The organism is Variovorax sp. FW305-3-2-15-B-LB1 (assembly GCF_058787635.1).
This window is the reverse complement of the sequence record NZ_JBYSZY010000035.1, coordinates 1-55229: the sequence shown is the minus strand read 5'-3', so window position 1 is coordinate 55229 and position 55229 is coordinate 1. Positions and strand designations below refer to the sequence as shown.

Annotated in this window: 58 protein-coding genes (1 of these 58 running past the window's edge); 5 read left to right on the top strand and 53 right to left on the bottom strand. The window is 64.1% G+C overall.

Annotation, left to right across the window (positions count from 1 at the left end; all coding sequences use genetic code 11):
* From wbjC to AC3WQR_RS20690, 12 genes are all read right to left on the bottom strand, one after another.
* On the bottom strand, positions 1 to 797 hold the 5' portion of the coding sequence (gene wbjC / locus AC3WQR_RS20745; protein WP_492743332.1) for a UDP-2-acetamido-2,6-beta-L-arabino-hexul-4-ose reductase. It extends 331 nt beyond the left edge of the window; the window shows 797 of its 1128 coding nt (coding positions 1-797); its start codon is at positions 795 to 797; its stop codon lies beyond the left edge, outside the window.
* Between the two features lie 4 nt (positions 798 to 801).
* Positions 802 to 1848: a polysaccharide biosynthesis protein gene (locus AC3WQR_RS20740; protein WP_492743331.1), complete on the bottom strand. Its 1047-nt coding sequence runs from the start codon at positions 1846 to 1848 to the stop codon at positions 802 to 804.
* Positions 1838 to 2431, bottom strand: coding sequence for an LbetaH domain-containing protein (locus tag AC3WQR_RS20735; protein ID WP_492743330.1), 594 nt, complete (start codon positions 2429 to 2431; stop codon positions 1838 to 1840). Before AC3WQR_RS20735 ends, AC3WQR_RS20740 begins: the two co-directional genes overlap by 11 nt.
* Positions 2428 to 3273: a motility associated factor glycosyltransferase family protein gene (locus tag AC3WQR_RS20730; protein ID WP_492743329.1), complete on the bottom strand. Its 846-nt coding sequence runs from the start codon at positions 3271 to 3273 to the stop codon at positions 2428 to 2430. The genes AC3WQR_RS20735 and AC3WQR_RS20730 overlap by 4 nt, the downstream gene beginning before the upstream one ends.
* Before the next feature lie 2 nt (positions 3274 to 3275).
* Positions 3276 to 4385 carry a hypothetical protein gene (locus tag AC3WQR_RS20725; protein WP_492743328.1) on the bottom strand — a complete coding sequence of 370 codons (1110 nt, stop codon included), beginning with the start codon at positions 4383 to 4385 and terminating at the stop codon, positions 3276 to 3278.
* Positions 4366 to 5460 (bottom strand): pseudaminic acid synthase, encoded by a 1095-nt coding sequence (gene pseI / locus AC3WQR_RS20720; RefSeq protein WP_492743327.1) that lies wholly within the window; start codon positions 5458 to 5460, stop codon positions 4366 to 4368. The genes AC3WQR_RS20725 and pseI overlap by 20 nt, the downstream gene beginning before the upstream one ends.
* Positions 5461 to 5476: 16 nt before the next feature.
* Positions 5477 to 5998, bottom strand: a complete 522-nt coding sequence (gene pseH, locus AC3WQR_RS20715; RefSeq protein ID WP_492743326.1) for a UDP-4-amino-4,6-dideoxy-N-acetyl-beta-L-altrosamine N-acetyltransferase — start codon at positions 5996 to 5998, stop codon at positions 5477 to 5479.
* Complete coding sequence (gene pseG, locus AC3WQR_RS20710) at positions 5991 to 7121, bottom strand: UDP-2,4-diacetamido-2,4,6-trideoxy-beta-L-altropyranose hydrolase (RefSeq protein ID WP_492743325.1); 1131 nt, start codon at positions 7119 to 7121, stop codon at positions 5991 to 5993. Before pseG ends, pseH begins: the two co-directional genes overlap by 8 nt.
* 5 nt (positions 7122 to 7126) lie before the next feature.
* Entirely contained in the window at positions 7127 to 7828 is a 702-nt protein-coding gene (gene pseF / locus AC3WQR_RS20705; protein WP_492743324.1) for a pseudaminic acid cytidylyltransferase, read from the bottom strand.
* Positions 7825 to 8985, bottom strand: coding sequence for a UDP-4-amino-4,6-dideoxy-N-acetyl-beta-L-altrosamine transaminase (pseC, locus tag AC3WQR_RS20700; protein ID WP_492743323.1), 1161 nt, complete (start codon positions 8983 to 8985; stop codon positions 7825 to 7827). Before pseC ends, pseF begins: the two co-directional genes overlap by 4 nt.
* A 61-nt stretch (positions 8986 to 9046) precedes the next feature.
* A complete protein-coding gene (locus AC3WQR_RS20695; protein WP_492743322.1) occupies positions 9047 to 10303 on the bottom strand; it encodes a lipopolysaccharide biosynthesis protein in 1257 nt (418 codons plus the stop codon).
* An 86-nt stretch (positions 10304 to 10389) separates the two neighbouring features.
* Positions 10390 to 11463, bottom strand: a complete 1074-nt coding sequence (locus AC3WQR_RS20690) for a polysaccharide biosynthesis/export family protein (RefSeq protein WP_492743344.1) — start codon at positions 11461 to 11463, stop codon at positions 10390 to 10392.
* A gap of 751 nt (positions 11464 to 12214) precedes the next feature.
* On the opposite strand from AC3WQR_RS20690, the gene mscL reads away from it, so the two are divergent.
* A complete protein-coding gene (gene mscL, locus AC3WQR_RS20685; RefSeq protein ID WP_062473649.1) occupies positions 12215 to 12646 on the top strand; it encodes a large conductance mechanosensitive channel protein MscL in 432 nt (143 codons plus the stop codon).
* 22 nt (positions 12647 to 12668) lie between these two features.
* Here the strand turns inward: mscL and pdxA are convergent, their stop codons facing one another.
* Genes pdxA through AC3WQR_RS20670 form a run of 3 tightly spaced genes read right to left on the bottom strand, consistent with a single transcriptional unit; the run spans position 12669 to position 15828 of the window.
* A complete protein-coding gene (gene pdxA / locus AC3WQR_RS20680; protein ID WP_492743321.1) occupies positions 12669 to 13709 on the bottom strand; it encodes a 4-hydroxythreonine-4-phosphate dehydrogenase PdxA in 1041 nt (346 codons plus the stop codon).
* Positions 13706 to 14479 carry a Nif3-like dinuclear metal center hexameric protein gene (locus AC3WQR_RS20675; protein WP_492743320.1) on the bottom strand — a complete coding sequence of 258 codons (774 nt, stop codon included), beginning with the start codon at positions 14477 to 14479 and terminating at the stop codon, positions 13706 to 13708. The genes pdxA and AC3WQR_RS20675 overlap by 4 nt, the downstream gene beginning before the upstream one ends.
* Positions 14476 to 15828: an MFS transporter gene (locus tag AC3WQR_RS20670; RefSeq protein WP_492743319.1), complete on the bottom strand. Its 1353-nt coding sequence runs from the start codon at positions 15826 to 15828 to the stop codon at positions 14476 to 14478. Before AC3WQR_RS20670 ends, AC3WQR_RS20675 begins: the two co-directional genes overlap by 4 nt.
* A gap of 291 nt (positions 15829 to 16119) precedes the next feature.
* On the opposite strand from AC3WQR_RS20670, the gene AC3WQR_RS20665 reads away from it, so the two are divergent.
* On the top strand, positions 16120 to 17280 hold the full coding sequence (locus AC3WQR_RS20665; RefSeq protein WP_492743318.1) for a S1C family serine protease: 1161 nt from the start codon (positions 16120 to 16122) through the stop codon (positions 17278 to 17280).
* A 101-nt stretch (positions 17281 to 17381) separates the two neighbouring features.
* Here the strand turns inward: AC3WQR_RS20665 and tatC are convergent, their stop codons facing one another.
* From tatC to AC3WQR_RS20620, 9 genes are all read right to left on the bottom strand, one after another.
* Positions 17382 to 18200, bottom strand: a complete 819-nt coding sequence (gene tatC, locus AC3WQR_RS20660; protein WP_070059920.1) for a twin-arginine translocase subunit TatC — start codon at positions 18198 to 18200, stop codon at positions 17382 to 17384.
* A gap of 73 nt (positions 18201 to 18273) precedes the next feature.
* Complete coding sequence (gene tatB / locus AC3WQR_RS20655) at positions 18274 to 18735, bottom strand: Sec-independent protein translocase protein TatB (RefSeq protein WP_062471652.1); 462 nt, start codon at positions 18733 to 18735, stop codon at positions 18274 to 18276.
* A gap of 19 nt (positions 18736 to 18754) precedes the next feature.
* Positions 18755 to 19003: a Sec-independent protein translocase subunit TatA gene (tatA, locus tag AC3WQR_RS20650; protein ID WP_070059921.1), complete on the bottom strand. Its 249-nt coding sequence runs from the start codon at positions 19001 to 19003 to the stop codon at positions 18755 to 18757.
* A 65-nt stretch (positions 19004 to 19068) separates the two neighbouring features.
* Positions 19069 to 19428, bottom strand: coding sequence for a histidine triad nucleotide-binding protein (locus tag AC3WQR_RS20645; protein ID WP_070059922.1), 360 nt, complete (start codon positions 19426 to 19428; stop codon positions 19069 to 19071).
* The gene (locus tag AC3WQR_RS20640) at positions 19418 to 19807 is read right to left on the bottom strand and encodes a DUF4870 family protein (RefSeq protein WP_056572726.1); all 390 of its coding nucleotides are present in this window, start codon (positions 19805 to 19807) and stop codon (positions 19418 to 19420) included. Before AC3WQR_RS20640 ends, AC3WQR_RS20645 begins: the two co-directional genes overlap by 11 nt.
* Positions 19808 to 19832: 25 nt before the next feature.
* Complete coding sequence (locus tag AC3WQR_RS20635; protein ID WP_139701050.1) at positions 19833 to 20222, bottom strand: phosphoribosyl-ATP diphosphatase; 390 nt, start codon at positions 20220 to 20222, stop codon at positions 19833 to 19835.
* Entirely contained in the window at positions 20219 to 20608 is a 390-nt protein-coding gene (hisI, locus tag AC3WQR_RS20630) for a phosphoribosyl-AMP cyclohydrolase (RefSeq protein WP_095743771.1), read from the bottom strand. Before hisI ends, AC3WQR_RS20635 begins: the two co-directional genes overlap by 4 nt.
* Positions 20609 to 20650: 42 nt before the next feature.
* The gene (hisF, locus tag AC3WQR_RS20625; RefSeq protein ID WP_095743770.1) at positions 20651 to 21436 is read right to left on the bottom strand and encodes an imidazole glycerol phosphate synthase subunit HisF; all 786 of its coding nucleotides are present in this window, start codon (positions 21434 to 21436) and stop codon (positions 20651 to 20653) included.
* Positions 21437 to 21458: 22 nt separating this feature from the next.
* Positions 21459 to 22292, bottom strand: coding sequence for a D-hexose-6-phosphate mutarotase (locus AC3WQR_RS20620; protein WP_492743317.1), 834 nt, complete (start codon positions 22290 to 22292; stop codon positions 21459 to 21461).
* A 132-nt stretch (positions 22293 to 22424) separates the two neighbouring features.
* On the opposite strand from AC3WQR_RS20620, the gene AC3WQR_RS20615 reads away from it, so the two are divergent.
* Both AC3WQR_RS20615 and AC3WQR_RS20610 read left to right on the top strand, forming a co-directional pair.
* Positions 22425 to 23732 carry a dicarboxylate/amino acid:cation symporter gene (locus AC3WQR_RS20615; protein ID WP_070059926.1) on the top strand — a complete coding sequence of 436 codons (1308 nt, stop codon included), beginning with the start codon at positions 22425 to 22427 and terminating at the stop codon, positions 23730 to 23732.
* An 11-nt stretch (positions 23733 to 23743) separates the two neighbouring features.
* Positions 23744 to 24658 carry an amino acid ABC transporter substrate-binding protein gene (locus AC3WQR_RS20610; RefSeq protein ID WP_492743316.1) on the top strand — a complete coding sequence of 305 codons (915 nt, stop codon included), beginning with the start codon at positions 23744 to 23746 and terminating at the stop codon, positions 24656 to 24658.
* 19 nt (positions 24659 to 24677) lie between these two features.
* Here AC3WQR_RS20610 and AC3WQR_RS20605 read toward each other — a convergent pair whose 3' ends face one another.
* From AC3WQR_RS20605 to AC3WQR_RS20545, 13 genes are all read right to left on the bottom strand, one after another.
* On the bottom strand, positions 24678 to 25850 hold the full coding sequence (locus tag AC3WQR_RS20605; protein ID WP_492743315.1) for an AAA family ATPase: 1173 nt from the start codon (positions 25848 to 25850) through the stop codon (positions 24678 to 24680).
* 20 nt (positions 25851 to 25870) lie between these two features.
* Positions 25871 to 26614, bottom strand: a complete 744-nt coding sequence (hisA, locus tag AC3WQR_RS20600) for a 1-(5-phosphoribosyl)-5-[(5-phosphoribosylamino)methylideneamino]imidazole-4-carboxamide isomerase (RefSeq protein ID WP_159278425.1) — start codon at positions 26612 to 26614, stop codon at positions 25871 to 25873.
* Positions 26615 to 26677: 63 nt separating this feature from the next.
* Entirely contained in the window at positions 26678 to 27337 is a 660-nt protein-coding gene (gene hisH / locus AC3WQR_RS20595; protein ID WP_307695396.1) for an imidazole glycerol phosphate synthase subunit HisH, read from the bottom strand.
* A gap of 19 nt (positions 27338 to 27356) precedes the next feature.
* The gene (hisB, locus tag AC3WQR_RS20590) at positions 27357 to 27974 is read right to left on the bottom strand and encodes an imidazoleglycerol-phosphate dehydratase HisB (RefSeq protein WP_062471688.1); all 618 of its coding nucleotides are present in this window, start codon (positions 27972 to 27974) and stop codon (positions 27357 to 27359) included.
* Complete coding sequence (gene hisC, locus AC3WQR_RS20585; protein ID WP_492743314.1) at positions 27971 to 29074, bottom strand: histidinol-phosphate transaminase; 1104 nt, start codon at positions 29072 to 29074, stop codon at positions 27971 to 27973. The genes hisB and hisC overlap by 4 nt, the downstream gene beginning before the upstream one ends.
* A complete protein-coding gene (locus tag AC3WQR_RS20580; RefSeq protein ID WP_095743766.1) occupies positions 29071 to 29451 on the bottom strand; it encodes a hypothetical protein in 381 nt (126 codons plus the stop codon). Before AC3WQR_RS20580 ends, hisC begins: the two co-directional genes overlap by 4 nt.
* A gap of 12 nt (positions 29452 to 29463) precedes the next feature.
* A complete protein-coding gene (locus AC3WQR_RS20575; protein ID WP_492743313.1) occupies positions 29464 to 30291 on the bottom strand; it encodes a hypothetical protein in 828 nt (275 codons plus the stop codon).
* A gap of 37 nt (positions 30292 to 30328) precedes the next feature.
* Entirely contained in the window at positions 30329 to 31651 is a 1323-nt protein-coding gene (gene hisD / locus AC3WQR_RS20570; protein WP_492679583.1) for a histidinol dehydrogenase, read from the bottom strand.
* A gap of 11 nt (positions 31652 to 31662) precedes the next feature.
* Complete coding sequence (hisG, locus tag AC3WQR_RS20565) at positions 31663 to 32304, bottom strand: ATP phosphoribosyltransferase (protein WP_095949879.1); 642 nt, start codon at positions 32302 to 32304, stop codon at positions 31663 to 31665.
* Positions 32301 to 33590 carry a UDP-N-acetylglucosamine 1-carboxyvinyltransferase gene (gene murA / locus AC3WQR_RS20560; protein WP_062471705.1) on the bottom strand — a complete coding sequence of 430 codons (1290 nt, stop codon included), beginning with the start codon at positions 33588 to 33590 and terminating at the stop codon, positions 32301 to 32303. The genes hisG and murA overlap by 4 nt, the downstream gene beginning before the upstream one ends.
* A 42-nt stretch (positions 33591 to 33632) precedes the next feature.
* Positions 33633 to 33875 carry a BolA family protein gene (locus AC3WQR_RS20555; RefSeq protein WP_492743312.1) on the bottom strand — a complete coding sequence of 81 codons (243 nt, stop codon included), beginning with the start codon at positions 33873 to 33875 and terminating at the stop codon, positions 33633 to 33635.
* A gap of 19 nt (positions 33876 to 33894) precedes the next feature.
* On the bottom strand, positions 33895 to 34659 hold the full coding sequence (locus AC3WQR_RS20550; RefSeq protein ID WP_487847952.1) for an ABC transporter permease: 765 nt from the start codon (positions 34657 to 34659) through the stop codon (positions 33895 to 33897).
* A complete protein-coding gene (locus tag AC3WQR_RS20545) occupies positions 34656 to 35603 on the bottom strand; it encodes an ABC transporter ATP-binding protein (protein ID WP_070059934.1) in 948 nt (315 codons plus the stop codon). Before AC3WQR_RS20545 ends, AC3WQR_RS20550 begins: the two co-directional genes overlap by 4 nt.
* Positions 35604 to 35755: 152 nt before the next feature.
* On the opposite strand from AC3WQR_RS20545, the gene AC3WQR_RS20540 reads away from it, so the two are divergent.
* A complete protein-coding gene (locus AC3WQR_RS20540) occupies positions 35756 to 37366 on the top strand; it encodes a serine hydrolase domain-containing protein (protein ID WP_492743311.1) in 1611 nt (536 codons plus the stop codon).
* Positions 37367 to 37376: 10 nt separating this feature from the next.
* Here AC3WQR_RS20540 and AC3WQR_RS20535 read toward each other — a convergent pair whose 3' ends face one another.
* From AC3WQR_RS20535 to AC3WQR_RS20460, 16 genes are all read right to left on the bottom strand, one after another.
* A complete protein-coding gene (locus AC3WQR_RS20535) occupies positions 37377 to 37652 on the bottom strand; it encodes an STAS domain-containing protein (protein WP_062471718.1) in 276 nt (91 codons plus the stop codon).
* Between the two features lie 12 nt (positions 37653 to 37664).
* Positions 37665 to 38327 (bottom strand): MlaC/ttg2D family ABC transporter substrate-binding protein, encoded by a 663-nt coding sequence (locus tag AC3WQR_RS20530; RefSeq protein ID WP_492743310.1) that lies wholly within the window; start codon positions 38325 to 38327, stop codon positions 37665 to 37667.
* A 166-nt stretch (positions 38328 to 38493) separates the two neighbouring features.
* On the bottom strand, positions 38494 to 39243 hold the full coding sequence (locus AC3WQR_RS20525; RefSeq protein WP_070059937.1) for an MlaA family lipoprotein: 750 nt from the start codon (positions 39241 to 39243) through the stop codon (positions 38494 to 38496).
* Positions 39240 to 39728 (bottom strand): outer membrane lipid asymmetry maintenance protein MlaD, encoded by a 489-nt coding sequence (gene mlaD, locus AC3WQR_RS20520; protein ID WP_062471729.1) that lies wholly within the window; start codon positions 39726 to 39728, stop codon positions 39240 to 39242. Before mlaD ends, AC3WQR_RS20525 begins: the two co-directional genes overlap by 4 nt.
* A 41-nt stretch (positions 39729 to 39769) precedes the next feature.
* The gene (gene mlaE, locus AC3WQR_RS20515; protein ID WP_062471733.1) at positions 39770 to 40552 is read right to left on the bottom strand and encodes a lipid asymmetry maintenance ABC transporter permease subunit MlaE; all 783 of its coding nucleotides are present in this window, start codon (positions 40550 to 40552) and stop codon (positions 39770 to 39772) included.
* Positions 40549 to 41412: an ABC transporter ATP-binding protein gene (locus AC3WQR_RS20510; protein ID WP_070059938.1), complete on the bottom strand. Its 864-nt coding sequence runs from the start codon at positions 41410 to 41412 to the stop codon at positions 40549 to 40551. The genes mlaE and AC3WQR_RS20510 overlap by 4 nt, the downstream gene beginning before the upstream one ends.
* A 66-nt stretch (positions 41413 to 41478) precedes the next feature.
* Positions 41479 to 42957, bottom strand: a complete 1479-nt coding sequence (locus AC3WQR_RS20505; protein WP_070059939.1) for a glutamate synthase subunit beta — start codon at positions 42955 to 42957, stop codon at positions 41479 to 41481.
* 35 nt (positions 42958 to 42992) lie between these two features.
* Entirely contained in the window at positions 42993 to 47738 is a 4746-nt protein-coding gene (locus AC3WQR_RS20500) for a glutamate synthase-related protein (protein WP_492743309.1), read from the bottom strand.
* 178 nt (positions 47739 to 47916) lie between these two features.
* A complete protein-coding gene (locus AC3WQR_RS20495) occupies positions 47917 to 48618 on the bottom strand; it encodes a transposase (protein WP_492743308.1) in 702 nt (233 codons plus the stop codon).
* 29 nt (positions 48619 to 48647) lie between these two features.
* Positions 48648 to 49529, bottom strand: a complete 882-nt coding sequence (locus tag AC3WQR_RS20490; protein ID WP_492743342.1) for a class I SAM-dependent methyltransferase — start codon at positions 49527 to 49529, stop codon at positions 48648 to 48650.
* Between the two features lie 14 nt (positions 49530 to 49543).
* The gene (locus AC3WQR_RS20485) at positions 49544 to 50119 is read right to left on the bottom strand and encodes a DUF1415 domain-containing protein (RefSeq protein WP_492743307.1); all 576 of its coding nucleotides are present in this window, start codon (positions 50117 to 50119) and stop codon (positions 49544 to 49546) included.
* Positions 50116 to 51402, bottom strand: a complete 1287-nt coding sequence (locus AC3WQR_RS20480; protein WP_492743306.1) for an MFS transporter — start codon at positions 51400 to 51402, stop codon at positions 50116 to 50118. The genes AC3WQR_RS20485 and AC3WQR_RS20480 overlap by 4 nt, the downstream gene beginning before the upstream one ends.
* Entirely contained in the window at positions 51399 to 52535 is a 1137-nt protein-coding gene (locus AC3WQR_RS20475; RefSeq protein ID WP_492743305.1) for a deoxyguanosinetriphosphate triphosphohydrolase, read from the bottom strand. Before AC3WQR_RS20475 ends, AC3WQR_RS20480 begins: the two co-directional genes overlap by 4 nt.
* Entirely contained in the window at positions 52532 to 53656 is a 1125-nt protein-coding gene (gene aroB, locus AC3WQR_RS20470; RefSeq protein ID WP_492743304.1) for a 3-dehydroquinate synthase, read from the bottom strand. The genes AC3WQR_RS20475 and aroB overlap by 4 nt, the downstream gene beginning before the upstream one ends.
* A 33-nt stretch (positions 53657 to 53689) precedes the next feature.
* Positions 53690 to 54238 carry a shikimate kinase gene (locus tag AC3WQR_RS20465; protein ID WP_062471759.1) on the bottom strand — a complete coding sequence of 183 codons (549 nt, stop codon included), beginning with the start codon at positions 54236 to 54238 and terminating at the stop codon, positions 53690 to 53692.
* 23 nt (positions 54239 to 54261) lie between these two features.
* Positions 54262 to 55229 (bottom strand): type IV pilus secretin PilQ (locus AC3WQR_RS20460; RefSeq protein WP_492743303.1); only part of this gene is annotated, 968 nt, incomplete at its 5' end.

The window sequence follows — 55229 nt, the reverse complement described above, 5'->3', positions numbered from 1 at the left end:
CCGCGAGCGTCGCTATGCTGCTGCACCAGATAAGCAAACTGCTCGACCGGAAGATAGCTAACGTAGGTTGCATAAAGCGCCCGCATCAAGCCAGTACCTACGCGCTCTGTAATAAGAGTGGCGCGACTCTCTTTAAACGCCTGAATCTGATGCGCCAACTCGCCCACAGTAGTGGTGTATTCCGGCGCTACGATAGAAAAACCGTCTGTGTCCACAGCCGGGTTGGCACCATCCATCAATTGCACAAAGCGCTCAATCACATTGTCGATATATACCAATGTGACCGCCGCAGCCGGATCGTTTATCTGAATTGGCAAGCCGCGCGCGATGTTATGGCAAAACGTGGCTACCACAGAGTTGTAGTTCGGCTTACACCATTTGCCAAATACGTTTGGCAACCGGAATATATGTACCGGCACTTGGTGAATGCGGGCCAAATTAACTAACGCATCTTCCGCGCCACGCTTGCTATGGCCATATAGGTTATTGGATGCAGCCTGTGTTGACGACGTGAAAATTACAGGCACTGCCACACCGGTAGCATTAGTTGTAGCGACGATGGCGTCGCACAGTGCTTGCGTTAAGTCCACATTGCCTTTATAAAAATCTTGCGGATCCTGTGGCCGGTTAACCCCCGCCAAATGGAAAACGAAGCCCACCCCTTGCAACAGAGCGGGAAGATCAGCGGCCTTATTGCCCCGGGTATAACAAACCATCTCCACATCCTTGCGCTCAGCTAGGTGCAGTTGCAGATTCTTCCCGATGAAGCCGTCGGCCCCAGTGATCAAAACCTTCATACGTTCAGTCTTCCGCCAAAACCCGCTCACCACGCGCGATTCGTTGCATGAAATCTAGCTTGAGCAGTAACTTCTTCATGCCCCCCATGTCGAGCCGATCGGTGTTATGCGAGTTGTACTCGTCGCCATGCGCACTTTGCGTCAAGCGAGTGTCGCCTTGATCGACGAATTTAGCGTAATTCAAATCACGCCCATCAGGCGGCACCCGAAAATAGTCCCCCATATCTTCGGCACAAGCCATTTCTTCACGGCTCAGCAGCGCTTCATAGAGTTTTTCCCCGTGCCGTGTCCCCATCACATGCACCGGATGATCGGGTTTTCCCATCAATTCCAAAATACTCCGAGTTAACACCTCCACCGTAGCTGCTGGGGCCTTCTGCACAAATATGTCACCATTATTCCCGTGATCAAACGCATATAGCACCAAATCCACCGCATCGGCCAAAGTCATCATGAAACGTGTCATTGCAGGGTCCGTCACAGTAATGGGCTTCCCAGCAAAAACTTGATCGACAAACAGCGGAATCACTGAGCCTCGCGAGGCCATAACGTTGCCATAGCGAGTACCGCAAATTACGGTTCCCGTGCCCTCCAAATTGCGGCTGGCAGCGACCATTACCTTTTCCATCATGGCCTTGGATATGCCCATAGCGTTGATGGGGTACACCGCTTTGTCGGTGCTCAGGCATACCACCCGCTTCACGCCTGCTGCAATGGCGGCCTCAAGCACGTTCTCTGTACCCAATACATTAGTGCGCACAGCCTGCATGGGATGAAACTCACAGGACGGAACCTGCTTGAGCGCTGCGGCATGAAAAACGTAGTCCACGCCCCGCATTGCGGATGCCACGCTACGCGCATCGCGTACGTCCCCTACGTAGAACTTAAGCCGAGGATGGTGGTAGCGCTTGCGCATGTCATCTTGCTTTTTTTCATCACGGCTGAAGATGCGAATTTCAGCAATATCCGTAGAGAGAAAACGCTGGAGGACAGCATTCCCGAAGGAGCCGGTACCGCCGGTCAAAAGTAGTGCTTTATCGCTAAATTTCATGACTATTCAGTTCTATAGGTTCGCAATAGACGCCATCAAAGTTCGATTTTTTGAGCATAGATTTATGAATTTCAACTTCATCTAAATTTCTAAATCTGCTCTTGATTTTTTTTGCGGGCACTCCCCCAAAAACTTCATACGCGGGAACATCTCGGGTCACCACCGATCCGGCCGCAATAATTGCGCCATCTCCAATTGTCAGACCAGCCATAATCAATGCTCCCTGCCCTATCCACACATCGGAGCCGATATTTGTCAATCTTGGCTCAGGCCTTCCCGCATAAATCATTGGAACACCCGGCTTATCGTATATATGATCCCCGCCACATATTGCCACATCCGGGCCGAACATTACAAAACGGCCAACACGCACTCCGGGACAAATTCGACAACCTGAAGCCATAAACCCATTTGAGCCAGCAACAAAATCCCTTGAAATTACCGATGATCCGGTCACGAGAAATGTTTTGTGCACTTTTTCGAGGCCATATCGCCATATTTTTATGCGGCACATCACATTTCTGTATATTTCATAAGGAATGTGCTTTCTTATAAATACTCGAATTTTAGAAAGACTTCTCATTGCAACCTCAGTGCCTTTCTCAGGTCCCCTCGAGGATAAGCATCCAATAGGCTTTTTTCAGACAAATTCACTATGCGGATTGATTGCTCCTTGGCCAAGCGCGCAATCAGATAATGAAATTCAGCTGTTATGTGATAGTATTTCAAATAAAATGACAGATTGAATGTGGGCAATCCATTTAACTCTTCCGTATCGTCATAGCAGTGTGCCATTTTTTGCATGCAAAAAGAATTAAAGTCGCAGCCGAGCAAATAAATCTCTTTAAACCCCATATAAATCGCCAACAATATCGACGACCCCACAACATTCATTGCAATCGACATATTTCCTGTCGGATCGTATCTCATGTTATTAATTGGGTAATTTTTCGCACGCAAGCAAATATGCTGAACGTCGGGTATCGCGGCCGACGCAATTTCCGCTGCTCTAATATCGGTAATAAAAGTTGGTGGATTTGCAGCATATTTTCTTGCCACTTCAGCGAACTCACCGGAACTCAGCCCCCAATAATGGTTGTCGAGCAGCGCGTAGTAATTCGGAATAAGTCGATCCAATTTTTTTGACTTATACATGGAATTGACGCCGATGGTGATCTCACGGCCCACCCCCTCAACATCCTCCGCAGTAAGCTCGTTAATTGAGGGGCCCGTCGCCAAGATGAAGCATCTGCGACCGTGATGAATATTTTCAAAATCAGAGTTGCGCCTCAACCTATTCTTCAACTTCAAATTGAAATTAAAATTCAGATCAGAAATTAAATTGTATGCAGAGTAGATGCAATTATCGAATTTTTCTTTAATCAGGAAATTACTCATAGCCATTTTCGCGACAACGAAACTCATCCTCACTCATTAAAGAGTTTATATTTTCGCTCGCCCAGACCTAGACCAAATAGGGTTGCAAAAATTCCGTAGTACAAAATAAGATCCAACGGCCCATGGAACGCCGCGATATCCGAAGAGATTCTCAACATGGATACAAATACAATCGCCACAAAAATATATGCGCCGCCAATCATGGCGCGAAATAACCCCCACCCGAGCATCCCAAGCAACAACACAAATCCAATTGCACCGTATTGCGTATGAAGGCGGATATATGAATTATGGGGATTCCCGCCCAGCACACTTATTTCTGAAATCTCGTTTAGCGGCGCACCGAAAAATAGCTCGTAAAAAGACGTAGAAATTCTTTGAACATACGCTGCATTTATTTCATCTCGCACATCCACAAGGCCGAGGCGTGCAAGCCGCTCAAGACCATAGAAATCCCCCAGAATTTCAACATTCAATATCGCCACGTAAACGGACACACAAAACAACAAGGCAACAATCAACCAGGTACGATTCATTCTCCTTAAAAAAAACATTGTTGCCAAAGCCAGCATTGCCACGGATAAAATTCCGCTTCGTCCGCCCGCCCAGATGCATATTGCAATTCCAATCAAGGCCGGATAGATTTCGGGCCTTTTTCCATTTTGATCACAAGCCACATAGTACACGCACAAAGACAAGATGAAAATTATCGAAACATAATTTTGGCTAATCAGAAACATTTCATTTGGATTTGTCCCAATTATCATCTGGAATAGAAAATACCCAGCCAAAATCAATAGCATCGATTTATATAGCCTTAAATTCAATTTAACACAAAAAAAAGACAGTGCAGCACAGGAGTACGTGAGCGATTGAAGCAAAGAAATTGCAACGTCATTTTTGCTCAGCCCTGCATTGAAAATCCCAATCGCCAACATCAAAATCAAAAAACCGAGCGCAGTTTCTGATCTTTTCTTATTTTGAGTTCGAAAAAATACAAAGGCCGACAAGACACCTAAGACACCAAGAACTGCTGCAATTGACGATGCAACAGATTCGTCAAACAAAAATCTAAGAAAATATAGCAGCACATATGCAGCCGGAATTATTTGAGCAACGTTATGATATTTTATTTTCATAAAAATCAGACGCTACCGGCAGATCAAAGTAATTAATTTTTACTGGGGTATTTTTTTGCACATCGCAGTTCAATTTAAGCCCAATAATTTTTTCATACATGCGAGGCGAGACCCCAAAACCTGGCCTTACGCTACGCATGCAATCTGCAGAAATTATTTCACCGGCTTTCAAATCCCGCACGAAATACAATGAGCGTCGAAATTTCACATTACCCTGCTCACTGGATTTTCGACCATAGTCCACCCGTCCGAGTGCAGTCCAAGCCGTCCTGCTGTCATTGCACAAAGCAGCCAGTTCGACGGGCTCAAGAGAAAAGCTGTCGTCCGGCCCGCCGCCATTGCGGTCCAAAGTGAAATGCTTTTCAATGATGCACGCACCGGTAGCCACACTAGCAATAGCGGTTGTGTTGTCTAACGTATGGTCAGAAAGACCGACAGTCAGGCCGAAGCGCTGGATCATGTCGGTGATGGTGTGCAGGTTGTAATCATTCGAAGGCGCGGGGTACCCACTGACGCAATGCAAGATGGCCAATTCTTTGCAACCGCCTTCGTGCGCAGCGTCGATGGCTTCCTTAATCTCTTCCGCGTCCGCCATGCCGGTAGAAATAATCATGGGTTTGCCCGTACTGGCGACGTATTTAATGAGCGGAATATCAACGGCTTCAAAAGATGCAATTTTGTAAGCTGGAGCATTCAGATCTTCCAACAGATCAACGGCGGTATTGTCAAAAGGCGAACTGAAGATGGTAATTCCGTGTTTACGAGCGTGCGCAAATAACGGAGCGTGCCAATCCCATGGCATGTGGGCCTCCTCGTAGAGTTCATACAGCGTCCTACCATCCCATAGTCCGCCGCGAATGCAAAAATCTTCCGTGTCGCAGTCAAGCGTTATAGTGTCGGGGCGGTATGTTTGCAATTTGACGGCATCAGCGCCAGCCTGTTTAGCGGCCTCAATGAGTTTGAATGCGGTCTCAATATTGCCATTGTGATTGGCGGACATTTCGGCAATCACGTAGGGCACCTCATCAGTAGCAATTCGCCGACCTGCAATGGTGATACTAGGGAAATTCGACATGGTATTCTCTCTTGTGTCAGATTCTTGATTGCCATTCACTGCGTAGCAACCCAAAACAGATGACGTGGCTATATTGATAGCCGTCGAAGTGCTGGTCACGCAGAATTCCTTCCTCTTGGAAACCGAGTTTTTGGTGAAACCGAATAGAGCGCTGGTTATACGCCAATGCCTCGCCACTTATTTTTTGCAGTTTCAGTTCAGTAAACGCATGGCTGAGTGCTGCGTGACCAAGCTGCTGCCCGCTTCCTTTAGGTGCATCTGGCGCAACGTAAAATCCCCAATTGGCGATACCACCGATTCCCGTCTCACCAAAACTCACGAACCCCAGAGGCTGTTGGTTGATTTCAAAAATCAACAAATGCTTTCTTGGATCCGGCAAGCAGCGTTCGAACCAGCCTTGATGTTCAGCTAGCGTAATTTCGTGCTGAGTGTACATATACCGTCGAATTTTCGGATGATTGCGCCAATCCAGCACAAGCGCCAGATCGGCATGGATCATGGCCCGAATACGAGAAGAAACCGGAATCGACTCAGGCATCGACTACTCCCATTGCCTTCATTATTTTTTCAATGCCTCGCCCATCAGTGACTGCACTTGCGGCGAGGCTTAGATTTGCCGCGCGCCTTGGATCGATCAATTCCTGTATAGCTTCGGGGAGTTGTGCAGCGATATCACCTGCAGCTCCCATCAGACGGGCCGCGTGTGCCGCTGCCAAGGCTTGGGCCCCAGCTCGCTGGTTTTCGGCCAACACCACGATCAATGTCGGCAGACCAAGGCAGCACCGCTCCCACGACGTGCTGCCGGCGGCGCCAATTGCCAGATCACTGTCGGCCATGCGCTGGGCCATGTCGTCGACATTGACCACCACTGCGGTCGGCCATGGCATTTGCATCGCTAGTTCTCGAACGTTTTGCAACCAAGGCGCCGTCAAACCCATTACCACAGTGATATGACACTCCAGGGGCAGGGCGCAGGTGCGAAGCGCTTGGAGCACCAGTCCGGTAGCGTTGGGTTGATCGACCCCTCCCAGCGAAATGAGCAGATGTCGCAAGGCGGGCTGCGCCCGACGGCGTTGCAAGCTGTAGGACCGCAAGGCGGCAAACTCCGGGCGCAAAAGTGCAAAGTGCGGACCGATTAGAAGCTCGCAAAGCGGTGGCACCAAAGCGGTATAGTCTTGCGGCCGCCTGCCCAGGTTCTGATCGAGCAGCAGATCGCAGTGATGGACCCGATCTGCAAGATCATCGATGACCAACAACTGGCGATGGTGCGGCGCGATCACCTCTTCCCAATGGTGGTCAAGGGCGTAATGGTCCACGACCAGCCACTCGGGTTTCAGACTCGCGAGGATGGAGGCCGTGTCTCGCGCATCATTCTGCCAAGTGCTGCCCAGCCAAGCGGCGTGCGCGGGTCCCCGCTGCGGGTCCCCGATTTTTTTCGTTTGGCTTATTGGAATGCCTTGCGAATTCTGCCCATACATTTCTAGGCAACTTATCTCGTGACCGCGCTGGCGAATGACTTCCAGCAAATGACCGGGGTGCTCGCGGCTAATGAAGTGGCAATCCGCGCCTTGAGCTTTGAGCGCATCAGCCAACGTCAGGCAGCGCATAACGTGACCACTGCCGATCTGTAGGGAGGCGTCGGTGCGAAAAGCGATCTTCATGCTTGCTATGCGCCGTTGGCTTCCGCTTGCAGGGCCTTGAACATCCATTCAGCCCGGGTCCAGTCTTCGGGAGTGTCGATGTCTTGCACCTTATGCCGGGGCAACATGACCGGTACGGCCCCCGGACCGAATATCAGCTTCCCCTGTCTCCAAGCGTCCGCGCGACCCCAGTAGAACTGGCCTGCGTCGTGATACGCCTCTTCGAGATCCTGTGATCGCACACCGAAGTTCGCGGGATCGAACATCTCGATCCGGCCAGTGGCATTAATGCGGACGGCACGCTGGATGGGGAAGGCGTAATTGGTGACCGAAAAACTGTAATCGCTGCCTGTTTCAGCCAGCACGGTAAGGCCTCGGCGAAGGTCGTCAGCACTGATGAACGGGGCAGTTGCGTACACGCAGCAAACCTGCACGGGCGCCTGCTCCCTCGCGGCGAACCAGTCGATGCCATGTGCGATGACTGCGGTGGTGCCGGTGTGATCATCAGAGAGTTCTGCCGGTCGCATAAACGGTACTTGCGCGCCATACTGGCGAGCGACTTCGGCGATCTCGGCGTCGTCTGTGGACACCACGATCTGATCGAAACAGCCGCTTTGTAGCGCCACCTCAATCGGCCAAGCGATCATGGGCTTACCGCAAAATGGCTTGATATTTTTCCGCGGAATGCGCTTGCTGCCACCGCGCGCAGGAATGATGGCAAGCCTCATGCTCCAAGCGCTTCTCGCAAACAACAGACGACTTCGTCCTGCTGCACTTCAGTCATGGCAGGGTACATGGGAATGCTTATGGCTTCAGCGTAGTAGCGTTCGGCCTCCGGAAATTCGCCGACCGCGAAACCCATCTTCTGATAATAGGGTTGGGTGTGAATCGGGATGTAATGCAGATTAACAATGATGTCTTGTGCCCGTAGGGCCTCAAACACCTGCAGATGCGTTTTCCTGATCTTGTCCAATTGCAAGCGAATAACGTACAAGTGCAGACCCGAGTAACCATCCGGATGCTGCCATGGGATAGTCACTGGCAGATCTTTTAGTTGCTCGTCGTAACGCTTGGCCAATTCATGACGGCGAGCAACATATTGCTCCAGACGATCCATCTGGCTAGCGCCCAGCGCGCCTTGGAGGTCCGTCATGCGGTAGTTATAGCCCAGTGCGACCTGTTGATAGTACCAAGGACCATCCATACCTTTAGTCATTAGCACCGGGTCGCGAGTAATGCCGTGGCTGCGCAGCAGGCCAAGACGCTCAGCTAATTTGTCGTCGTTTGTCAAAGCCATCCCGCCTTCGGCGGTGGTTATGATTTTGACCGGGTGAAAGCTGAAAACGGTAATGTCGCTAAAGCGGCAATTTCCGATCGGTTCATCCTTATATTTTCCGCCAATCGCATGCGAAGCGTCTTCAATTATCTTGAACCCAAATTTCTGCCCGAGTGCATAAATCGCCTGCATTTCGCAAGGCTGCCCGCACAAATGAACCGGCACCACAATTTTTGGCAAGCGACCTATTTTTTTCGCAGCAATCAGTTTTCGCTCCAACGCCTTTGGACACAAATTATAGGTGCGCGGGTCAATGTCGACGAAATCGACTTGGGCACCACAATACAAAGCGCAATTGGCGGAAGCGACAAAGGTGTTAGGGGTAGTCCATAGCCAGTCACCGGGACCAAGGTCAAGCGCTAGGCAGGCGATATGTAATGCGGACGTCGCGCTGTTAACGGCCAAAGCGTGTTTAGCCTTGCAATGCTTGAGCACGGCTTGCTCAAAACGCGGCACTGCAGGCCCTTGCGTGAGGTTGGTTGAGTGCAGGACTTTCACCACTGCGTCGATGTCTGCTTGATGAATGTCTTGGCGACCGTAAGGAATCATGAACTGGCAGCTTTCTATATCTTCTTTAATTTCATATAAGCGCGACTTTCAATTCAGTCAGTCACGCTTGTGCGAAACGGTAATGCAACGGTGTCAATTTAAAAAAAGCCCACGCCTTCCAGACAAGAACAAGCGCGAAAGCTACGCACAAACCAAGTGGGACGGCCAGCAGTGGCCAGCGCAGGGAAAACGCCCAGGTAGCCACAATAAACACGACAAGACTGGCGATGTGGCTGTGGATGATGGGGCGGTCAATCCCTTGAGCGTAAAGCGCGTAATGCGGGACCATGCCCAAGGCATAAAGAACCATACTGATCAGAACCCATGGATAAAGATACTGTTGTGCGGCATAGAGTGGATTCGCGAGCCAAGCCAGCAAAAGCGGAAGCAAAAACAAGCTCACCACAGAAAAAGCTGCAGAGAGCACGCTCGTTTGTATCAGCAACATGCGAAAATTTTCACGAAATACCTCGGGCTGCTGTTTTTGATGAGCGCTAATTAGCCCGGGATAGCTAAAAGCAAAAACGCCCGCATCAAGAAATGTCATTAATGCTCCGCCAACCCCCATAAAAAGAACATAGGCCCCCACAATTTCCAGGCCACCCAGAGATTGAAGCCAGTAACGATCCAAAGTAAAAACCCCTCGAATCGCGAGCGTGGCGGCCAACAATGGGATAGAAACTTTAAGGCCGACGGCGATCCATTTCCAATCTATTTCTTTATGCCATCCGCCAATACCAAGTTGCGCAAGCCGATAAGACCCAGCCAAAACGGCAATCACCCCTGCCACCGTCCACGCACCAAGCACGTAACTTAATGACCTTGTTGCGGGCTCTATAGTCATGAGCACGGCAATCGCAATAGCCCACGTTCCTTGCCTAAGAAAGAGTATTACGCTGGCCAAGAGTTGTTCAGAAATAGCGACTAGCAGACGACTTAATTCTTGATTCACGTGCTCAAGAATCAGCAACACAAGGGACCACCCCAATAGATTTCGAGGTAGCATACCCGTAATAAATACAAGACTTAGCAGAGGTATGAAGACAGCATATAGCACCAACGACAGCGCGCCTTGATCCTTCAGCAGACCACCCCATTCTCTACGCTCTCGCTTGAGTAATTCGCGAGTTGTAAACGTATAAAAATCGAAGCCCAGTAAATACAAAGAATAGCCAATGGTGGCAGCAAGCAGGCCGTACAAACCAAATTGAACCGGCTCAAGAAATCGAGCCAGAAAAAAAATTAGAAAAAAACGACTAGCTAGGGTTGCAGCACGCAAGGCAATATTCAACGCTCGATTCAGGTTAAAAATTCCCATCTTTTTTAATTTCGCGCAGTTGCACTCGTCATTTTTTCTCTTTAACGCAAATTACTCTCCACCAAGAAGCGCAGCAGATCCATTGGTTAGCGATGCCTGACGTACACCTCGCTGGCGTTGTTAACTACCGATGCCGAAGGCAAAATAAGACTGACTACGCGGTTCCACTTGACCAGCGGCACCGGGTCGACATACACGACGTCCTGCGACTGCAACCGAAACTGGCTGGCTAGAGCCATCGTCGCCGGGTTTTTGGCGTTCAGATGGAATATGGCTGGCGCGCCGGTCGCGCCTTGGCGAACAACGTAGATCTGGCCGGCATTGGAAGTGGTCGTCATCGGACCTCCCGCCTCACCCAAGGCCTCGCTCAGGCTCAAGCGGCCATTGCTGCGCATGGACAAGGCAACAGGCGCCATGATTTCGCCCATGACGAATACCTTGGAGTCTTCGCGGTGTGCCACGCGGACGGTGTCGCCGTTCTTGAGGGGAATGTTGTTCCCGTCATAGCCAGCCTCACGCAGCCGGGTCATGTCGATCGGGACTGAGCGGCCATCGCGAATGAGCGTAACGGCCGCGCGATTGGCATTGGCCGTCATGCCACCGGCGCGGTTGATTGCCTCGTTCAGCGTCATGGGCACATCAGTGAAGATCTGAGACCCCGGAACGCGCACTTCGCCTTCCACATAAGCGCGCCGGCTTCTGAAGGACTGGATGCGCACCGTCACTTGCGGATCGCGAACATGCGGCCGCAGCAGCTTTCCGATCAGGTCAGAAGCGTCGCCTTCGCTCAGACCTGCCACGCGCACGCGACCGATGTAGGGAAAGGCAATCTCACCATCCGCATCGACGATGAAACCTGGCGCCACCTGCACACCAGTTGGGTCGGCCGACTGCGAAATCACAGCACCCGCATTGGGCAGCAACTCAGGGTGGTCGTACACGATGACGCCCACGACATCACCCGACCCGATGGTGTAGCGAGCCCCTTTACCGAATAGCGCCTGCACCTCAGGCGGTACCCCCTTGGGCGACACCTCCGCTAGCGTACGCACCAGCGCCAGCGAGATCGGAGTGATTTCGCCTTCAGGCGCTTCATCGGGAAGGTAGCGGAACTGTGACGGCAGCTCGCCACCCGCTTCGTAAGGCTCCACCGAACCCATGCCGGGCACCACGGCACAGCCTTGGAGCAATACCGCGCCGGCAAGCGCTACCCACGCGAGGGCTTTCGCATCTCTTCTCAATTCAGGTCCCTTGAAAGTCAGTCAGTCGTATCAACAACGAAGCGGCGAAAGAACAGCAATTCCCGGAGGCATGCGAGGCTCGCACATCCGCTCTCTTGTATCGCGCTTCTTTTTCAAACACTTGTGATCGCCGCCACTACGCGGCACCATTTATGTAAAAATTTGAACAGCTATAGTCGCGCTGAAACTGGCAAATTCAGGCAACAAAGGTGCAGAATTCATCGCGGGGTCACGCAAGAACTCGGCGCACTCGGGCCGGATGCGCTCTGAAAGACAGAAGTCTTGAAGGTCGATTTCGCGCGGCCGCTCCCCACTGCTCCCCTCTCATCGTACCAGTGCAGTGCACTGTCAATGGGGCTTTGCCTGCGTTCCAGGATGCTTCCGGAATGCTCGTACGGCGCCGTTTTGCCTTCTTTTCGAGAGCAAAACACGGCGTATCCGACCGGTTCTACCCATCCCGCGAAATTGGAAACAAGACGTTCCAAAGCGTAGTCGGCAAGGTTTGGCTACGGAGACTGGGTACCCTCCGTCCGTTCCAGGTAAGAGCCGCCAGCGGTCATGCCTCAGTTGCCGTCCAGCATCACCCGCCGCGCCGCCGTCTTGCCCTCCCGCTTCCGCAGGCATACTGGCACCCCTTTCAACAGCAGGTCTTCAGCACCCTTTCTGAATCATGAGCATCCTCAGTGAATTCAAGGAGTTTGCCGTCAAGGGCAACGTCATCGACCTCGCCGTCGGCGTGATCATCGGGGCGGCGTTCGGCAAGATCGTCGACTCGCTCGTGGCCGACATCATCATGCCGCTGGTGGGCATGGTGTTCGGGAAGCTCGACTTCTCGAACCTCTACGTGATCCTGGGCACGGTGCCGCCGGGCGTGACGAACACGCTGGCGGAGTTGAAGAAGGCCGGCGTGCCGGTGCTGGCATATGGCAACTTCATCACGATTGCTGTCAATTTCGTGATCCTCGCCTTCATCATCTTCATCATGGTCAAGCAGATCAACAAGCTGCGCAAGACCGAAGAGGCCGCGCCCGCAGCGCCGGCCGCCACGCCGGAAGACATCACGCTGCTGCGCGAAATCCGCGACAGCCTGAAGCGCCCCTGAGCTTTTCTTACTGGCCGCGCGCTCAGGCGCCGGCCAGCGTTCGCGCCATGCGCAGCGCCTCGACGAGGCTCGAGGCATCGGCCACGCCCTGGCCCGCGATGTCGAACGCGGTGCCGTGATCCGGGCTGGTGCGCACCAGCGGCAGCCCGAGCGTCACGTTCACGCCCTTCTCCACCCCGAGGTACTTGACCGGGATCAGGCCCTGGTCGTGGTACATCGCGATCACTACGTCGAACTCGCCGCTGGACGGCACGCCGGCCTTGGCGCGCGCGCGCATGAAGACGGTGTCGGGCGCATGGGGCCCGTGGGCGTCGATGCCCTCGGCGCGTGCGGCCTCGATGGCCGGCGCGATGACGGTGCGCTCTTCCGAACCGAACAGGCCGCCCTCGCCCGCGTGCGGGTTGAGCCCCGCCACGCCGATGCGCGGCGGCCGGCCGAGCGCGTGGGTCAAGGCGCGATGGGTGATGCGCAGCGTGTCCAGCACGCCGTCGAAGCGCACGGCCTCGATGGCGTCGCGCAGCGACATGTGGATGCTCACGAGCACGGTGCGCAGCTCGTCGTTGGCCAGCATCATGCGCACGGGCACGTCGGCCACGGTGCGGCCCAGATGGGCGGCGGCCTCGGCCTGTAGCAGCTCGGTGTGGCCGGGGTACGGAAAGCCGGCCGCGGCCAGCGCTTCCTTGTGCAGCGGCGCGGTGACAAGGGCCGAGATCTCGCCGCGCAATGCGGCGCGCGCAGCCCACACCACACAGTCGCCGGCGGCGCGCCCGGCCTCGGCGCTGATGCGCCCCTGCACGATGCCCTGCGGCGACGCGATCACCTGCAGCACCGGGATGCACCCCGGCGGCACGGCAACCACTTCAGCGACGCTGGCGATCTCCACGACAGGCCACGCCAGCCGCCCCGGCGCCGCGAGCGCCTGCGAGGCTTTTCGCAGCGTGCCGACGTCGCCGGCCACGAACGCACCGCGCACGGCATCGGGCGCGTCGCGGAAGGCCTTGGCAATGATCTCGGGGCCGATACCCGCCGGGTCGCCGAGCGTGATCGCGATCGGCGCCTTCATGCGGGGTTGTCGATGTCGATGAATTCGTGCTTCAGCCCGAGCTGGGCCGCCACATGGGCCGCCACGGCCTGCGCGCCGTAGCGCTCGGTGGCGTGGTGGCCGCAGGCCAGGAAGGCCACGCCCAGTTCGCGGGCGTAGTGCGTCTGCGGCTCGGAAATCTCGCCGGTGATGAAGGCGTCGGCGCCGGCCGCAATGGCGGCCTCGAAGTAGCCCTGGGCGCCGCCCGTGCACCACGCGATGTTCTTGATCGGGCGGTGGGCCGTGTCGACCAGCGTGACGGGGCGCTTCAGCACCTTCTCGACATGGGTCGCCAGGGCCTTGGCGCTGGCGAAGTTCTCGCCGTTCTCGCGCGCGCCCAGGAAGCCCAGCTCCTGTTCGCCGAAGCGTCCTGCCGACCCCGGGTGCGCCACGAGCCCCAGTTGCAGGCCGAGCTGCGCGTTGTTGCCCAGTTCGGGGTGCGCGTCGAGCGGCAGGTGGTAGGCGAAGAGGTTGACGTCGTCACCCAGCAGCAGGCCCAGGCGCTGCTTCATCCAGCCGGTGACGCAGCCGTCCTGGCCGCGCCAGAACAGGCCGTGGTGGACGAAGATGGCATCGGCCTCGGCGTGGATCGCGGCCTCGATCAGCGCGCGGCTGGCGGTCACGCCCGAGACGATCTTGCGGACCACGGTGCGCCCTTCGACCTGCAGGCCGTTGGGTCCGTAATCCTTGAAGCGCCCGGGGGCCAGCAGCAGGTCGAATGCGTGAAGCAGTTCGTGGCGTGTGGTGCTCATCGCGACATTGTCGCGCTCCCCGTGGCCGGCGCGCCATCGCGCATCGGGTGGCCGCGTGCGGCCAGGGGCAACAGGGCCAGCAGGAAGCCCAGCGCCGCCAGCGCGGCGACGTAGTGCGCCGGCGCCATGGTGTCGTGCTGCAGCCAGAGCGTGAGGATCACCGGCGTCAGGCCGCCGAAGACGGCATAAGACATGTTGTAGGCGAACGAAAGCCCCGTGAAGCGCACCGGCGCCGGAAACGCCCGCACGCCCGCGATCGGCACCGTGGCGATGGTGCCCACGAAGAGACCCACCAGCCCGTAGTGCCAGAACAGCGTGGCCGGCGTGCCGGGCAGCCCGGTGTAGAACAGGTAGGCGGTGGCAAAGAGACCGCCCCAGCCGATCAGCATCACGGCGCGCGTGCCGATGCGGTCGCTGGCCCAGCCGACGATCACACAGCCGATGGTCAGGGTCAGCGTGGCGAGCGCGTTGGCCTCGAGCGCCAGCGCGGCCGGAATGTGGTGCACCTTCTGCAGGTAGGTGGGCGTGTACAGCACCACCACCACGATCGCGGCCGACAGCACCCAGGTCTGCAGCCCCACGTACACGCTCGCCAGGCGGTGCTCGCGCAGCACCGTGCGCAGCGGCAGCTCGCGGGCGACCGTCTTGCGGCCGGCCAGCTCCTTGAAGACCGGCGTCTCGTGCAGGAAGCGCCGCAGGTAGACCGAGAACAGCCCGAACACGCCGCCCAGGATGAAGGGAATGCGCCAGGCGAAGTCGTTCACCTGCTCCGGCGAGTAGTGGCGGTTGATGGCCACGGCCACCAGCGAGCCCAGCAGGATGCCGCCGGTGATGCCCGAGGTCAGCGTGCCGATGCCGAAGCCGTAGCGCTTGGCCGGCACGTGCTCGCCGACGAACACCCAGGCGCCGGGCATCTCGCCGCCGATGGCCGCGCCCTGCAGCACGCGCATCGCCAACAGCAGCAGGGGCGCCGCGACACCGATGCTCGCGTAGGTGGGCAAGAGGCCGATCACCAGCGTGGGCGCCGCCATCAGGAAGATCGACAGCGTGAACATGCGCTTGCGCCCCAGCAGGTCGCCGAAGTGCGCGATGACGATGCCGCCCACGGGCCGCGCGAGGTAGCCCGCCGCGAAGATGCCGAAGGTCTGCAGCTGGCGCAGCCAGTCGGGCATGTCGGCGGGGAAGAACAGCGCGCCCAGCACGGTCGCGAAGAAGACGTAGATGACGAAGTCGTAGAACTCGAGCGTGCCGCCGAGGGCGGACAGGGCCAGGGTCTTGTAGTCGCGCGCATCGAGCGTGCGCGCCGGAGCGGGCGTGGCGCCGTCCGTGTAGGTAGCTTCTGAGGTCATGGCAGCAGGGGTATCGTGGCCGCTCGCCTGCCTTGAACCGGATAGGGGCAGAGCGTGGCACGCCGACGAAAGAATCGCCTGGCCGCGTCCGCCGGGTGGGCGGCGCGGAAGGCCTGAGGGGGCGATCCGGGTCGGATCGCCTGCCGATACTAAGGGTTAGCCCGTATTCACGCCCCGCAGGCCGCGCAATCTCGACCCTGCCGCGCGGTCTATGGCGCCAGGCCGGTTGAGGGACAATTGCAACCGGCGCCGTCTTTCAGCGCTTTTCCAACGCTCTTTCTTCAAGCTTTCATGAAACGCACCTGGCTGCTCTTTGCCCAAGCCGTGACCGTCCTGCTGGCGGCCTATTTCGTCGTCGCGACGCTCAAGCCCGAGTGGATCCACAAGCGCTCGACCTCGCTGGGCGGCGTGGTGTCCATCGTGGAAGCGCCCAGCGGCTCGCCGGCCGTGCCCGCCGCGGGCAGCCTGAGCGCGGCGGCCAAGAAGGCTTCGCCGGCGGTCGTGAGCATCAACACCAGCAAGGCCGCACAGCGCCACCCGCGCAGCAACGACCCGTGGTTCCGCTTCTTCTTCGGCGACCAGGCCGACCAGCCGCAGGTGGGCCTGGGCAGCGGCGTGATCGTGAGCACCGACGGCTACATCCTCACCAACAACCACGTGGTCGAGGGCGCCGACGAAATCGAGGTCACCCTGAACGACAGCCGCCACGCGCGCGGCAAGGTGATCGGCACCGACCCCGACACCGACCTGGCCGTGCTCAAGATCGAGCTCGACAAGCTGCCGGTGATCGTGCTGGGCAACTCCGACGAGCTGCTGGTGGGCGACCAGGTGCTGGCCATCGGCAACCCCTTCGGCGTGGGCCAGACCGTGACCAGCGGCATCGTCTCGGCGCTGGGGCGCAACCAGCTGGGCATCAACCAGTTCGAGAACTTCATCCAGACCGACGCGGCCATCAACCCCGGCAACTCGGGCGGCGCGCTGATCGACGTCAACGGCAACCTGCAGGGCATCAACACCGCCATCTACTCGCGCTCAGGTGGGAGCATGGGCATCGGCTTCGCCATTCCGGTGTCGATGGCTAAGATCGTGCTCGAGGGCATCGTGAAGGAAGGTCAGGTGCGCCGCGGCTGGATCGGCGTCGAGCCGAGCGACCTGTCGCCCGAACTGGCCGAGACTTTCGGCGTGAAGGCCGACGCGGGCGTGATCATCACCGGCGTGCTGCAGAACGGCCCTGCCGCCAAGGCCGGCATCCGCCCCGGCGACGTGATCACATCGGTGGGCGAGAAGAAGACCGACAGCGTGCAGGCCCTGCTGACCGCCGTCGCCGGCCTCAAGCCAGGCGACACCGCACGCTTCGCCCTGCAGCGCGGCACCGACAAGATGGAACTGGACGTGACACCGGGGCTGCGACCGAAGAGTCCGATCCGGCAGCAGTTGCCCAACAACGAGTAGGCGGGAAACGACAGCGGCTCCGGCCGCAGATCAGACAGCAACAAAAAAGCGGCCCGAGGGCCGCTTTTGTTTTGGGGGCAGGAGCCGATCGATCCGGCGGATCAGGAACTGCCGGAAGACCCCGAACCCGCGCCCTCTTCTTCACCCTCGGGCGCCTTGCCCGTTCCTGCGAAGTAGCGCGCCCCAATGATCCCCACCTCGTACAGCAGGCACATCGGCACCGCCAGCGCGAGCTGCGAGACCACGTCGGGCGGCGTGAGCACCGCGGCCACCACGAAGGCGATCACGATGAAGTAGCCGCGGAACGAGCGCAGCTTCTCGATGGTGACCATCTCGAAGCGCACCAGCAGCATTACCACGATCGGCACCTGGAAGGCGACGCCGAAGGCGATGTACAGCGACAGGATGGCCTCCACGTACGACGAGATGTCGGGCGTGGCCGCCACCGCCGCGGGCGTGAACTTCTGGATGAAGCCGAACATCTTGTCCAGCACGAACAGCTGCACGAAGGCGATGCCGCCGTAGGCCAGCACGCTGCCGAAGAAGATCAGCGGCAAGGCGAAGCGCTTCTCGTGGCTGTACAGGCCCGGCGCGACGAACATCCAGGCCTGGTACATGAGCCAGGGCAGCGCCAGCAGCACGGCCGCCATCATCAGCACCTTGAGCGGCACGAAGAACGGCGAGAACACGCCGATGGCGATCAGCTTGGCGTCCGGCGGCATGTGCGCGCGGATCGGCATGGCGATGATGTCCATGAGCCCGCTCGGGCCGGGCCAGATCGCCAGCAGGATGCCCGCGACCACGAGGCCGTAGACGCAGTACAGCAGCCGGTCCCGAAGCTCGACCAGGTGCTGCACGAACGGCTGCTCGGTGCCCGCCAGCTCGTCTTCTTCTTTGTTCTTGTTGTCGGAATCGGCCATGGGAGAGGAGAAAGCGTGGGAGAAGACACAGGCGCACGGGGCGCCCGGGAACGCCGCGGGGCGTGCGCGTGCGTCAGTTGATCTTGTGGGGGCGGAAGCGGGCGACCCGCGCCGCGCCCGACAGCGCCTTGGTGCGCACGCCGTTGCGTGCCTTGTACCAGTTCGGCGTGGCGCCCTGCTTCAGGCGCCAGTTCTTGCGGGGGTGCCTGTATTCGGGCACCGCCTGCTCGGGCTCGGCCAGTGCCGACAGGGTGTCGCCGGACGCGCCGGAAAACTGCTTCTCGAACTCGCTGGCGCCGGTGTGGATGCTGTGCTCCACATCGCGCGCCGCGTCCTCGACCGTGGTCTTCATCTTGCGAAGCTCGTCGAGCTCCATCGAACGGTTGACTTCGGCCTTGACGTCGTTCACGTAGCGCTGCGCCTTGCCGAGCAGGGCGCCCACCGTGCGAGCAACGCGCGGCAGCTTCTCCGGCCCGATCACGATCAGCGCCACGACGCCGATGAGCGCCAGCTTCTCAATGCCGAGGTCGATCACGGATGTGTGCCTGCGGTGCTCAGGACTTCTGGCGCGCTTCGACGTCGATCGTCGACTTGTCGCTGTTGGCCGGCTGGCCGGTCACTTGCTGCGTGGGGGCCGGTGCAGCGGAGGCGTCAGGGGAGGCCGAGCCGTCCTTCATGCCGTCCTTGAAACCCTTGACGGCGCCACCGAGATCCGAACCCATGTTCCGCAGCTTCTTGGTGCCGAAGATCATGACCACGACGAGCAGCACGATCAGCCAGTGCCAGATGGAAAAAGAACCCATGGAGAACTCCTAAGAATGTGTCCGATTTTAGTCGGGGGGAATGTGACAGTTTGGCTTAACCCTGCTCAGCCGCGAAGCCAGGGGCGGGGGCCGCCCATGACGTGCACATGGAGATGGTGAACCTCCTGCCCGCCCTCGGCGCCGGTGTTCACGACGACCCTATAGCCGCCGTCCGGATAGGGCCTGCAGCCCTGCTCCAGCGCCAGCTGGGGGGCCAGCGTCATGATCTTGCCCATGAGCGCCGAATCCTCGGGCGTCAGCTGCGCCATCGAGGCGATGTGTTTCTTCGGCACCAGCATGAAATGCACCGGCGCCCAGGGCGAGATGTCATGGAAACCGAACAGGTCGTCGTCTTCGTAGACCTTGCGCGAGGGGATCTTGCCTTCGATGATTTTGCAGAAGACGCAGTTCGGATCAGATGACATCTTTGGGTTCCATGGGACGGCCGTCGTTCATCCGGATCATGCCCTTCACGATCCGGTAGAGGAACCACAGCGAAATCAGGCTCCAGGCGATCCAGCCCGGCACGAACAGCAGCAGCCAGAGCCACGAGGTGACGATGTACAGCAGGCCGGCCCACAGCACCGAGCGGATGCGCCAGCTGAAGTGCGAGGCCTGCCAGGTGCCGGCCGCGTCGTCGCGCTTCACGAAATCGATCAGGAGGGCGATGAGCAGCAGCAGCACGGAGGCCTGCGCGCCCGGCACGACCGCGCCGATGGCCACGATCAGGTGCAGCACGTAGCTGACCCAGCCCCAGGTCTTGAGGGAGTCGTCGGGTTCCACGTTCACGATGTCATTGGCCATGGTCGATGCCCTTTCAATCGATCAGTCAGTCGTTGGAAGCTTCACGGGCCTGCACCTTGCGCAGGGCTTTTTCCTCGATGCCGCTGGTGCCCTCGCGGCGCTCGAGCTCCGCGACGACGTCGGCCGGCGAGAAACCGTAGTGGGCCAGCGCCACCATGGTGTGGAACCACAGGTCGGCCACTTCGTTCACTATTTTCGAGCGGTCGCCGCCGTGATCGGCGTCCTTGGCGGCCATCACGACCTCGGTGGCTTCCTCGCCGATCTTCTTGAGGAAGGCGTCGGGGCCCTTGTGCAGCAGCCGGGCCACGTAGCTCTTCTCGGGGTCGCCGCCGTTCGCGGGCAGGCGGCTCTCGAGCACCGCAGCCAGGCGGGCGAGCGCGTCGGAGGTGTTCGAATCGTTCACTGTGGCGCTCATTTGTAGATCGACTCCGGGTCTTTCAAGACCGGTTCGACCACGGTCCACTGGCCCTTTTCGTACTTGCTGAAGAAGCAGCTGTGGCGGCCGGTGTGGCAGGCAATGCCGGGCTCGTGGCCGAGCTGGGTCACCTTGAGCAGCACCACGTCGTTGTCGCAGTCGAGGCGGATCTCGTGCACGGTCTGCACGTGGCCCGACTCCTCGCCCTTGAACCACAGCTTGCTGCGCGAGCGGCTGAAATACACCGCGCGGCCCAGCTCGGCGGTCTTCTCGAGCGCCTCGCGGTTCATCCACGCGAACATGAGCACGTCGTTCGTGCCTTGTTCCTGGGCGATCACGGGCACCAACCCGTTCGCGTCCCACTTCACTTCATCGAGCCAATTCATGGGGATATTGTCGAGGATAGGAAAAGACCCTTCCGGTCCCGCTCAGGCGTCGATGCGCACGGGAATCCCGCGCTCGGCCATGCGCGCCTTGGCCTCGCCCACGGTGTGCTCGCCGTAGTGGAAGATGCTCGCGGCCAGCACCGCGTCGGCGCCGCCCTTCTGGATGCCGTCGGCCAGGTCGTCGAGGCTGCCGACGCCGCCCGAGGCGATCACCGGCACGTTGACCGCGTCGCTCACGGCGCGCGTCAGGGCCAGGTCGAAGCCGCTCTTGGTGCCGTCGCGGTCCATGCTCGTGAGCAGGATCTCGCCCGCGCCGCGGCGCGCCATCTCGGTCGCCCACTGCACCACGTCCAGGCCGGTGTTCTTGCGCCCGCCGTGGCTGTAGACGTCCCAGCCCGCGCCGCGCGTGGCGGCGTCTTCGGGGCTGCGGCGCTTGGCGTCGATGGCGACCACGATGCACTGCGAGCCGTACTTCTGGGCCGCGTCGCTGATCACCTGCGGATCGGCGATGGCGGCCGAGTTGAAGCTGGTCTTGTCGGCGCCCGCGTTGAGCAACCGGCGCACGTCGGCCACCGTGCGCACGCCGCCGCCCACGGTCAGCGGAATGAAGACCTGCGAGGCCACCGCCTCGATGATCGGCAGGATCAGGTCGCGGCCGTCGCTGGTGGCGGTGATGTCCAGGAAGGTGAGTTCGTCGGCGCCCTGCGCGTTGTAGCGCGCCGCGATCTCGACCGGGTCGCCGGCATCGCGCAGCTCGAGGAAGTTGACGCCCTTGACGACGCGGCCGCCGGTGACGTCGAGACAGGGAATGATGCGTTTGGCAAGCATGGGGTGGTGAACCAGAGAGAAATCAGAGAACGCAAAGCTGTTGCCAGCCCTGCCATTGGGCGCCGGGCGCCAGCACGACGGGTTCGTCGATGCGGGCCGCCTCGACGCACAGCATGTGGCGGAAGCCCTCTGGGGGCATGTCCGCGAGTGTCGCACCGAGCGCGGCGCCGGGGTTCCAGACCACGGTTTCGGTGCAGGTTTCGCTCTGGGTGATTTCGAGCGTGCCGTCGGGCTGCACCAGCCGCAGCGGCTGCGCCGGGGCCGTGTAGACGCTGTCGAACTCGGCGTCGAACTGCAGCGCGGCAGCGGTTTCGGTCTGGCGCACGTCGCGCACCGCGTCCCAGCGGGCGGCGCCCTGCAGGCCTTTGAGGCGCACCACGGCGATGTCGTCCACGCGCAGGTAGGTGTGCAGCGCGGCCGAGAACGGCCAGGGCGCGTCGCCGGTGTTGGCCAGGGTGAGCGTGGTGCGCAGCCGGCCGGCGGCGAGCGTGGCGTCCATCCGCGCTTCGAAGGCATGCGGCCAGAGCCGGCGGGTGGCGTCGTTGTCGCGCAGCACCAGCCGCAGCGTGTCGGGCGCGCCCGAATCCTCGCGAATCCAAGGCAGATTGCGCATGAAGCCATGCTTGGGGAGCATGCCGCGCTGGTTGAACTGGGGGCAGCACAGGGGAATGCCGCCGCGGATGGCGGTTTGGCCGTCAAAAACGGCCTTCGGACTCAGATACAGTCGCTCCCCACCGCGGGCCGGGGCCCAGGAAAGCACCTGGGCGCCATGCAGCGCCACCGTCAGCGTGCTGCCATCGGCCGCCACGGCGTGCAACGCCGGCTGGCCTCGAAACTCGATCGAGCGGATATCCATGTGAGGAATTGTAGGCAGCCGCCGCATCCTGACAGCGGGCCATTGCGTGCATCCGCCTTTCTTGGATACCCTGTGCCGGGTCGGTCCCGTGCACTCGAAAAGAACCACTCTCACACGACAAAGGGGATACGCATGAAGAAAAAGCTGCCCATGGCCGCCTGGATCCTGATCGCCATGGTGCTCGGCATCATCGTCGGTTACATGATCTTCACCAGCTTTCCCGACAAGAAGGCCGCCAAGGAGATCGCGGACTACGTCTCCATCGTCTCCGACGTCTTCCTGCGCCTGATCAAGATGCTGATCGGCCCGCTGGTGTTCTCCACGCTGGTGGTGGGCATCGCGCACATGGGCGACGCCAAGTCGGTCGGCCGTGTGTTCGGCAAGGCCATCGGCTGGTTCCTCACGGCCTCGCTGATCTCGCTGGTGATCGGCCTGGTCATGGCCAACCTGCTCAAGCCCGGCGAGAACCTGGGCCTGCCGCTGCCCGACATCGGCGCCTCGGCCAACCTGGCGACCAACAAGTTCACCTTCAAGGACTTCGTGAGTCACACGGTGCCCAAGTCGTTCGTGGAGGCGATGGCCAACAACGAGATCCTGCAGATCGTGGTGTTCTCGATGTTCTTCGGCGTGGCGCTGGCCTCGCTCGGCGACAAGGCCAAGACGCTGGTGGCCGCCATCGAGGAGCTGTCGCACGCCATGCTCAAGATCACGGGCTACGTCATGAAGCTCGCGCCGCTGGCGGTGCTGGCGGCCATGGCCGCCACCGTGGCCGTGAACGGGCTGGGCATTCTCGTCAAGTTCGCCGTGTTCATGCGCGACTTCTACCTGGGCCTGTTCGTGCTGTGGGGCGTGCTCATCATGGCCGGCCTGCTGTTCCTGGGGCCGCGCGTGTTCAAGCTGCTGGTGCTCATCAAGGAGGCGTTCCTGCTGTCGTTCGCCACCGCGAGTTCCGAAGCCGCGTACCCGAAGATCCTGCAGGCGCTCGACCGTTTCGGCGTGAAGCGCAAGATCTCCAGCTTCGTGATGCCGATGGGCTACTCGTTCAACCTCGACGGCTCAATGATGTACTGCACCTTCGCCGTGCTGTTCATCGCGCAGGCCTACGACATCCACATGCCGATCAGCACGCAGATCACCATGTTGCTGATCCTGATGCTCACCTCCAAGGGCATGGCCGGCGTGCCGCGCGCCTCGCTGGTGGTGATCGCCGCCACGCTGAACCACTTCGACATTCCCGAGGCCGGCCTGCTGCTGATCCTGGGCGTGGACACCTTCCTGGACATGGGCCGCTCGGCCACCAACGCAGTGGGCAACTCCATCGCCACGGCCGTAGTCGCCAAGTGGGAGGGCGAGCTGCTGTCCGAGAGCGATGCCGAGGCCAACGCCAAGGTGCTCGACGAGGAAGCCGCGGCCACCCTCGCCCATCCGGCGCACGCGTGAGGCGCCACGCCATGACGCGCATCGCCACGCTGCCCTCCGCCGTCGCCGCATGGCTGCTGGCGGCCGTGGCCCTGGCCTTGCCGGGCGGCCCCGCGCAGGCACAGGAGCTCCTCACCGGCACGCTGGCCAAGGTGCGCGAGAGCGGCACCATCGCCATCGGCCACCGCGAGGCGTCGGTGCCTTTCTCGTACCTCAATGCGCGCAAGGAACCGATCGGCTATTCCATCGAGCTGTGCCGCGCGCTCGTCACGGCCATCGAGGACACGGTCAACAAGAGCCTCACGATCAAGTGGGTGCCCGTCACCTCCGACTCGCGCATCGACGCAGTCGTGAGCGGCCAGGTCGACCTGGAGTGCGGCTCCACCACCAGCAACCTGGAGCGCCAGAAGCGCGTGGCCTTCTCGCCGACGATGTTCGTCTCGGGCACCAAGGTGCTGGTGAAGAAGGGCGCGCCGATCCAGTCGTTCCGCGACCTGGCCGGCAAGAAAGTGGCCGTGACGGCCGGCACCACCAACGAGAAGACGCTGCGCGACCTGTCGCAGAAGTTCAAGCTCAACATCGAGCTGAAGGTGGCGCGCGACCATGCCGAGTCGTTCGCGCTCGTGAAAGAAGGCCAGGCCGACGCCTTCGCCACCGACGACGTGCTGCTTTACGGCCTGATCGCCCGCGACGCCGCCAAGGCGCAGTACGAGGTGGTGGGCGACTTCCTCTCCTACGACCCGTACGCGGTCATGTACCGCAAGGGCGACCCGCAGCTCAACAAGGTGGTGGTCGACACCTTCCAGGTGCTGGCGGAAGACGGCGAGATCCACCGCCAGTACAAGCGCTGGTTCATGCGCAAGCTGCCCTCGGGGGAAAGCCTCAACCTGCCGATGAGCGCGCAGCTGGAAACGATCATCCAGACGATGGCGGTGAAGGCCGAGTAGGCCCGCCTGCCCTTCGTCCCTAGCGCGTCGGCCACTCCCAGCGCGGGATCTCGCTCATGTCGAGGTTCGCGATGCGGGTCTCGCCGAAGCGCTTTTCGAGCACCACCGGCTGCAGGCCGTCGCTGTCGTCCAGGGCGGCGATCAGGCGCGCCGCGTGCGACACCACGATCACCTGCGACGACCGCGCGGCCTGCGCGATGAGGCGGCCGAGCGCGGGCAGCAGGTCGGGGTGCAGGCTGGTCTCGGGCTCGTTGAGCACCAGCAGCGCGGGCGGACGGGGCGTCAGCAGCGCCGCGATCCACAGCAGGTAGCGCAGCGTGCCGTCCGACAGTTCGGCTGCCGTCAGGGGCCGCAGCAGGCCGTGCTGGTGCATCAGCGTCTCGAAGCGGTCGCCGTTCGCCTGCACCTCGATGCGGGCGCCCGGGAAGGCATCGTCCACGGCGCTGTCGAGCGCCTCGCCGTCGCCGATCTCGCGGACGGTCTGCAGGGCGGCGGCCAGGTCGGCGCCGTCGTTGGCGAGCACGGGCGTGTAGGTGCCCAGCTGTGGCTGGCGCGCGGGCGCCTCGGCGTCCGAGCGGAAGTGGTCGTAGAAGCGCCAGGAGCGCATCTGCTCGCGCAGCGTGAGCATCTCGGGCGCGTCGCGCGGGTCGGCGTGCTCGGTCATCATGCTGGCGAAGGCGGGAATCGGCCGGCCGACGGCCTGCCAGCCCTTGCCGTCGCGCAGGCGCAGCGCGGCGCCCTTGCGGTCGACCAGGTGCGTGGAAGGGCGCAGCAGCGGGCCGCTCCAGATCGCCTCGTGCTTGATCTGCGGGTCGTGCGAGAAGGCCGTGGACGGGACGGGCGGCGGCAGGCCGATGTCGATGGCGTAGCCGAAATCGTCGGTCTCGGCGCCGGCGAAGCCCAGCTTCAGCGCCACCGGCTCGCTGCGCGTGGTGCCCTGCACCGGCTGTTCGCCGCGCAGCATGGCCGCCGAAAAGCGCTCGGGCCCGGCCCACAGCGTGGAAGACAGCCCGCCCTCGCGCACCAGCGAGCGGATCACGCCGCCGTTGGCGATGTCGGCCAGCAGGCGCATCGCGCGGTACACGCTCGACTTGCCGCTGCCGTTGGCGCCGGTGACCACCGTGAGGCGGCCCAGCGGCACCGTCAGCTGGCGCAGCGAGCGGTAGTTGGCGATAGCGAGCGCGGAGAGCACGCGCCGCTACAGGAAAGGCGTCAGGCGCCGGCCAGCTCGTCCGCGCGCGCCTGAGCGGCGGCGAAGTCGAGGTCGCCCGAATAGATGGCGCGGCCGCAGATCACGCCCTCGACGCCTTCGGACTCGACCGCGCAGAGCTGGTCGATGTCGGCCATGTTCGACAGGCCGCCCGAGGCGATCACGGGGATGGTCAGCGCCTGCGCGAGCTTGACGGTGGCGTCGATGTTGATGCCCGAGAGCATGCCGTCGCGGCCGATGTCGGTGTAGATGATCGATTCGACGCCGTAGTCCTCGAACTTCTTGCCCAGGTCGGCCACCTCGTGGCCCGTGAGCTTGCTCCAGCCGTCGGTGGCGACCTTGCCGTCCTTGGCGTCCAGGCCCACGATGATGTGGCCGCCGAAGGCGCTGCAGGCATCCTTCAGGAAGCCGGGGTTCTTGACCGCGGCGGTGCCGATGATCACGTAGCGCAGGCCGTCGTCGATGTAGCGCTCGATGGTGTCGAGGTCACGGATGCCGCCGCCGAGCTGCACGGGGATGTCCTCGCCGACTTCCTTCAGGATCGCCTTGATCGCTGCGTGGTTCTGCGGCTTGCCGGCGAAGGCGCCATTCAGGTCGACCAGGTGCAGCCGACGGGCGCCGGCCTGGACCCATTTGCGGGCCATGGCGGCGGGGTCTTCGCTGAAGACCGTGGATTGGTCCATGTCGCCCTGCTTGAGGCGAACGCAGTGGCCGTCTTTGAGATCAATGGCGGGAATGAGGAGCATGGAAGTGACGCGAGTGTGCGAAAGCCGGGCTGCCAACGGTGCGGCCCGGGCGGGAATATAAGGTCAGGGATTCCAGTGGAGGAAGTTGCGATACAGCTGCAGCCCATGGTCCGCACTCTTCTCCGGGTGGAACTGGGTGGCAAAAATGTTATCGCGTGCGATGGCCGCGGTAAAGCATGCCCCGTAATCGGCCTCGCCCACGCTGTGCCGGGCATCCGCCGGGCACGCGTAGAAGCTGTGCACGAAATAGAAGTAGCTCTGGTCGGGAATGCCCGCCCACACCGCGTGCGGCTGGGCCTGGCGCACCTGGTTCCAGCCCATCTGCGGCACCTTGAAGCGGCTGCCGTCGGGCTGCAGGCGACCGGCCAGGTCGAACTTGACGACCTCGCCGGGAATGAGCCCCAGGCCGTCGGTCGGGCCTTCGTCGCTGCGCGACAGCAGCATCTGCATGCCCACGCACACGCCGAAAAGCGGCTTGCTGGCCGCGGCTTCGAGCACCGACTCGAGCAGGCCCGAGTCGCGCAGCTCGCGCATGCAGTCGGGCATGGCGCCCTGCCCCGGCAGCACCACGCGGGTGGCCTTGCGCACCACGTCCGGGTCGGAGGTGACGAACACCTCCACGCCCACCTGGTCGGCCGCATGGCGCACGGCCTGCGACACGGAGTGCAGGTTGCCCATGCCGTAGTCGACGACCGCGACGGAATTTTTTGCTACAGATTTCATAGCTGTTCGCCGGGGAGTTTCAGAGCGAACCTTTGGTCGAGGGAATGACGCCGACGGAGCGCGGATCGAGCTCCAGCGCGCCGCGCATGGCGCGCGCGAAGGCCTTGAACACGGTCTCGCACTGGTGGTGCGCGTTCACGCCCTTCAGGTTGTCGATGTGCAGCGTGACGAAGGCGTGGTTCACGAAGCCCTGGAAGAACTCGTAGGTGAGCTGGCTGTCGAAGGTGCCGATCATGCCGCTGGTGAAGGGCACGTGCATCACGAGGCCCGGGCGGCCCGAGAAGTCGATGACGACCCGGCTCAGCGCCTCGTCCAGCGGCACGTAGGCATGGCCGTAGCGACGGATGCCCTTCTTGTCGCCGATGGCCTTGGCCACGGCCTGTCCAAGCGTGATGCCCACGTCTTCCACCGTGTGGTGGCCGTCGATGTGCAGGTCGCCCTCGCAGTCGATGTCCAGGTCGATCAGCCCGTGGCGGGCGATCTGGTCGAGCATGTGATCGAAAAAGCCGATGCCCGTGGAGAGCTTGGCCTTGCCGGTGCCGTCGAGGTTGACGCTGACCGTGATCTTCGTCTCGGCGGTGTGGCGGGTGACCGTCGCGATGCGATCGGTGCTGCCCGGGGTCGTGGGGGTGGTCATAGTGAGGCTTCGAGCGCCGCCAGCATCTGCGTGTTCTCGTCGGCCGTTCCGACGGTGAGGCGCAGGCAGTTGGCGAGCAGTTCATGCATTTTAGAAACGTTCTTCACCAGCACCCCGCGGGCCTTCATGCCCTCGAAGGTACGGGTGGCATCGGGCACGCGCAGCAGGATCATGTTGGCGTCGCTGGGCCAGGTCTTCACGCCCGGCAGCCGGGCCAGCGCGGCCATGAGCTGGTCGCGCCCTTCGCGGATCTGGCGCGCCTGGGCCTCGAACACGGCCGCGTGCTCCAGCGCGAACAGCGCGGCTTCGCAGTTGAGCACGCTGATGTTGTACGGCGGGCGCACCTTGTCGATCTCGGCGACCAGCGCGGCGGGGCCCATGAGGTAGCCCAGGCGGATACCGGCCAGGCCGAACTTGCTCAGGGTGCGCATCAGCAGCACGTGGCGGTGGTTCGCGAGCCGGTCGATGTAGCTGCGGGCGGCGAAGGGCTGGTAGGCCTCGTCGATCACCACCAGGCCGCCCTGCGCGCCCTGGGCCTGCACGATCTTCTCGATGACGGCGTCGTCCCAGAGGTTGGCGGTCGGGTTGTTCGGGTAGGCGAGGTAGACGATGGCGGGCTTCTCGCGCGCGATGGCGGCCAGCATGGCGGCCTCGTCGAGCTCGAAATCGGCCGTGAGCGGCACACCGACGAAGCGCAGGCCCTGCAGCTGGGCACTCATGGCGTACATGACGAAGCCGGGCACGGGCGCCAGCACGGCGGCGCCGGGCTGGTCGCAGGCGATGCCCAGCAGCGAGATCAGTTCGTCCGAGCCGTTGCCCAGCATCAGCCCGAAGCCTTCGGGCAGGCCCGCATGGGCGGCCAGCGCGCGCTGCAGGTCGGCGCCGCGGTCGCCGGGGTAGCGGTTGAGCGCCAGCGCGCCCAGGCGCGCGCCCAGTTCGGCCTGCAGCGCGGGCGGCAGGCCGTAGGGGTTCTCCATCGCGTCGAGCTTGAGGAAGCCGCGCGCGTCCTGCACCGCGTAGGCGTGCATGGCACGCACGTCGGCGCGGATGCGGTCGAGCGGCAGGCGGGTGTCGAAAACGGAAGAATCGGAAACGGTCATCGGGTGCAGCGGTAGCTGTTGCGGAGGGCGCCGGCCATGACCAGTTGCACGGGCATGTCGGCTTCGTAGCTGTCGGCGTTGCGGCTCAGCTCGGTCTGGTAGAGCGAACGGGCCATCGAGGGTTCGAGGCGGCGGCCCTCGATGCAGAACGGCGGCACCTGGCCGTTGCGCTGCGACGACTCGACGCCCTCGCGCAGGCCTTCGAGCACGCCGACGAGGTAGTAGCTGGCGTAGGCCTTGCCGTCCTTCTCGTTGGCTTCGAGGGTGCGCAGCTCGCGGATGCTCATGGCCTGCGCGCCGACGCCGATCGCACCGGCCGCCAGGGCGAGCAGCAGCGCCGGCAGGCGCGGCAACAGCAGGACGGCGGCGCGTTGCATGGCCTCGCTGGCTTACTTGCGGTAGCGCGGCGGCGGCGCGTACGCGCCGTCGGCCGGGAAGGCGCTGGGCTGCGACGGCGAGGCGTCGCGGCGGGTGCGGCGCGGGATGTTCGGCTCTTCGAGCTCGAACAGCGCGGCGCCGATCACGCCGATGTTGCGCACGTCGCCGGCCTCGGTGTTCGCGGCGTAGGCGCGGCCCGGCGTGGCGAAACGGAAGGCGGCCACTTCGCTCTGGCTCTTGCGGAAGCCTTCGATGTTGAGCGTCTGCTGCGGGCGCAGCACGTAGCCGCCGTTGCGCAGGCTGCCGGGCTTGCCATTGAGCACGTCCAGGCCGTCGACGGTGGCGATCACCTCGTAGCTGCGGTCGCTGAGGTTGCGAAAGCGCAGCGTGTAGCGCGCGCCTTCGACGCCGGCGAGGCGGAACATGTCATTGCCGCTTCGACGTGCGCGCTGCAACGGCAACGGGCGGTCGTTCTCGTCGAGCACCGACCATTCGATGTCGCCCTGGGCCAGCTGCAGGTTCAGCCGGCGCTCGGGGTTGCTGCCCGCATCGCGGCGCACGCTGGCCGCGTCGTTGTAGCCGATCGAGGCCACGTCGTCGGGCTGGTCGGACAGGCGCTTGGCAGCCACCGTGCGGGTCTTCGACTCGATGCCTTCGCCCCATTGCGTGCCGAGCTGGGCCGGCGCGGGTGCAGGCTTTGCAGCACTGGACGTGGCCGCCATCGCCGTCGTCTCGGCGCGGTTCTGCGGCATCTGGGTGCAGGCGGCCAGCAAGGCGGCACCGGCAACGAGGCCGGTGGCGAAACGGAAAAATCGCGAGCGATAGAGGCGTTGAATCATCTGGCGTGCTCCTCCCTGAAGCGGGGTTGTTGGAGCCTCAGATCTTACGCAGGCGCATGCGCGCGGCTTCGGCGTGCGCCTGCAGGCCCTCGCCTTCGGCCAGCGTGACGGCGATCGGGCCCAGCACCTGCGCGCCGGCCTCGCTCACCTCGATGAGGCTGGAGCGCTTCTGGAAGTCGTACACGCCCAGCGGGCTCGAGAAGCGCGCCGTGCCGCTGGTCGGCAGCACGTGGTTCGGGCCGGCGCAGTAGTCGCCCAGGCTCTCGCTGGTGAAGTTGCCCAGGAAGATCGCGCCGGCGTGGCGCAGCAGCGGCTCCCAGCGGTGCGGTTCGCTGCTGCTGACTTCGAGGTGTTCGGGGGCGATGCGGTTGCTGATCTCGCAGGCCTCTTCCATGCTCTTCGTGTGGATCAGCGCGCCGCGGCCGTTGAGCGAGGCGGCGATGATCTCGGCGCGCGGCATGGTCGGCAGCAGGCGGTCGATCTCGGCCTGCACGCGGTCGATGTAGGCGGCGTCGGGGCACAGCAGGATGCTTTGCGCCAGCTCGTCGTGCTCGGCCTGGCTGAACAGGTCCATGGCCACCCAGTCGGGCGGCGTGGAGCCGTCGGCCAGCACCAGGATTTCGCTCGGGCCCGCGATCATGTCGATGCCCACGGTGCCGAACACGCGGCGCTTGGCGGCGGCCACGTAGGCGTTGCCGGGGCCGGTGATCTTGTCGCAGGCCGGGATGGTGGCCGTGCCGTAGGCCAGCGCGGCCACGGCCTGCGCACCGCCGACGGTGAAGCCGCGCGTCACGCCCGCCACGTAGGCGGCGGCGAGCACGAGCTGGTTCTTCTCGCCCTTCGGGGTCGGCACGACCATGATGATTTCGCCCACGCCGGCGACGTGCGCGGGAATGGCGTTCATCAGCACGCTCGACGGGTAGGCGGCCTTGCCGCCCGGCACGTAGATGCCGACGCGGTCCAGCGGCGTGACCTTCTGGCCGAGCAGCGTGCCGTCGGCGTCGCGGTAGCTCCAGCTTTCGCCCGAGGCCTTCTTCTGTGCCTCGTGGTAGCTGCGCACGCGGCGTGCGGCGGCCTCGAGCGCGTCGCGCTGCACAGCGGGGAGGCCTTCGAACGCGGCCTTCAGCTCGGCCTGCGTGAGTTCGAGCTCGGGCAGCGTCTTCGCGTCGAGCTTGTCGAAGCGGTTCGTGTACTCGAGCACCGCCTCGTCGCCACGCTTTTGCACGTCGGCCAGGATGTCCGCCACCACCTTCTCGATCGCCGCGTCCGCGTCCGCGGACCAATGCAGCCGCGCCTTGAATTCAGCGTCGAAGCTGGCTGAGTTCGTGGACAGTCGGGCGGGGGCTGCTTGCAGAGTCATGGGCTTGAGGTTCAGGCGGAAGGAATGGCGGACGCGAAGGCGTCGATGATGCGGCGGATGGGTTCGCGCTTGAGCTTGAGCGCGGCCTGGTTGACGACCAGCCGGGCGCTGATGTCCATGATGCGCTCCACCTCGACGAGGTGGTTGGCCTTGAGCGTGTTGCCGGTCGAGACCAGGTCGACGATGGCGTCGGCCAGGCCCGTGAGCGGCGCCAGCTCCATGCTGCCGTAGAGCTTGATCAGGTCGACGTGCACGCCCTTGCTGGCGAAGAAGTCGCGCGCCAGGCCCACGTACTTGGTGGCCACGCGCAGGCGCGAGCCCTGCTTCACGGCCGAGGCGTAGTCGTAGTCGGCGCGCACGGCCACGCTGAGGCGGCAGGCCGCGATGCGCAGGTCCAGCGGCTGGTACAGGCCCTGGTTGCCGTGCTCGAGCAGCACGTCCAGGCCGGTCACGCCGAGGTCGGCGCCACCGTACTGCACGTAGGTGGGCACGTCGGAGGCGCGCACCAGCACCACGCGCACGTCGGGTCGGGTGGTTTCAAGAATCAGCTTGCGCGATTTCTCGGGGTCTTCGGTGACCTCGATGCCGGCGGCGGCCAGCAGGGGCATCGTCTCTTCGAAGATGCGGCCTTTGGAAAGAGCCAGGGTGATCATGCGGCGGCTCCCGTCACGCGTTCAATGTCGGCACCGAGGCCGCGCAGTTTCGATTCCATGCGGTCATAGCCCCGGTCGAGGTGGTAGATGCGGTCGACCAGCGTCTCGCCCTCGGCCACAAGGCCGGCGATGACGAGGCTGGCGGAGGCGCGCAGGTCGGTGGCCATCACGGTGGCGCCCGAGAGCTGCTGCACGCCCTCAACCATCGCGACCTTGCCCTCGACGTGGATGCGCGCGCCCAGGCGCACCATCTCGTTCACATGCATGAAGCGGTTCTCGAAGATGGTCTCGGTGACCATGGAGGCGCCGCGCGCGATCACGTTCAGGGCCATGAACTGGGCCTGCATGTCGGTGGGGAAGCCGGGATATTCGGTGGTGCTGAAGCTCTGCGCCTTCAGGTGGTCGTACGCGGGGCCCTGCGAGCCGATGCGGATGCCGTCGGGCTCAGTCACGACGGTGCAGCCGGCGTCGCGCAGCTTGTCGATCACGGCGTCGAGGTGGTCGCCGCGCGCGTGGCGCAGGAAGGCCTCGCCGCCGGTGGCCGCCACGGCGCACAGGAAGGTGCCGGCCTCGATGCGGTCGGCCACCACGGCGTGTTCGCAGCCGTGCAGCTTCTCGACGCCCTGGATGCGGATGTGGCTGGTGCCGTGGCCTTCGATCTTCGCGCCCATGCGGATCAGCATTTCGGCCAGGTCGACGATCTCGGGCTCCTGCGCGGCGTTCTCGAGCAGCGTCTCGCCCTCGGCCAGCGCGGCGGCCATGAGGAAGTTCTCGGTGCCGGTGACGGTGACCATGTCGGTCAGGATGCGCGCGCCCTTCAGCCGCGTGCGGCCCTCGGGCAGGCGCGCGACCATGTAGCCGTGCTCGACCACGATCTCGGCGCCCATCGCCTGCAGGCCCTTGATGTGCTGGTCGACCGGCCGCGAGCCGATGGCGCAGCCGCCCGGCAGCGACACCTTGGCGTGGCCGAAGCGCGCCAGCAGCGGGCCCAGCGCCAGCACCGAGGCGCGCATGGTCTTCACGAGTTCGTAGGGGGCCTCGGGGTTGCCGAGCTCGCCGGCGTTCAGGCGCACGGTGCCGTTGTCGTCGGCCTCGGCCGTCACGCCCATGTTGCGCACCAGCTTGAGCATGGTCGACACGTCCTGCAGGCGCGGCACGTTGTGCAGCACCACGGGCTGGTCGGTCAGCAGCGCCGCGCACAGCTCGGGCAGCGCGGCGTTCTTGGCGCCGGAAATGAGCACTTCGCCGCGAAGCTCACGCCCGCCGCGAATCAGAAGTTTGTCCATGAAGGATCCAGCGAAATCAGGAGGCCCGCAGGGGCCGGAAAGTCATTTGTCCACTGCCGCCCATTCGGCCGGCGTGTAGGTCTTCATCGAGAGCGCATGCACCTCGTCGGTGTGCATTTTCGCACCGAGGGTGGCGTAGACCCGCTGGTGGCGCTGGATGGCGCGCTTGCCCTCGAATTCAGCCGAGACGATGGTCGCGTACCAATGTCGGCCGTCGCCCTCGAGCGTGATGTGCTCGCACGGCAGATGGGCAACGATGATGGCTTGGAGTTCGTCAGCGGTCATGGGGTCTTGGAAGTCGCGGTCAGCCGCGGATTTTGTAGCCGATGCGCAGCAGGTGAACAGCGATGGCGCTCACCACCAGCCAGGCGGAACCGACGATGCCGAAGCTCAGCCAGGGCGAAGCATCGCTCACCCCGAAGAAGCCGTAGCGGAAGCCGTCGATCATGTAGAAGAAGGGGTTCAGGTGGCTCACGCTCTGCCAGAACGGCGGCAGCGAGCCGATCGAATAGAACACGCCCGACAGGAAGGTCATGGGCATGATCAGGAAGTTCTGGAACACGGCCATCTGGTCGAACTTCTCGGCCCAGAGCCCGGCAATGAGGCCCAGCGTGCCCAGCATGGCCGAACCCAGCAGCGCGAACACCAGGATCCACACCGGCGCCACGAAGCTCGGCACGGCGAAGAAGACGGTCACGGCGAACACGCCCACGCCCACCGCCAGCCCTCGGATCACCGAGGAGCCCACGTAGGCGAAGAACCAGCCCCAGTGCGACAGCGGCGTGAGCAGCACGAACACGAGGTTGCCCATGATCTTGCTCTGGATGATCGAGGACGAGCTGTTCGCGAACGCGTTCTGCAGCACGCTCATCATCACGAGGCCGGGGATCAGGAAAGCGGTGTAGCCCACGGAGCCGTAGACCGTCACGCGGCCTTCGAGCACGTGGCCGAACACCATGAGGTACAGCAGTGCGGTGAGCACCGGCGCGCCGACGGTCTGGAAGCCGACCTTCCAGAAGCGCAGCGTTTCCTTGTAGAGCAGCGCTCGCCACCCAGTGACGGCCATCATCGCGACACCTCCAGCGGCGTCTGCTCGCCCGCCATCAAGTCGATGAACACGTCTTCCAGGTCGGCCTTGCGCATTTCCACGTCTTCCACCGCGACGCCGGCTTCGCGGATCGCGGCCAGCAGTTGTTCGACTTCATGCGCGTTCTGCGCCGGCAGCTGCACGATGCGCCCGGTGATGCGCGCATGCTGGGCGATGGCCCAGGGCAGCATGGCGTCGGTCTTGAAGCGCAGCACGTTGCTCGCGGCCGATTTCAGCAGCTCGCTGGTGCGGTCCAGGGCGATCACCTTGCCGAGCTTGAGCATCGCGATGCGGCTGCACAGCGCCTCGGCCTCTTCGAGGTAATGGGTGGTGAGCAGCACGGTGCTGCCCTGCTTGTTGAGCTTGGCGACGAACTGCCAGAGCGTCTGGCGCAATTCGACGTCGACACCGGCCGTGGGCTCGTCGAGCACGATGACGGGCGGCTTGTGCACCAGCGCCTGCGCCACCAGCACGCGGCGCTTCATGCCGCCCGAGAGCTGGCGCATGTTGGCCGTGGCCTTGTCGGCCAGGCCCAGGCTCTGCAGCAGCTCGTCGATCCAGGCCTCGTTGTTCTTGATGCCGAAGTAGCCCGACTGGATGCGCAGCGACTCGCGCACGTTGAAGAAGGGGTCGAACACCAGCTCCTGCGGCACGATGCCGAGCTGGCGCCGGGCTTCGGCGTAGTCGCGCTGCACGTCGAAGCCGTGCACGCTGATCGCGCCCGCCGTGGGCCGCGACAGGCCCGCCAGCATGCTGATGAGGGTGGTCTTGCCCGCGCCGTTGGGGCCGAGCAGGCCGAAGAACTCGCCCGGCTCGATCTGGAAGGAAACCTCGTCGACCGCACGCAGCCCCTGCTTGCCTTGGGCGCGTTGCTGACGGGAGGGAGGGTAGGTCTTGGAGACCGACTGGAATGAGATCGCGGGCATGGGAGCCCGCGATTTTACGGGCGATGGGTTTTTCGGCGCTGTTCAGGGGTGAACGCGGGGAGCCGGCCGCGCTAGGCATCGGCCCAGAGTTCACCCACAATCCCGCCGGTGCCGATTCTGCGCACCGCAACCGCCCATCGCGAGGAACGCCAATGAAGTGTTTGACCCGCAGCCCCCTTCCAACCGTTGCCGCCCTGCTCCTGGCGATGGTGCTGACTGCTTGCGGGGGAGGAGGAGGTGGTGGCGGCGGAGGTGGCGGCATCGCCCTTGTCGGCGGCGGCGCAGGCGCTGGCGCAGGGGGTGGCACCGCCCAACCTTGCACTTCATCTGCCGGTTCGGCCCAGCTGCCAGCCCGCGATGCACTCATTGCGCGCGCCAAGTGCCTGGAGCTGGACACGCCCTACGTGCCGCCACCCGGCGATGTGCTGGAGCACAACACGTCTGGCTATGCCAAGGCCATGTGCTCGGCGGTCTTCATCACCGGACTCGATCCAGCGGTCGCCGCCGAAACCATCGGGTATTTCACGGGGCCGTACGAGCAGCGCAAGAAGGTGGGTGCGCCGGTGGTCGACCGCACCAAGAAGGAGGTCCGCATCACGATGCCCAACGGCGGTCCGACGCTGGTGGCCCGCCACTTCGGCTCGCAGGGTTGCATCACGCTGCCGCCCGGCAAGGACGACGTTTTCTTCACACCCGTCAATGTCAAGAGCGCGCTGGCCGACCCTACGACCGTGCCCTGGCCCATGGGCGATGTGCTGCCGAACGACCCGCCGCCCGCCGACGTCGACATGGCCAAGGTGAACCAGGCCCTCGGCGCCGCCTTCGAAACCACGGAGGCCTACACCGCCGCCTTCGTGGTCACGCACAAGGGGCGGCTCATCGGCGAGCGCTACATGAGCGGCATCAGCGCGACAACGCCGCTCGAATCATGGTCGATGGGCAAGAGCGTCGTGGCCACGATGATGGGCGTGCTGATCAAGCAGGGTGTGTACAAGCTCGACCAGCCCGCACCGATTCCCGAATGGCAAGGTGCCGGCGATGGCCGCCAGCAGATCCGCATTGCCGACATCCTGCGCATGTCCAGCGGGCTGCGCATCAAGGCCCCGGACGATCCGGACTTCGACCCCAACGGCACCTACCCCGATCACATCTACTACTACACGGGGCGGATCAACGCCTTCAACTACGCCGCGACCCGACCGCAGCAATGGCCACCCAACACGGTGGGCCGCTACCGCAACACCGATCCGGTGCTTGCCAACTACCTGGTCCGCCTTGCGGTCGAGAAGCGCGGCGAAGAGTACCTCTCGTTCCCGCAGCGCGCCATCTTCGACAAGATCGGCATCCGCTCCATGGTGATCGAGACCGATCCCTACGGCAACTTCCTCACGCAAGGCTACGACTTCATGTCGGCCCGCGATTGGGCCCGGCTGGCCAATCTCTACCTGCAGGACGGCGTGTGGAACGGGGAGCGCATTCTTCCCGAGGGGTTCGTCAACTTCGTGAGCACGGCCGCACCGGCCTGGGCCGCAGACCAGCGCCCCATCTACGGGGGATTCTTCTGGATCAATGGAACGGGGGCACTGGCGGCACCGACGACGGCCTACTACATGCTCGGCGCAGGGGGCCAGTTCGTGCTCGTGATTCCGTCGCACGATCTCGTCGTCGTGCGCATCGGCCACTCCAAGGGGGAGCGATTCGCGACCTCGACCCTGAACAAGGCACTCACGCTGCTGACCGCAGCAGTGCCACGCACGCGCTAGGGTGTGGGGGTCAGGGTGCAGCGGGCAGAAGGCCCGCGATGCCGTACAGCGCGGCCAGCTCGCGCAGGCGCGGCGACAGGCCCTTGACCGAGAACCCCCGGCCCAGCGCGCTGGATTCGCGCCGGCACTCGAGCAGCACCGCCAGCGCGGAGGAATCGAACTGGGCCAGTGCCGTGGCGTCGACCACGGTGGACGACGAATCGGTCTGGCCCTTGAGCCCCTGCTGCAGCATGCGCATGCAGGCAGGAGCCTCGTCGTGGGTGAGTCGGGAGGGAAGGACCAGCATGGCGTGCGCCCGTCAGCCCTTGCCGTTGCCCTTGTTGCGCGCGGCCAGCGCGGCAATCAGGCCATCGATGCCGCTCTTGTTGATTTCCTGCGCGAACTGGGTGCGGTAGGTGTCGACCAGCCACACGCCCAGCACATTCAGGTTGTAGACCTTCCAGCCGGCGCCCTGCCCCGGCGTCTTTTCGAGGCGATAGTCCAGCTGCACCGGGTCGCCGCGACCCTTGACCTCGGTGCGCACGAGCACGTCGGTGTCGGTGGGGGCGCCGCGGAACGGGCGGATGGTGACGGTCTGGTCGCTCACCTGGTCGAGCGCGCCGGCGTAGGTGCGCACGAGCAGGGTCTTGAACTCGTCCTGCAGGCGCTTTTGCTGCTCGGGCGTGGCCGGGCGCCAGGCCGGGCCGACGGCCGAGGCGGTCATGCGCTGGAAGTTGACGTTGGGCATGATCTTGCTGTCGACCAGCAGCATGATCTTGTTGATGTCACCGGCCTTGATCGACGAATCAGCCTTGATGGTCTCGAGCACGTCGGTCGACAGGCGCTTGACGAGCGCGTCGGGGGCCTCGTCGGCCGCGAATGCGCTCTGGTGCACGAAGGCGGTGGCGGCGCCGAACAGCAGCGCGCCGGCCAATGCCAGGCGGCCCAGGTCGCGTCGTTGCAGCAAGATCTTGTTGTTCATGGTGAGTCCCTCAGGTTGAATTGTCTTCCCTGCACGGTGCAGCCAATGGCTCCGTGCTGAGACAGGAACGGTTTCGACAGGCGCCAGGCCGACCGGGTTCCTGAAGCGGAGGTGAAGCCTTGCAACCGGATGCAAGCAGGACCACCCCGTCCGCCCTCTTTTGCCGTCACTTGCCGGCGTTGTCGTCGTCCGGCGGGTTGCCGTCGTAGACCTGGTTGCGGCGGCGCTGCAGGAACGCATCGCGCGTGAACGAATACTTGTCGAGCGCGGCTTCGTCGAGCAGGCGGGTCGCGCCCAGGTAGCGCGAGCGGGTGTCCACGACACGCAGGCCCGCCAGCGAATTGCGCCAGGCGATGTCGTGGATGTGACCCTGCGCGTCGCCGTACATGTCGAGCGGCCGGGCGATCGTGTCGCGCAGCGTCGAGGGGCCGAGCAACGGCAGCACGACGTACGGACCTGCGCCCACGCCCCAGTAGCCCAGCGTCTGGCCGAAGTCTTCCTCGTGGCGCGGCAGGCGCGCCTCGGAGGCGACGTCGAGCAGGCCGCCCAGGCCGAAGAAGGTGTTGACGTTCAGCCGCATGAAGGTCTCGGCGCTGTTCTGCAGCTTGAGCTGGGCCACGTTGTTGGCCAGGCTCCAGATGTCACCGAGGTTGCTGAAGAAGTTGGTCACGCCCTGGCGCACCAGCGAGGGCACCACGTTCTGGTAGGCAGTGGCCACGGGCTCCAGCACGGCTTCGTCGACGGTGTCGTTGAAGCGCGTCATGCCGCGGTTGTACGGCTCGAAGGGGTCGGTCGGGCTTGCGCCGGATCCGGTGGCGCATCCGGCCACGAGGGCGAAACCGACGGTGGCAGTGGCCCAACGGGCGGAGCTAGCTACACTTTTAATAGCAGTCGACGAAAAAAGTCGTGTGGTCATTTCTTGTTGGCTGTTCCCGGCGCCGTATTCCCCTCGGCGGCCTTGCTGTACAGGAACTGGCTGATCAGGTTCTCCAGCACCACGGCCGATTGGGTCGCGGTGATGGTGTCGCCGGCTTGCAGGTTCTTTTCCTCGGCGCCCGCCTCGATGCCGATGTACTGCTCGCCGAGCAGGCCACTGGTCAGGATCTTGAGCGAGCTGTCCTTGGGAAAACTGTAACGGTTTTGCAGCGCCAGCGTCACATCGGCCTGAAAGGCCTTGTCGTTGAACGCGATGGATTCCACACGACCGACTACCACGCCAGCACTCTTGACCGCGGTCTGGGGCTTGAGCCCGCCGATGTTGTCGAAACGTGCGGTGACCGTGTAGGTCTTCTGGAAGTTCAGGCTCAGCAGGTTGGCCGACTGCAGCGCCAGGAACAGCAATGCGGCGCCGCCGATCAGCACGAACAGGCCGACCCAGATGTCGTTGGTGGAACGTTGCATGGTTTGCACTCTCTGTCTAGAACGATGGAGCCGGGGCCCCTTTAGATACTGAACATCATGGCGGTGAGCAAGAAATCGAGCCCCAAGACCGCCAGCGACGCCATCACCACGGTGCGCGTGGTGGCGCGCGACACGCCCTCGGGCGTCGGCTGGGCCTCGAAGCCCTGCAGCAGCGCGACGAAGGTCACGGTGAAACCGAACACGATGCTCTTGATGACGCCGTTGCCGACGTCGCGCCAGACATCGACGCCGCCCTGCATCTGGCCCCAGAACGCGCCCGGGTCGACGCCCAGCATCAGCACGCCCACGACATAGCCGCCCATGATGCCGACCGCGCTGAACACGGCCGCCAGCAGCGGCATGGTGATGACGCCGGCCCAGAAGCGCGGCGCGAGGATGCGCTGCACCGGGTCGACCGCCATCATTTCCATGGCGCTCAACTGCTCGTTGGCCTTCATGAGGCCGATCTCGGCCGTCAGCGAGGTGCCGGCCCGCCCGGTGAACAGCAGGGCCGCCACCACGGGACCGAGTTCGCGCACGAGGCTCAGCGCCACCAGCAGGCCGAGCGCTTCGGACGAGCCGTAGCGCTGCAGCGCGTAGTACATCTGCAGCCCGAGCACGAAGCCCACGAACAGACCCGACACGCCGATGATGGCGAGCGAGTAGTTGCCCAGGAAATGGATCTGGTCACGCACCAGCCCGAAGCGCCGCATGATCTGCGCGCCCGGGCCGAGCAGGCGCAGGAAGAGCTTGGCCGCATGGCCCATGTCGGCGAGTTGGCTGCGCACGGCAAAGCCGACGTCGGCGGGCTTCCACCAGGTCATGAGCGCCCTCCTTCGCCATTGCCGAAGTCGTCTTCGATGCTGACACCGGGATAGTGGAACCGCACCGGCCCGTCAGGCAGTGCGTTGACGAACTGGTGCACCAGCGGATCGACGCTCTCGCGCACCTCGTCGGGCCGCCCCTGCGCGGCGATGCCGCCGTTGGCCAGGATGATCACGTGGTCCGCGATGCGGAAGGTTTCCTCGAGGTCGTGCGACACGATGATGCTGGTGAGGCCGAGCGCGTCGTTGAGCTGGCGGATCAGCCGCGCGGCCGTGCCGAGCGAGATCGGGTCGAGCCCCGCGAAGGGTTCGTCGTACATCACGAGGTCGGGGTCGAGCGCGATCGCGCGCGCCAGCGCCACGCGCCGCGCCATGCCGCCCGACACCTCGCTGGGCATCAGGTCGCGCGCGCCGCGCAGGCCGACGGCGTCCAGCTTCATGAGCACGATGTCGCGCACCAGCGCTTCCGACAGCTGCGTGTGCTCGCGCAACGGAAAGGCCACGTTGTCGAACACGCTGATGTCGGTGAACAGCGCACCGAACTGGAACAGCATGCCCATGCGGCGCCGCGCCGCATACAGCGTCGCGACATCGAAGTGGCCGACATCCTTCCCGTCGAACAGCACCTCGCCGCGTTGGGCGCGCTGCTGGCCGCCGATGAGGCGTAGCACGGTGGTCTTGCCGCCACCCGATGCCCCCATCAACGCCGTCACCTTGCCGCGCGGCACGGAAAACGACACGCCGTCGAGGATCGCGCGCGCGCCGTAGCCGAACGTGACATCGCGGAATTCGACGAAGGAGGAAGACGTGGGTGTGGCTGGGTCCATCTCAATAAAAAAGCCGGGCGCCTTCTCAGGCATCCCGGCATGCGGTTTCCGCGGATGATAACGGGGCCGCGAACGGCGCCGCTTCAAATGAAACAAAAATCAGCGCGGTAAGTCGCTGAATCCCATCAAAAATTCGTCGACCGAACGCGCCGCTTGACGGCCCTCGCGAATTGCCCACACCACCAGCGATTGGCCGCGGCGAATGTCACCTGCGGCGAACACCTTGGGCACATTGGTGGCATAGCCGCCGATGAAGTCGACCGTGGCGCGCGCGTTGCCGCGGGCGTCCTTCTCGACACCGAAGGCGTCGAGCACGGTGGCCACGGGGCTGATGAAGCCCATCGCCAGCAGCACCAGGTCGGCCTTGAGGATCTGCTCGCTGCCGGGCACTTCCTGCATCTTGCCGTCCTTCCACTCGACGCGCACGGTCTTCAGGCCGGTGACCTTGCCCTTCTCGCCGATGAACTCCTTGGTCGAGATGGCGAACTCGCGCTCGCAGCCTTCTTCGTGGCTGGAGCTGGTGCGCAGCTTGATCGGCCAGTAGGGCCAGGTCAGCGGGCGGTTCTCTTCTTCCGGCGGTTGCGGCATCAGTTCGAACTGCGTGACGCTCACGGCGCCGTGGCGGTTGCTGGTGCCCACGCAGTCGGAGCCGGTGTCGCCGCCGCCGATGACGATGACGTGCTTGCCTTCGGCGCGCAGCTGGCCCTTGACCTTGTCGCCTGCGTTGACGCGGTTCTGCTGCGGCAGGAACTCCATCGCGAAGTGGATGCCGTCGAGATCGCGGCCGGGCACAGGCAGGTCGCGCGATTGCTCGGCGCCGCCGGTGAGCACCACGGCGTCGAAGTCTTTCTGCAGCTGCTCGGGCGTGACGGTTTCCTTGGCCAGGTTGGTGACCTTGGAGCCCTTGCCCAGCGGGTCTTTCGCGGCGCCGACCATCACGCCGGTGCGGAAGGTCACGCCCTCGGCCTTCATCTGCTCGACGCGGCGGTCGATGTGCGACTTCTCCATCTTGAAGTCGGGAATGCCGTAGCGCAGCAGGCCACCGACACGGTCGTTCTTCTCGAACAGCGTGACGTCGTGGCCGGCGCGCGCCAGCTGCTGCGCGGCGGCCATGCCGGCCGGGCCGGAGCCCACCACCGCGACCTTCTTGCCGGTCTTGTGCTTGGCGACGCGCGGCGCCACCCAGCCTTCGTCCCAGGCGCGGTCGATGATCGCGTGTTCCAGCGACTTGATGCCAACCGCGTCGTCGTTCACGTTGAGCACGCAGGCCGCCTCGCAGGGCGCGGGGCAGATGCGGCCGGTGAACTCGGGGAAGTTGTTGGTCGAATCAAGCACCGCGAAGGCGTTCTGCCAGTCGTCGCGGTACACGAGGTCGTTGAAGTCCGGAATGATGTTGTTGACCGGGCAGCCGCTGTTGCAGAACGGCGTGCCGCAGTCCATGCAGCGTGCGCCCTGCACCTTGGCCTGGTCGGTGTTCAGGCCGACGACGAATTCCTTGTAGTGCTTGACGCGCTCTTCGACAGGCTTGTAGCCCTCTTCGATGCGCTCATGCTCCATGAAGCCGGTGATTTTTCCCATCGTGCTTTCCTCTGTTCTTCGTATCTATGGCGCGCTCAGACGGCGGCCGTGGCGGGCGCGGCCAGTGCGTGCGGCTCGAGGCCGACGTGGGCGTTGTTGCCGCTGCTGGCCAGCTCGACCTGGCGGTCGTGCAGTTCGGCCAGGGCGCGCTTGTACTCGTTCGGGAACACCTTGACGAACTTGGTGCGCGACTCGGCCCAGTTGTCGAGCAGCTCGCGCGCGCGCTTGCTGCCGGTCCAGCGGTGGTGCTCTTCGAGCAGCTTCTTGAGTTGCGCTTCGTCGGTCTCGCCGCCGTGCCAGATCTTGCGGTGCACGCTGGCGGTCTGCTCGGCCGAGGTGAGCACCTTGTCGAGCGACACCATCGAAAGGTTGCAGCGCGAGGCGAACTGGCCGTCTTCGTCGTAGACGAACGCGACGCCGCCGCTCATGCCGGCCGCGAAGTTGCGGCCCGTCTTGCCGAGCACGGCCACCGTGCCGCCGGTCATGTATTCGCAGCCGTGGTCACCGGTGCCTTCGATGACCGCCGTGGCACCCGACAGGCGCACCGCGAAGCGCTCGCCGGCCACGCCGCACAGGTAGGCCTCGCCGGTGGTCGCGCCGTACAGCGCGGTGTTGCCGACGATGGTGTTGCGCGCGGCTTCACCGCGGAAGTCCAGGCTGGGGCGCACCACCACGCGGCCGCCCGAGAGGCCCTTGCCGGTGTAGTCGTTGGCATCGCCGATCAGGTACAGCGTGATGCCGCGTGCCAGGAAGGCGCCGAACGACTGGCCGCCCGTGCCTTCGAGCTGGATGCGGATCGAGTCGTCGGGCAGGCCCTGAGGATGCACCTTGGTCAGCGCGCCCGAGAGCATCGCGCCCACCGAACGGTTGACGTTGCGCGCCACCTCGATGAACTGCACCTTCTCGCCCTTTTCGATGGCGGGACGCGACTTCTCGATGAGCTTCACGTCCAGGGCGCGCTCGAGGCCGTGGTCCTGGTTCTCGACATGGAAACGCGGCACGTCGGCCGGCACGATCGGCAGCGCGAACAGGCGGCTGAAATCGAGGCCCGAGGCCTTCCAGTGCTCGATGCCCTTGCGCATGTCGAGCAGGTCGGCGCGGCCGATCAGGTCGTCGAACTTGCGGATGCCCAGCTGGGCCATGATCTGGCGCACTTCTTCGGCAACGAAGAAGAAGTAGTTGACGACGTGCTCGGGCTTGCCCGAAAACTTCTTGCGCAGCACCGGGTCTTGCGTGGCCACGCCCACCGGGCAGGTGTTCAAGTGGCACTTGCGCATCATGATGCAGCCCTCGACCACCAGCGGTGCGGTCGCAAAGCCGAATTCGTCCGCGCCCAGCAGCGCGCCGATGGCGACGTCGCGGCCGGTCTTCATCTGGCCGTCGGCCTGCACGCGGATGCGGCTGCGCAGGCGGTTGAGCACCAGCGTCTGCTGCGTTTCGGCCAGGCCGATTTCCCACGGGCTGCCCGCATGCTTGATCGACGACCAGGGCGAAGCGCCCGTGCCGCCGTCATGGCCGGCGATCACGACGTGGTCGCTCTTGCACTTGGCCACGCCCGCGGCGATGGTGCCAACGCCGATTTCGCTCACCAGCTTCACGCTGATGCTCGCGTGCGGCGCGGTGTTCTTCAGGTCGTGGATCAGCTGAGCCAAGTCCTCGATCGAGTAGATGTCGTGGTGCGGCGGGGGCGAGATGAGGCCCACGCCCGGCACGGCATAGCGTTGCTTGCCGATGTATTCGGTGACCTTGCCGCCCGGGAGCTGACCGCCCTCGCCCGGCTTGGCGCCTTGCGCCATCTTGATCTGGATCTGGTCGGCCGAGTGCAGGTACTCGGCGGTGACGCCGAAGCGGCCCGACGCGACCTGCTTGATGCGCGAACGCAGCGAGTCGCCGTCGTTCAGCGACAGGTCGACCTCGACGTTGGCCGCGCCGATCACACTCTTGAGCGTGTCGCCCTGCTTGATCGGGATGCCCTTCAGTTCGTTGCGGTAGCGCGCCGGGTCTTCGCCGCCTTCGCCCGTGTTGCTCTTGCCGCCGATGCGGTTCATGGCGATGGCGAGCGTGGCGTGTGCCTCGGTGCTGATCGAGCCGAGCGACATCGCGCCGGTAGCGAAGCGCTTGACGATCTCGGCGGCTGCTTCGACCTCGTCGACCGGGATGGCCTTGGCCGGATCGATCTTGAACTCGAACAGGCCGCGCAGCGTGAGGTGGCGGCGGTTCTGGTCGTTGATGAGCTGCGCGTATTCCTTGTACGTGTTCCAGTTGTTGGAGCGCGTGCTGTGCTGCAGCTTGGCGATGGCGTCGGGCGTCCACATGTGCTCTTCGCCGCGCGTGCGCCAGGCGTATTCGCCGCCGGCGTCCAGCATGTGGGCGAGCACCGGGTCGTCGCCGAAGGCGGCCTTGTGCATGCGGATGGCTTCTTCGGCGATTTCGAAGACGCCGATGCCTTCCACGCGGCTGGCCGTGCCGGTGAAGTACTTGTTCACCGTCTCGGTGTTCAGGCCGATGGCTTCGAACAGCTGGGCGCCGCAGTAGCTCATGTAGGTGCTGACACCCATCTTCGACATGATCTTCGACAGGCCCTTGCCGATGGCCTTGACGTAGTTGTAGACCGCCTTGTCGGCGCTCAGGTCGCCCGGCAGGTCGGCGTGCATGGCCGCCAGCGTTTCCATCGCGAGGTACGGGTGCACGGCTTCGGCGCCGTAGCCGGCGAGCACGCCGAAGTGATGCACTTCGCGGGCCGAACCGGTCTCGACCACGAGGCCGGCGGTGGTGCGCAAACCTTCGCGCACGAGGTACTGGTGCACGGCCGACAGCGCCAGCACGGCGGGGATCGCCACTTGCGTCGGGCCCACGCCGCGGTCGCTCACGATCAGGATGTTGTGGCCGCCCTTGATGGCATCGACCGCTTCGGCGCACAGCGAGGCCAGCTTGGCTTCGACGCCTTCATCGCCCCAGCCCAGCGGGTAGGTGATGTCGAGCACGTAGCTCTTGAACTTGCCCTGGGTGTAGCGGCCGATGTCGCGCAGCTTCGCCATGTCGGCGAAGTCGAGGATCGGCTGGCTCACTTCGAGCCGCATCGGCGGGTTGACCTGGTTGATGTCCAGCAGGTTCGGCTTGGGGCCGATGAAGGACACGAGCGACATCACGATCGCTTCGCGGATCGGGTCGATCGGCGGGTTCGTGACTTGCGCGAACAGCTGCTTGAAGTAGTTGTACAGCGGCTTGTTCTTGCTGGAGAGCACGGCCAGCGGGCTGTCGTTGCCCATGGAGCCGATGCCTTCTTCGCCGGCCTGGGCCATCGGGCTCATCAGGAATTTGATGTCTTCCTGGGTGTAGCCAAAGGCCTGCTGGCGGTCGAGCAGCGCGACCTGGCTCACGGGAATCGCGGCCGGTTCGGCCTTGACGCTGTCGAGCTTGATGCGCAGGTTCTCGATCCACTGCTTGTAGGGCTTGCTGTTGGCGAGGGTGGCCTTGACCTCCTCGTCGTCGATCATGCGGCCCTGCTCCAGGTCGATCAGGAACATCTTGCCGGGCTGCAGGCGCCACTTGCGCACGATCTTCTGCTCGGGCACGGGCAGCACGCCCGACTCCGAAGCCATGATGACCAGGTCGTCGTCGGTCACGCAGTAGCGCGAGGGACGCAGGCCGTTGCGGTCGAGCGTGGCGCCGATCTGGCGGCCGTCGGTGAACACGATGGAGGCCGGGCCGTCCCACGGCTCGAGCATGGCGGCGTGGTACTCATAGAACGCGCGGCGGCGCGTGTCCATGGTGGCGTGCTGCTCCCAGGGCTCGGGAATCATCATCATCACGGCCTGGCTGATGGGGTAGCCGGCCATCGTCAAGAGCTCGAGGCAGTTGTCGAAGGTGGCGGTGTCGGACTGGCCGGCGAAGCTGATCGGGTAGAGCTTCTGCAGGTCGGCGCCGAGCACGGGCGACGACATGACGCCTTCGCGTGCCTTCATCCAGTTGTAGTTGCCCTTGACCGTGTTGATTTCGCCGTTGTGGGCGACGTAGCGGTACGGGTGGGCCAGCGGCCACTCGGGGAAGGTGTTGGTCGAGAAGCGCTGGTGCACCAGGCCCAGGGCCGAGACGCAGCGCTTGTCCTGCAGGTCGAGGTAGTAGGTACCGACCTGGTCGGCCAGCAGCAGGCCCTTGTAGACCACGGTGCGGCTGGACATGCTCGGAACGTAGTATTCCTTGCTGTGCTTGAGCTTCAGGCGCTGGATGTTGGCGCTGGCGGTCTTGCGGATCACGTACAGCTTGCGCTCCAGCGCGTCCTGCACGATCACGTCGTTGCCGCGGCCGATGAAGATCTGGCGCAGCAGCGGTTCCTTTTCGCGCACGGTGGGCGACATGGGCATGTCGCGGTTGACCGGCACGTCGCGCCAGCCCAGCAGCACCTGGCCTTCGGCCTTGATGGCGCGTTCCATCTCTTGTTCGCAGGCTTCGCGCGAGGCGTGTTCCTTCGGCAGGAAGATCATGCCGACGCCGTATTCGCCGGGCGGGGGCAGCGTGACGCCCTGCTTGGCCATTTCTTCGCGGTACAGCAGGTCGGGCAGTTGGATCAGGATGCCGGCGCCGTCGCCCATCAGCTTGTCGGCGCCGACGGCGCCGCGGTGGTCGAGGTTCTCGAGGATCTTCAGGCCCTGCAACACGATGGCATGGCTCTTCTCGCCCTTGATATGGGCGACGAAGCCGACGCCGCAGGCATCGTGCTCATCGGCACCGGAATACAGACCGTGTTCTTGGAGGTGTTGAATCTCGGCAGCCGTCGTCATGGCGCGCTCCTTCAGTTTTCGCAGGGAAAGGGAGCATATTGCGATGCACAAAGAATGCCAAACACTTTAATAGGGGTCGGATTCCTATTAAATCTTGAGTTTTCTTGTCAGAATTAAATTGGGGACATATTAAAAACAGCAGCACGATGCCCAACAAGGGCGCGGCTTTCGGCCGCTTTCAGTCCGTATCTTTGGCGGGCGCAGGCGGCCGGCCGGCCTTGGCCTTGATCACGCGGCGCTCGGTGGCCTTCTGCAGGCTGTCCAGAAAACCGTCGTCGCCGGCTGCCCAGCCGCGCAAGGTGGCCTCGGTCAGGGCCTGCTGATCGGCCGCGCGGACCCCGCCACGCACCAGTTCGGCATACGCCGCCTCCCGCGCAAAGGGCGTGTTGCCGAGCTCCCAGTACAGCGGATGCGGGGTCAACAGCCTGTCTTGCCGCAGGCCTGCGTAGTGGCCGTGACTGGACCAGGGGAAGTCGCGCGCCTCGGCGACCATGCCGGCGCGCACCGGATTCAGGTCGATGTAGGCCATGCAGGTCAGCAGGTAGCGCTCGGTCTGGATCAGGGTCGATCTGTAGCGTCCTTCCCACAAGGTGCCGCTACGGCCATGGCGGTCGTTGAAGTAGCGCACGTAGCTGCGCCCGACCGACTGCATGAACTGCGGCAGGCCCGTGGCGCTGTCGGGCGTGGCCAGCAGGTGGAAGTGGTTGTCCATCAGCACGTAGGCATGCAGCGCGATGCCGAAGCGCACGGCGTTCTCGGCCAGCAGGCCGAGCAGCTTCTCGTGGTCGGCGCGGTCCACGAAGATCGGCTGGCGGTTGTTGCCGCGCTGGATCACGTGGTGCGGCATGCCGGCCAGCGTGAGACGGGGGAGACGGGCCATGGGGACGATGGACGACGCCGTCCGGGTACTTAATCGGCGAGGCGGAAGCGCGTGTCGCCCAGCGTGTCGAGCCCGAACTGCGCCAGCAGCTCGCGCAGCCGCGTCGCCGCACTCGCCTTGCGCTGGCCGGTGTAGCGCGCCAGGATCAGCTCGTTCTTCATGCTGTGCTCCCAGCCGACCAGCTCGGTGACCGTCACGCTGTAGCCGTTGGCTTCCAGGTACAGGCAGCGCAGCACGTTGGTGAGCTGGCTGCCGATCTCGCGCGTGTGCAGCGGATGGCGCCACAGCTCGGCCAGCGGCGTGCGCGACAGGGCCAGTGCCTTGGTCTCGCGCAGGCAGGCCGCCACTTCGGCCTGGCAGCAGGGCACGAGCACCATGCAGCGCGCCTTCTTGGCCAGGCCGAAGGCGATGGCGTCGTCGGTGGCGGTGTCGCAGGCGTGCAGCGCGGTGACCACGTCGATCTGCGCCGGCAGCTCGCTGGCCTGCGCCGACTCGGCCACGGTGAGGTTCAGGAACGACATGCGCCCGAAGCCCAGCTGCTGCGCCAGCGCGCGGGAGCGCTCGACCAGCTCGCTGCGCGCCTCGATGCCGTAGACATGGCCGCCCTGCCGCGCGCGGAAGAACAGGTCGTAGATGATGAAGCCGAGGTACGACTTGCCCGCCCCGTGGTCGGCCAGCGTCGCCTCGGCACCCTCGCCGGGCAACTCGCGCAGCAGTTGCTCGATGAACTGGAACAGGTGATAGACCTGCTTGAGCTTGCGCCGCGAATCCTGGTTGAGCCGGCCTTCGCGCGTGAGGATGTGCAGCTCCTTGAGCAGCTCAACGGACTGGCCCGGCCGCAGGACTTCGGCCAGCTCGGCCTCGGCCTTCGCAGCCTTGTTGGTGGGGTGGGCTTTCGCGGGACGGGACATGGTGTTCTTGTTGTTCATGGCGTGGCGCTTCCCGGGCCGACATCGAGCGCGGTCCAGCCGGCCGGGCCCAGGGCTTCGAGCGTCTCGATGTTGCGCTCGAAGATCGCCTCGGCCTCGGGAAAGGCCTCGACCGCGCGGTCCACGCTGTCTTCGCGCAGCAGGTGCAGCGTGGGGTATGGCGCGCGGTTGGTGGCGTTGGTGATGTCGTCGGCCTCGGTGCCGGCGAACTGGAAATGCGGATGGAAGCTGGCGAGCTGAAGCACGCCGTCGAAGCCCGCGCGGGCGAGCTTGCGCTCGGCGCGCTCGGTGAAATCGTTGAAGTCGAGAAAGTCCGCCAACGCGTGGGGGACGATCAGCAAGGTGGTGTCGCGCACCTCGGCATCGAGCGCCACGAGCGCGCGGGCTTCGGCCACCAGTGCATCGATCAGGCGGCCTTCGTGGGTGTCGAGGTAGGTGAGGTAGTGGATCTGGCCCTTCACATGCACCGCCTTGGCGAAGGGGCACAGGTTGAGGCCGATCACGGCGCGCTCGAGCCAGCGCCGGGTGTCGGCTTCGGCCTGCGCGGCGTCGATGACCGTCGGGTCGCTCATGCCGTGGCCTCCGTCAGTCGGCGGATGCGCCCGAGGCGCGCGGCGACCGCCATGCCGGCGAGCGAACAGGCCAGCGTGGCGGTCCAGGTCCAATGCCAGCCACCGACGCGGTGCGCCAGCCAGGCCACCGCCGGCGGCGCCAGGAACTGGCCGAGCGACGACGCCTGCTGCATCAGGCCGACGGTGGTCGAGACGGTGCTCGGCCCCGGCGCCAGCCGCACGCCCAGCAGGAACAGCGTCGCCGGCACCATGCCGCCGCCGAGCGAAAAGGCGCAGATCGCGGCATAGCGCAGCGCGGGCGGCAGGCCCAGCGCCTCGGCGCCGGCGCCCTGCCCCACCTGCGCGAAGGCGGCGACGCCGCCCAGTGCCATGGTCAGGAAACCCCATTGCAGCAGGCGCTCGGGCGCCACGCCGCGCTGCAGCCAACGGCCGCCCATGAGGTTGCCGACGATGTTCATCGCCGCGGCCAACGCGGTCAGCACCGCGCTCCAGGCGGCGGGCACCTTCGCGTCGGCATAGATGGCGGGAAGAAAACCGATCACGGCCATCCACTGCGACGAGTACACGGCGAAGGTCAACGCGACCAGCCACGGCGCGCGCGCGCCGACCGTCTCGCGCAGCCGCGACGCCCAACCGGCCGACGCGGGCTGCGGGCTTGCACCGGCCACGCGGGCCCGATCGCGCGGCACCGCCAACCACACCCAGAGTGCCGCACCCGCCGACACCAGCGACAGCGTCCACCACCAGTCGGCCCAGCCGCCCCAACCGATCAGGGCCGGCCCGACCAGCAGCGCCAGCGCCACGCCCAACGGCATATAGGCACCCCACAGGCCCAGCGCGGCCTTGTCGGCGCCCGCCGGTGTCAGTGCGCGGATGAGACCCGGGCCGGGCATCACCGCCATCAGGAAGCCGATGCCTTCGGCCGCACGCAGCACGAACAGCCACAGCACCGCGTGAGACCCGCCCAGCAGACCGGCACCGACGGCGCCCCCGAGCAGGCTGGCCGTCGTCAGCACCGCCAGCCCGACGAGCATGCTGCGCCGCAGACCGATGGAATCGGCCGCAAGCCCGGCCAGCAGCCCGAGCGTCATGCTCGCGACCTGGACCAGCGAGAGCAGGAAACCCGCCTCGACCAGATCGATGCCCAGCGACGCCTGCAGCGCCGGCACGGCGGGCGGCAGCTTGCCCAGGTGCAGCGCGGCACTGACGCCGCCCAGCACGACGGCGAAGGCCGCGGCCGGCACGCGGGCCGACGCGCTGTTCGAGCGCACGGCCGCCGTCATGCGATGCCCCGCCGGCCAGTCAGCCGCTCGTGCTCGCGCATGGCGAAGCGGTCGGTCATGCCGGCGATGTAGTCGGCCACGGCCCGGTGCCGGTCGCGGCGCTCGGCGTACGACGCGGGCATTTCGGTGCCGCGCGCCAGGTAGGCGTCGAACAGCCCGCGCACGACCTCGCTCGCCTGGTCGGTGGTCTGCGTGACCTGCGGATGGCGGTAGAGGTTGCGGAACAGGAACTGCTTGAGCGCCTCCGACTGCGCCTGCATGACGCCGCTGAAGGCCACCAGCGGTGGCGCCTGGCGCACGGCGTCGGCATCGGTGGGCGCCAGCGCCTCGATGGCCGCGCGCGTCGTGTCGATCACGTCGTAGACCTGCGCGCTGAGCATGCGGCGGATGGTTTCATAGAGCACGCGCCGGCCCTGGCCCTGCAGGTGCGGATGCTCGGCCAGCGCTTCGCGGCGGTAGCGTTCGAACAGTTCCACATCGGCCAGCTGCTCGACGCTGATCAGGCCCGAGCGCACGCCGTCGTCGATGTCGTGCGCGTTGTAGGCGATGGCGTCGGCCAGGTTGCACAGCTGCGCCTCCAGCCCGGGCTGCGTGCGGTCGAGAAAGCGGCGGGCCACGCCCTGCGGCTCGGCCGCCTCGATGCGTTCGGCGTTGGCGCGCGAGCAATGCTTGAGGATGCCTTCGCGGGTCTCGAAGCTGAGGTTCAGGCCGTCGTACTGCGGGTAGCGGTGCTCCAGCGCATCGACCACGCGCAGGCTCTGCAGGTTGTGCTCGAAGCCACCGTGTTCGGCCATGCAGGCGTTGAGCGCGTCCTGGCCCGCGTGGCCGAAGGGCGTGTGGCCCAGGTCATGGGCCAGCGCGATCGCCTCGACCAGGTCTTCGTTGAGCCGCAGGGCGCGTGCGATGGAGCGGCCCAGCTGCGCGACTTCGAGCGAATGCGTGAGCCGCGTGCGGAACAGGTCGCCTTCGTGGTTCAGGAACACCTGGGTCTTGTAGACCAGCCGTCGGAAGGCGGTGGAGTGGACGATGCGGTCACGGTCGCGCTGGAAGGCGTCGCGCGTGGGCGCGGGCGGCTCCGCGTGGCGCCGTCCGCGCGAGCGCGCGGGGTGGCAGGCGTACGCCGCAAGGCTCATGCCGCGCAGCACTGCGCGAGCACGTCGCGCACCATCGCGTCGGGCGCGCTGCGCACGACGGCGGAGCCGGGTCGGTCGATCACCACGAAGCGAATCTCGCCGGCTTCCGATTTCTTGTCGACGCGCATCAGCTCCAGGTAGCGCTCGGCCCCCAGCGCCGGTCCCACGGTGGGCAGGCCGGCCCGCTCGATCAGGCGAGTCAGCCGCTCGACAAAGGCCGCGTCGACGCCGCCGAGCCGCTGCGACAGCTGCGCCGCCATGACCATGCCGCAGCCGACAGCCTCGCCATGCAGCCATTCGCCGTAGCCCAGGCCCGACTCGATGGCATGGCCGAAGGTGTGGCCGAAATTGAGGATGGCGCGCAGGCCGGTCTCGCGCTCGTCCTGGCCGACCACCAGCGCCTTGATCTCGCAGCTGCGCTTCACGGCATGGGCCAGCGCGGCCGGGTCGCGCGCCACCAGCGCTTCGATGTTCGACTCGATCCAGTCGAAGAAAGCCATGTCGTAGATCGGGCCGTACTTGATGACTTCGGCCAGGCCGGCACTCAGTTCGCGCGGGGGCAGCGTCTGCAGCGTGTCCAGGTCGCACAGCACGAGCTGCGGCTGGTAGAACGCGCCGATCATGTTCTTGCCCAGCGGGTGGTTGATGGCCGTCTTGCCACCCACCGAGGAATCGACCTGCGCCAGCAGCGTGGTCGGCACCTGCACGAAAGGCACGCCGCGCATGTAGCTGGCGGCGGCGAAGCCCGTCATGTCGCCCACCACCCCGCCGCCGAGCGCGAACAGCACCGTCTTGCGGTCGCTGCCGTGGCCCAGGAGGGCGTCGAAGATCAGGTTGAGCGTCTCGAGGTTCTTGTATGCCTCACCGTCGGGCAGTTCGAGCAGGTGGACCGTGCGAAAGCGTTTGGCCAGCACGGTCCGCAAGGCCTGCGCGTAGAGCGGCGCCACGGTGGTGTTGCTGACGATCAGCGCGCTGGCGGCTGCGGGAACGACACCGAAGCTGGCGGGGTCTTCCAGCAGGCCACCGCCGATCAGGATCGGGTAGCTGCGCTCGCCGAGCTGGATCTCGACGCATTCGGGCTTTGGCGGGGCGGAAAGTGCGGGCGAAACAGGCAAGGACATGGCCGCGAGTTTAGGCGCTCGGGCCTGCCGGGGTCAGTCCGAGGGCTCTTCCGGATGGGCGCCGGGTTCGACCACCCCGGCCAGTTCGAGCTGCATCACGATGAGGTTGACCAGCACCGCAATCGACGGCCGGCCGGTGTCGACCACGTCGTGGGCGGTTTCCCGGTAGAACGGGTCGCGCGCATCGTGCAGTTCGCGCAGCCGGCCCAGCGGATCGGCCACCTGCAACAGCGGGCGCTTGACGTCGTGGCGCAGGCGCCGGAACAGGTCTTCGGGCGAGGAGCGCAGGTAGATGACGTGGAAATGGTCGCGCAACTGCTGGCGGTTGGCCTCGCGCAGCACGGCGCCACCGCCGGTCGCCAGCACGCCGTGGGGATGGGCGGCCAGGTCGGCGATGACCGCCTGCTCGATGTCGCGGAAGGCGGCTTCGCCCTCGCGATCGAAGAAATCACGGATCGTGCAGCCGATGCGCTGCTCGATCACGTGATCGGTGTCGATGAAGGGGGTGTTCAGCCGAGCGCCCAGGCGCCGGCCCACTGCGGACTTTCCGGCGCCGGGCAACCCGACAAGTGCGACCGCCACGCGGTGGCTGCTACGCCCGCGCGTCAGCGCGCGGCGTTGCGGTCGGTAATCATCTTCGGGGTGATAAAGACGAGCATTTCGGTCTTGTTGGCAACGCGTTCGCGCTTGCGGAACAATGCCCCCATGTAGGGGATTTCACCCAGCACCGGCACGCGCGATTCGTCATTGGTTTCGGTGAGCTCGAAGATACCACCGATGACGACCGTGCCGCCGTTCTCGACCAGCACCTCGGTCTGCACGTGCTTGGTGTTGATGGCCGGGCCCGCCGAGGTGTTGACGCCGCGGGCATCCTTGCTCACGTCCAGCGTGAGGATGATGTTGCCCTCGGGCGTGATCTGCGGCGTGACTTCGAGCTTGAGCACCGCCTTGCGGAACGAGATCGAGGTCGCGCCGCTGGAGGTGGCCTGCTGGTAGGGGATTTCCTCGCCCTGCTCGATCAGCGCCTTGGTCTGGTCGGCCGTGATGACGCGGGGGCTGGAGACCAGCTTGCCCTTGCCATCGGCTTCGAGGGCGGAAATCTCGAGGTTCAGCATGCGCGACAAGCTCGAGTTGAACAGCGAGATCGCGAAGGTGCCTGCGGCGTTGCCGGTGCCGCCGGCGTCGCCGGCGGGCAGGTTGATGAAGTTGGAGTTGGTCCAGGTGGCTGCTGCGCCGCCGACGCCGCCGGCGTTGGTGGTGGCAGGCATGACGCCGAAGGTGCCGTAGGCCGGATTGCCGTTGGCCGACGCGACGCGTTCGCGGGAGATACCGCCGCCCATCCGCACGCCAAGCGACTTGCCGAAGGTGTCCGAGGCTTCCACGATGCGCGCTTCGATCAGCACTTGGCGGACGGGAATGTCCAGCTTCTGGATCAGGTCGGTGACCTGGGCCAGGCGCGAGGGAATGTCGGACACGAACAGCTGGTTGGTCCGCGATTCGGCGATCACGCTGCCGCGGGGGCTCAGGATGCGCGAGGTCGCGCCGCCGCCACCACCACCGCCGCCACCCGCCG

Coding starts and splice junctions, on each gene's coding strand:
- AC3WQR_RS20740 (WP_492743331.1), bottom strand. CDS start 1,848: ATGAAATTTAGCGATAAAGCACTACTTTTGACCGGCGGTACCGGCTCC.
- AC3WQR_RS20735 (WP_492743330.1), bottom strand. CDS start 2,431: ATGAGAAGTCTTTCTAAAATTCGAGTATTTATAAGAAAGCACATTCCT.
- AC3WQR_RS20730 (WP_492743329.1), bottom strand. CDS start 3,273: ATGAGTTTCGTTGTCGCGAAAATGGCTATGAGTAATTTCCTGATTAAA.
- AC3WQR_RS20725 (WP_492743328.1), bottom strand. CDS start 4,385: ATGAAAATAAAATATCATAACGTTGCTCAAATAATTCCGGCTGCATAT.
- pseI (WP_492743327.1), bottom strand. CDS start 5,460: ATGTCGAATTTCCCTAGTATCACCATTGCAGGTCGGCGAATTGCTACT.
- pseH (WP_492743326.1), bottom strand. CDS start 5,998: ATGCCTGAGTCGATTCCGGTTTCTTCTCGTATTCGGGCCATGATCCAT.
- pseG (WP_492743325.1), bottom strand. CDS start 7,121: ATGAAGATCGCTTTTCGCACCGACGCCTCCCTACAGATCGGCAGTGGT.
- pseF (WP_492743324.1), bottom strand. CDS start 7,828: ATGAGGCTTGCCATCATTCCTGCGCGCGGTGGCAGCAAGCGCATTCCG.
- pseC (WP_492743323.1), bottom strand. CDS start 8,985: ATGATTCCTTACGGTCGCCAAGACATTCATCAAGCAGACATCGACGCA.
- AC3WQR_RS20695 (WP_492743322.1), bottom strand. CDS start 10,303: ATGGGAATTTTTAACCTGAATCGAGCGTTGAATATTGCCTTGCGTGCT.
- AC3WQR_RS20690 (WP_492743344.1), bottom strand. CDS start 11,463: ATGGGTTCGGTGGAGCCTTACGAAGCGGGTGGCGAGCTGCCGTCACAG.
- mscL (WP_062473649.1), top strand. CDS start 12,215: ATGAGCATCCTCAGTGAATTCAAGGAGTTTGCCGTCAAGGGCAACGTC.
- pdxA (WP_492743321.1), bottom strand. CDS start 13,709: ATGAAGGCGCCGATCGCGATCACGCTCGGCGACCCGGCGGGTATCGGC.
- AC3WQR_RS20675 (WP_492743320.1), bottom strand. CDS start 14,479: ATGAGCACCACACGCCACGAACTGCTTCACGCATTCGACCTGCTGCTG.
- AC3WQR_RS20670 (WP_492743319.1), bottom strand. CDS start 15,828: ATGACCTCAGAAGCTACCTACACGGACGGCGCCACGCCCGCTCCGGCG.
- AC3WQR_RS20665 (WP_492743318.1), top strand. CDS start 16,120: ATGAAACGCACCTGGCTGCTCTTTGCCCAAGCCGTGACCGTCCTGCTG.
- tatC (WP_070059920.1), bottom strand. CDS start 18,200: ATGGCCGATTCCGACAACAAGAACAAAGAAGAAGACGAGCTGGCGGGC.
- tatA (WP_070059921.1), bottom strand. CDS start 19,003: ATGGGTTCTTTTTCCATCTGGCACTGGCTGATCGTGCTGCTCGTCGTG.
- AC3WQR_RS20645 (WP_070059922.1), bottom strand. CDS start 19,428: ATGTCATCTGATCCGAACTGCGTCTTCTGCAAAATCATCGAAGGCAAG.
- AC3WQR_RS20640 (WP_056572726.1), bottom strand. CDS start 19,807: ATGGCCAATGACATCGTGAACGTGGAACCCGACGACTCCCTCAAGACC.
- AC3WQR_RS20635 (WP_139701050.1), bottom strand. CDS start 20,222: ATGAGCGCCACAGTGAACGATTCGAACACCTCCGACGCGCTCGCCCGC.
- hisI (WP_095743771.1), bottom strand. CDS start 20,608: ATGAATTGGCTCGATGAAGTGAAGTGGGACGCGAACGGGTTGGTGCCC.
- hisF (WP_095743770.1), bottom strand. CDS start 21,436: ATGCTTGCCAAACGCATCATTCCCTGTCTCGACGTCACCGGCGGCCGC.
- AC3WQR_RS20620 (WP_492743317.1), bottom strand. CDS start 22,292: ATGGATATCCGCTCGATCGAGTTTCGAGGCCAGCCGGCGTTGCACGCC.
- AC3WQR_RS20615 (WP_070059926.1), top strand. CDS start 22,425: ATGAAGAAAAAGCTGCCCATGGCCGCCTGGATCCTGATCGCCATGGTG.
- AC3WQR_RS20610 (WP_492743316.1), top strand. CDS start 23,744: ATGACGCGCATCGCCACGCTGCCCTCCGCCGTCGCCGCATGGCTGCTG.
- hisA (WP_159278425.1), bottom strand. CDS start 26,614: ATGCTCCTCATTCCCGCCATTGATCTCAAAGACGGCCACTGCGTTCGC.
- hisH (WP_307695396.1), bottom strand. CDS start 27,337: ATGAAATCTGTAGCAAAAAATTCCGTCGCGGTCGTCGACTACGGCATG.
- hisB (WP_062471688.1), bottom strand. CDS start 27,974: ATGACCACCCCCACGACCCCGGGCAGCACCGATCGCATCGCGACGGTC.
- hisC (WP_492743314.1), bottom strand. CDS start 29,074: ATGACCGTTTCCGATTCTTCCGTTTTCGACACCCGCCTGCCGCTCGAC.
- AC3WQR_RS20580 (WP_095743766.1), bottom strand. CDS start 29,451: ATGCAACGCGCCGCCGTCCTGCTGTTGCCGCGCCTGCCGGCGCTGCTG.
- AC3WQR_RS20575 (WP_492743313.1), bottom strand. CDS start 30,291: ATGATTCAACGCCTCTATCGCTCGCGATTTTTCCGTTTCGCCACCGGC.
- hisD (WP_492679583.1), bottom strand. CDS start 31,651: ATGACTCTGCAAGCAGCCCCCGCCCGACTGTCCACGAACTCAGCCAGC.
- hisG (WP_095949879.1), bottom strand. CDS start 32,304: ATGATCACCCTGGCTCTTTCCAAAGGCCGCATCTTCGAAGAGACGATG.
- murA (WP_062471705.1), bottom strand. CDS start 33,590: ATGGACAAACTTCTGATTCGCGGCGGGCGTGAGCTTCGCGGCGAAGTG.
- AC3WQR_RS20555 (WP_492743312.1), bottom strand. CDS start 33,875: ATGACCGCTGACGAACTCCAAGCCATCATCGTTGCCCATCTGCCGTGC.
- AC3WQR_RS20550 (WP_487847952.1), bottom strand. CDS start 34,659: ATGATGGCCGTCACTGGGTGGCGAGCGCTGCTCTACAAGGAAACGCTG.
- AC3WQR_RS20545 (WP_070059934.1), bottom strand. CDS start 35,603: ATGCCCGCGATCTCATTCCAGTCGGTCTCCAAGACCTACCCTCCCTCC.
- AC3WQR_RS20540 (WP_492743311.1), top strand. CDS start 35,756: ATGAAGTGTTTGACCCGCAGCCCCCTTCCAACCGTTGCCGCCCTGCTC.
- AC3WQR_RS20535 (WP_062471718.1), bottom strand. CDS start 37,652: ATGCTGGTCCTTCCCTCCCGACTCACCCACGACGAGGCTCCTGCCTGC.
- AC3WQR_RS20530 (WP_492743310.1), bottom strand. CDS start 38,327: ATGAACAACAAGATCTTGCTGCAACGACGCGACCTGGGCCGCCTGGCA.
- AC3WQR_RS20525 (WP_070059937.1), bottom strand. CDS start 39,243: ATGACCACACGACTTTTTTCGTCGACTGCTATTAAAAGTGTAGCTAGC.
- mlaD (WP_062471729.1), bottom strand. CDS start 39,728: ATGCAACGTTCCACCAACGACATCTGGGTCGGCCTGTTCGTGCTGATC.
- mlaE (WP_062471733.1), bottom strand. CDS start 40,552: ATGACCTGGTGGAAGCCCGCCGACGTCGGCTTTGCCGTGCGCAGCCAA.
- AC3WQR_RS20510 (WP_070059938.1), bottom strand. CDS start 41,412: ATGCCTGAGAAGGCGCCCGGCTTTTTTATTGAGATGGACCCAGCCACA.
- AC3WQR_RS20505 (WP_070059939.1), bottom strand. CDS start 42,957: ATGGGAAAAATCACCGGCTTCATGGAGCATGAGCGCATCGAAGAGGGC.
- AC3WQR_RS20500 (WP_492743309.1), bottom strand. CDS start 47,738: ATGACGACGGCTGCCGAGATTCAACACCTCCAAGAACACGGTCTGTAT.
- AC3WQR_RS20495 (WP_492743308.1), bottom strand. CDS start 48,618: ATGGCCCGTCTCCCCCGTCTCACGCTGGCCGGCATGCCGCACCACGTG.
- AC3WQR_RS20490 (WP_492743342.1), bottom strand. CDS start 49,529: ATGTCCCGTCCCGCGAAAGCCCACCCCACCAACAAGGCTGCGAAGGCC.
- AC3WQR_RS20485 (WP_492743307.1), bottom strand. CDS start 50,119: ATGAGCGACCCGACGGTCATCGACGCCGCGCAGGCCGAAGCCGACACC.
- AC3WQR_RS20480 (WP_492743306.1), bottom strand. CDS start 51,402: ATGACGGCGGCCGTGCGCTCGAACAGCGCGTCGGCCCGCGTGCCGGCC.
- AC3WQR_RS20475 (WP_492743305.1), bottom strand. CDS start 52,535: ATGAGCCTTGCGGCGTACGCCTGCCACCCCGCGCGCTCGCGCGGACGG.
- aroB (WP_492743304.1), bottom strand. CDS start 53,656: ATGTCCTTGCCTGTTTCGCCCGCACTTTCCGCCCCGCCAAAGCCCGAA.